Genomic DNA, 57,671 nt, shown 5'->3' with positions numbered 1-57,671 from the left:
AACCATCATTTAAGCCACTTTCAATATTGATGGCTTCTCTTAACTTGGCCGGCACATTCTTTTTGGTAATAAACCCTTTACATAAAGCTGCATCGGTTGGACTGATGATCACGGCAAGCAAAGCCGCATGTAGCCATGATAGCCCCAGTAACCAATGTGCCAGTAAAGTGCCAAATGCCATGGTCAGTGGCAGCGCCACTAACAGCATTAACACGGGAAGTTGGTAGGAATGAAAAAGTACCCTTAGCCGTGTTTTTGCCGCATCGCTGAACAGCACAATAGCCAAGGTGATTTCTATGATAGGCAGCACCAAAGCACTGTCTTGAATCTGGAAATGCCAAGCATCGGTAAACCACCAACCAAGAACACACCCTAAAGATACAAACCAAATCGGCCCCGTTAGCTCAGCTCGATTTAGCTGACGTACACTGATTGAATAAATAAAAATCGCCACGCCAATACAAGCCAGTGCATAATCTTCCATGTGATTCCCTTACACCTTGCCAAAGTGGATATAAAAAAACCGTCATCAAATGACGGTTTGGTCAATCACTTAAGCATGCGTCAATCTGACAAATAACTCAATATGCGTTTATACCTTGTTTGGTTTAGGCTTAAAGCGACGGCGCTTAGGCTTTGCATTGGTTGGGTTGTCAATTGCTGAGCGAACCCGTTGTGCCTTGGCATTTCCAGAGCCCGCTGGTTTACCCTTTTTCGCAGCTGGATTTTGTTGACGCTTGTTAGCATCCACCGCTTGGTGGTCTTGATGAGGCTTTGGTTTCTTAGGCTTTTTGGGCTTTTTAGCCTTAACCGGGCGTGTATCCAGTGCCTTTTCTGGTACTGGGTGCGTCGGTTCAAAACCAGGCTCTTGTGCACGTGGGATCAACGCACCAATAAAACGCTCGATTCCATATAGATCTGGTGCATCATCTAATGTCACAAACGACACCGCGAGGCCATCACTGCCCGCTCTCCCTGTACGGCCAATACGGTGTACATAATCTTCGTAAATATTTGGTAAGTCATAGTTCACAACATACGGAAGCTCAGCGATGTCTAATCCACGCGCCACTATATCTGTTGCCACAAGCACCGAGATCTCACCCGTTTTGAAGCCATTAAGTGCCTTGACACGCGCGGCCTGTGATTTATTACCATGAATTGCTGCACCGCTTATTTTGTCTCGCTCTAACTGAGTCACCAAACGATTTGCACCATGTTTAGTACGACAAAAAACCAGTACTTGCTGCCACTTTTTGCTGCGGATCAAATGGCTAAGTAGTTTAGTTTTTTGCGCTTTATCGATGCCATAAGCAAACTGCGTCACCGTCTTTGAGGCGGCATTTTTGGGTGTAACTGAAATCTCTACCGGATCGATGATCAACCCTTTTGCCAATGCTTGAATCGGCTCAGAAAAAGTCGCTGAAAACAGTAAGTTTTGGCGCTCCTTTGGTAGCAACTTAATAATTTTTTTGATGTCGTGGATAAACCCCATATCCAGCATACGGTCCGCTTCGTCCAGCACCAAAGTACGCAGTTGATTAAATTTAACAGCATTTTGGCTATATAAATCCAACAAACGCCCAGGCGTGGCGATTAAAATATCCACCCCTTTGCGTAATTGCATCATCTGCGGGTTTATTTTAACGCCACCATACACAACAGCACTGCGTAATCGTGTGCCCTGACTATATGCTTCAACGTTCTCAGCAATTTGTAGCGCAAGCTCACGAGTGGGCGCCAATACCAGCGACAAAGCCTGATTGGCATGAGGGCGCGGCTGATGTAATAGCTGTTCAATTATCGGGAGGGTAAAAGCGGCAGTTTTGCCCGTCCCCGTTTGCGCCGCAGCCATAACGTCTTTTCCAGATAATACAGCTGGGATACCTTGAGCCTGAATGGGCGTGGGTGTGCTATAGCCTTTTTCGGTAATACAGTGAACAATTTCGGGAGATAAACCCAAGTCAGAAAATGTCATTTAAACTCTCATGTGTTGGGGCTTATCTTCAACAATTAGGATAGGATCACAACAGTGGCATAAGCCCGAGTAACAAGACGTGTATGCGCATGTTTACTCAGCCAACTGTGTATGCATAAAGCTGATGACGACCATCACCTTATAGGCAAGACACTCAGTATAACAGATAGCAGCAAGTTACTCAGCATTGTACTGAGAATATCAAGGCATTATGCTCAAAACCTCACTCCTTATAACCAAATCACAATTGATTAACATGTACCTAAGCTTTATGCTGAGCTTTGCGTTGAGCAAAAATAATACAACTGTAAAGGAAACATCATGAACCTAAACAAAAGAAAAGTGCTGTCAGCATTGCTAGGGCTATCCGCCTTACCAATGCATGCATTCGCTTATGACTGTACAGGTCTATCAGCTTGGAATACGAGTGAAATCTATGTAAAGGGCGATCTGGTCACACAGCAAAATAGTGCTTTTGAAGCACAGTGGTGGACCACTGGTGAGTCGCCCGTCAACAATTCTGCCCCCTACTCGGTTTGGAAATCACTGGGTCAATGTGGCGGCAATCAAACACCAAACATTACCCTTACCAGCCCTGCTGATGGTACTGTTTTGCCAGTAAATGACAGCGCTGTTTTCAGCGCACAGGCAAGCGACAACGATGGACAAGTGGTACAAGTCGAGTTCTTTGTTAACGACCAGTCCATTGGCATAGACCGTGATGAACCATATCAAGTCAACTGGCAGAGCGTTTTGGGGGAGTATCAAATAAGTGCAACGGCAACGGACGATCAGGGTACCACCAAAAAGAGTAACATCGCCACACTGCTTGTGCGAGATGGTATGCCCAACCTGCCACCTACCATCGAGTTATTGAGCCCTGCCCACAACAGCCAATATAAAACCGGTGAAACCATCAAGATCAGTGCGGATGCACAGGATAAAGATGGACAAATCAAGGACGTTAGCTTTTGGTTAAATAACACCTTACTGGCAACTGATAGCAACGCACCTTACGAGTATAACTGGGTAGCAAGCGTTGGTGAGCAGCAAATTAAAGTCGTTGCCACTGATGATTTAGCTGCAACAGCAAGCGCCCAAGTAACTGTAGCGGTAACCGACCCAAGCTCGGGCGGCTGTGCAAACATCCCAGCTTATCAAGCAGGTGGACCCTATGCTGCGGGTGATGTTGTTTCTCATAACAACCACAAATACCACTGTGATGTCGGCCCGTGGTGCAGCTCAACAGCATTGTGGGCATACGAACCCGGCGTGGGGCAGCACTGGCAGGAAGCGTGGACTGATCAAGGTATCTGTGCCATCAAGCCTGACGTTAGTTTTGTAACGCCAGCACCAAACAGTACGCTCTTACAGGGCAATCAATATGAAATCAACGTGACTGCCAATGATGCAGATGGGCAAGTCGCACAGGTTGATGTTTATGCAAACAATACATTGCTAGCCAACCTGACCCAAGCCCCGTACAGCGTGAACTGGCAAGCTCAGCCATTGGGCGCGGTATCACTTAAAGCGATTGCGACCGATAATGAAGGCCACCAAGGCATAAGTGAACAAGTGGTCAATGTGACTGATAAGCCGTTGGTTGTCAGTATCACGGCCCCCACAGCTGGCACACAAATAACTTTGGGTAACTCAGTGCAACTCAAAGCCAGTGCCGCGGCTTTAGTTGGCGAGGTAACTCAAGTTAGTTTCTCGGTGGATGGTGTGGTTGTGGCAACAGATACCACTGCGCCCTACTCGGCCCCTTACACCCCTGCCAGCTTAGGCACTAAAACCATCGTCGCAGTTGCCAAAGACAATCAAGGCAATGAAGCAAGCAGTAATGGTGTCAGCGTAAAGGTCATAGACAAACCGCTTGGCAAAACACATAAGCTGATTGGCTACTGGCACAACTTTGTGAATCCAGCAGGTTGCCCAATACCGCTAAACCAAATGTCGGATGCATGGGATATCATAGATATTGCCTTTGCCGATAATGATCGAAATTCAAATGGTACTGTTCATTTCAACTTGTTTGAAAAAGACATTCATTCAAATTGCCCACCAATTGACCCTGTGCAATTCAAACAAGATATGCGTAATCTGCAAGCGCAAGGTAAAGTGTTTGTGTTAAGTTTGGGTGGCGCAGAGGGGACCATTACACTCAATACCGACAGTGATGAAGCAAACTTTGTTGCCAGTCTCACCGACATCATCAACGAATGGGGTTTTGATGGCTTAGACATCGACTTGGAAAGTGGTTCAAACCTAGTACATGGCTCGCAAATTCAGGCCCGTTTACCCAGAGCTTTAAAGCAAATTGAGCAAAATGTTGGTGGCGATATGGTACTGACCATGGCACCTGAGCATCCCTATGTGCATGGCGGCATGATTGCCTACACGGGTATTTGGGGCGCTTATATTCCCCTTATCAATGAACTGCGCGATACGCTAGATCTATTGCATGTACAGCTATACAACAATGGTGGTTTGCCCAACCCTTACGAGCCTGGCAGCGCGCCTGAGGGCTCAATCAATATGATGGTTGCACATGCCAAGATGCTCATTGAGGGCTTTGAATTGGCCGATGGCACTCAGTTTATGCCACTTCGCGATGATCAGGTTGCAATTGGTTTGCCCTCTGGCCCTCAATCAGCCAATTCCGGTCAAGCGCCGATAGGTAATATCACCGCGGCATTAGACTGTTTAATCAAGGGTGTGAGCTGTTCGAGTATTGTTCCGAGCAAGTTGTACCCTAATTTTGGAGGGGTGATGACGTGGTCCATCAACTGGGATAAATACGATGGCTATAATTTCTCGAAACCCATTGGCGACAAACTAGATCAGCTAAATCAAGAACACTAAGCTGCTCATAAAATCATACACGCGCATATTAAACTCATATTCCTGAGTTTAATATGCCTTTTTAATAAGCCGCATTTAAATTCACCTAGCTACACAACGAGCAATCAACCAACTAAATCTTCGCCTATTGACATACACCGTTGCCGTAACTTTCTATAAAAAACAATTCATTGAAGTTTTAATTGATACAGTATAACATCTTACAAATTGATATGATATAACATTTCAAGAGATATTAAATGCACAAACTTTTCCAAGTGAACCTACTGGGTGCGGCGGTGGTAACGGTAATATTGTCAGGCTGTGGCGATGTAAAAACCACAATAGTTAAAAAGGAGTCTGTTGAAGTACCCAGTGAGAGTAACAACGATAGTGATTATGCCATAGAGTCAATGGGCCGATTAGCTATCCTCTCAAGCCAAAGCGCAGATCTGAGTATCTTTGATTTAGACAATGGTAATTTACTGGAAAGTTTTGCACTGACGCATAGCTCAAATACACTCACAGCTTCCCCAAGCTATCGCTATGCGGTCATTAATAGCCGCAATCAAAATTACGTAGGTTTTATTGACGGGGGTCTGTGGCGTGAAGATCATGTAGCGCATCAACACGATTATGCACAAACGCCGCTGATGAGTGCTTATGAATTAACAGGCAGTGCGCCAACTCACCTTGTAAAACACGATGGACAAATGGCCATCTTTTATGACGGTAATGCCGAACAAGGCACGCCCGCATCAGTACAGGTTGCCACTGACATTGATATCACCAATGAGAGCGCTGAATTAGCAACGATAAATTACGATATTAACATGCATGGCGTGGCTGAACCACGAGGTGAACACTTACTTGCATCAGTGCGTCGCGACGATTCACAAGCACGTCAGCAAATAAAATTCTGCCCGATCAGGTCGGCGTATACCACCGTCACGAAGGTACGTACGAGTTGAAACAACTACTAGAAGTTACCTGCCCGAACTTACACGGCGCAGCGCAAAACCATGACTTTGTGGCTTTTGGTTGTAGTGATGGCGTGTTGATAGCCCACCAGCATGGTGATCAGTATGAGGCTGATAAAATAGCAAATATTGATGAACTGGGTGAGCTACGCATTGGCGCTTTATATGGACATGAAGCAAGTGAGGCCTTCATTGGTATTGCTTCGAGTCACGGTGGCGGTCCTGCCATTTTAGTCAGTGTTAACCCGCATAATAACGAAATGGAAACACTGGAATGGCAACCTACGGCCAATCCTGTTGCTTACAGCTTTTCACACCAAGGCGAACATTTTCTGGTACTTGATGAACAAGGCGTCTTAAATGTTCTTAGCCCCCATGAACATGACAGCCATATACACTGGGAATTACACTCTCAGTTAGATATTTCAGAGCAAGATGTTACAGCGATGCCTGACGGCATGAAGTTCAGCATGACGGTCGCGCAAAATGGCCTCTACGTGTATGTTTGCGACCCGATTGCACAACATGTAGTTCAGATTGACCTACAAAGCATGACCATCACCTCAGATATCGAACTGAGCTTTGCGCCTAGCGCAATTACATGGTTAGGCATTGCTGAAACTACACAAAAGCATCACTAGAGACACCAACCATAAAATAACCAATCAAGCTGATGCCAGCCTATTCCACCTGGTTGGTGGGGTAGGCGCATAAGTGTATGGTGCTATTTACTGCTCTCTAGTGCGTCTTAGTTGACGCTTCTTGAACTTACTTTTTAGTGTGGTATATAGCAAAACACTACCACTACACCACATAAAAAATAACAAAATCGCTGCGGGTAGAAACAGCCAAAGCTTTGCCCATTCGGCAAACCAACTACCGTCGTGGATAGCTTCAATGGTATCTGAGCGCCGATAAGCAATCTGTAAAACCGCTCCCGATTGCGCATCTATCTGAGCCTCCCAACTATTCGCCGCAACGAGCTTAATTACTCCCTTGTTTGGTCTTACATCAAGTCGGTCAATCTGTTGCCAACTAGACACTTCTAATTCAGGGATTGACTTTGCAACGTGTAAAATCTGCTCAAAATGAATGCTTGGGCTACCCGTTTGACCTTTTTGCGTTGCCGGTTGCACCCATTCAAACTGTTTTTTAACTTGTAATAGGAGGCCGCTACCAATGACGATAACGCAAGGGACTAAGATCATTAGGGCCAACCACAAATGTACATGGCGGCTAAACTGCCTCAATTTACTCAACACAACTCACTCCAACTTCAAAAATGGGCTAATACAATATTTGGGCACGCATCACACACCAGTTGACTTGAGCATAGACTCACCCACTAGAAAGTCATTCTCATCGTCAAATGTATGTCTCGACCTTTTGCAAACGGAGCAAGATCATCGCGAGAGGTGACATATAAGCGGTTCGTCAGGTTTGTCACATGCAGCGCAAGCGTGAGATTATCATGTACTTGATAGTCATATCCCGCATCCAAAATTGATACTGCATCGCGGGGTAACTCCCCCTCAGCCGATTCTTCACTCGACTGTCTATGTGTCAAAGCAATAAAGCCCTGACCGTACTTACCATAGGCAGAAATAGCAATGCGATGTTGAGCGGGTGATATATCAGCGATGCGCATACCTTGCTGGTTTTCGCCATCTAACCATTGTCCTGAGAAGCTCAGTGTCCAATGCAAGTCGATGTGATCAAACTCATACTGCCCTTGATAATTAACGCCATGGACGATTGCGCTACTCACATTACGATAAGCCAACAGATCTTCTGCAATTCTCAAACGTTCAATATAGTCGTCAATGTTTTGTTGAAACACGCCAATAGACATCTCTAGCGCATCTCCTTGAAAGCTTAGACTAGTCTCGGTATTGAACGACTTTTCGGTTGCCAAATCAGTCGCCCCCATTACTGTCCCTCTGGGGGTAGAGCCATGAAAGTATCGCTCTGTTAAACTCGGCACTCGATAAGCTTGACTCAGATACCCCGCCCACTGCCAATGGTCATTGAGCTGATGTATATAGCCTATAAATGCGCTCAAGTTTGTGTCTTGACTCGTGTGCTTGGAGCGTGTGTCACGCTGGCGTTGCTGCGCCATTCTCACGCCACCAGCCAAGCTACCATAACGCAACTCGTTACTAAACTCTGTGGCCAGGTATGCCTCAAATTGCTGAGCATCCAAAACCAACTGCTCAAACGTGAGATCACTGGCGTGTGCTGTTTCTCGTTCTGAGGCTTTAACCCCAGTTCTTGCATCTATCCCCGCACGCCAATTGAACAAATAGTCGTGATGACGAAACTCCTCATTGAGCTGTACCCCCATGTCAAGTGAGTCGTTTGCCACCATATTCACCCGCTTGGTTGGCCGCTTCACAACGGTTTGTAGTTTGCTGTCATGCAAGTACACACTCATATTCAACCAATCAAGCTGCAGCTTTGCCAGTATGTGATCATTGCTTGGATAAATAGTCGAACGCTTGGTCACTTCATCTGCACTGGCTTTTGCGATGTTATTTGCCGATGAATATAACAATAAGCTTTCACGCACATGGCCTGAATCTGCGCGATGGCGAATAAGCATATTGTGTTGTTCAAATCCATCCAAAATTGTGCCGCCATCTCCGTCACGACTATTGTTTGCATGGCGATGGTTCAGCATCCAACTCATATTATGATTGTCTGCCAGGCCTTCTACTTGAACTTCCCGATAATCTGCAAGGTAACCTTGGCGATATTCAATCGCTGGCTGGTTTGCAAAAGCCAGTGACAAATCAATGCCACCTCCTATCGCACCAGAACCCAACTGGGTAGACGCCGCCCCCTGAGTAATATGCGCCTGCTCGACAAAGCTAGGTGGCACAAACTCGACAGATGTACCTGCACGTCGCTCCGTATATATCGGAACTCCCTCAACTAACATCTGGATACGCCAACGGGCAAATCCACGAATATTGATGGTCTGAAACAAGCCCCCTTGCCCATTGAGGCTCACCAGCGGCGACTGCTGTAAAAGTGTAGCTAAACCGTCCGCACTGAAACGGGTTTCATCAAGCACCTTTTGCTGTGGTAAAACTTTTGACAATGAGCGCTGATATGGCGGGATCTGCTCTATCACTTCGATACGCTCTTCGACCATTTTCGCACTAGCAAAAAGGGGTAAACAGGGCAAGCTGATGAGTAAAAATCTAAGATCCATAACAACGATACATTGGGCTTTGAGGGCGTTCATCCGCTCCATAGCGCGTTTAACAATTGCGGCCAGCTTACACAAAAAAGTAATGAATGTAACAACTTCAAGACGAACGTGCGAAACCTGCATTTCATCCCTTTTCTTTTGCATTAACTTGATGTTGACACTAACGTCGATAGCGAACATGAAGAATAATAATCCTACTTGAGGCATAAAATGAAAAATCTACTCAAAGCAGCAATCGCCGCTTCTTTTGTGGTTTCCTCTGTACCAATACTCGCAAAAGACAAGGCCGGTGACGCCGATAATAAGGCACTATTTAGCAGTACAACCTTTGAAGCGATGGCACTGAGAAATATTGGTCCCGCCTATATGTCAGGTCGTATTGCTGACATTGAAGTGGATCAAAACAACCCCTCGACTTGGTTTGTCGCCGTGGGCTCAGGTGGTATTTGGAAAACTGTCAATGCCGGAACTACTTGGACACCGGTTTTCGATAAACAAGCGGTTTACTCAACCGGTGATGTCACCATAGACCCTAACAACTCCAACATTATTTGGGTAGGAACGGGTGAAAATAACGGTGGTCGTCATATTAGTTTTGGCGACGGTATTTATAAGTCGGTAGACGGTGGTAAAACTTGGCAGAACATGGGCCTAAAAGAGTCCGAACGCATCTCCGATATCATCGTTCACCCTAGCAACTCAAACATTGTATGGGCTGCCGTGCAGGGGCCACTGTGGACCAGTGGCGGCGAACGTGGATTGTACAAAACAACAGACGGTGGTGAAACTTGGAAGCAAGTACTCAAGCCTGCAGATGAGTGGACCGGGGTAACCTCACTACTGGTTGACCCACGCAACCCGGACAGGCTCTATGCCGCAACTTGGTCTCGCCAACGTACAGTGGCAGCTTATGTGGGCACGGGCCCAGGTTCAGGTATCCATACCTCAGAAGATGGTGGCCAAACATGGACTGAGCTTAAAACAGGCCTGCCTACAGGTAACATGGGTAAAATAGGTATGGCAATTTCGCCAATCAACCCAGATATTATTTACGCCACCATTGAAACAGATAACCGTAAAGGTGGGTTTTATCGCTCAGAAAACCGTGGCGCGAGCTGGAGTAGACTGTCAGACGAGGTAGGTGGCGGCACCGGCCCTCACTACTATCAAGAAATTTTCGCTGATCAGCATCAGCTGGACCGTGTCTACATTGCCAGTAACTACAGTAAAGTCTCTAATGATGGTGGTAAAACTTGGACACCTATCAACACAAAACGTAAGCATGTGGACGACCATGCCTTTGCCTTCCACCCGACCGATAAAGATTTTGTCCTGATAGGGTCTGACGGTGGTATTTACATGTCTCATGACCGCATGAAAAACTGGCGTTTTATGGCCAACTTGCCACTGACTCAATTTTATAAAGTGGCGCCGGATGATGGTAAACCTTTCTACCGAGTTTATGCTGGTGCACAAGATAACTCAACACAAGGCGGCCCTTCTCGCACCATCCGCTCCGAAGGTATCAAAAACAAAGATTGGTTTTTAACCCTTGGTGGCGATGGCCATCAGCCCGCCGTTGAGCCAGGTAACCCCAACATAATGTACTCACAATGGCAGCAAGGCAATCTAATGCGCCATGATTTAAAAACACGTGAGAACGTTTATATTAAACCTCAACCTCGCCCTGGTGAGCCTGCTGAACGCTACAACTGGGATGCCCCTATCAACGTTTCAAGTCATGATCCAAAACGTATTTATCATGCCTCTCAACGTGTGTGGCGCTCTGATGACCGTGGCGATAGCTGGACACCGATTTCAGGTGATTTGACTAAAAACGGTAACCGTATGCATATGCCGATGATGGGACGCACTTGGTCGGTAGAAGCGGGTTGGGACTTGTATGCAATGAGTGAGTATCACACCATCGCAAACTTCTCAGAAAGCCCAGTTGATGAGAACATCCTTTGGGTTGGCACCGATGATGGTCTCATTCAAGTCACCACTGATGGCGGTAAAAACTGGCGAAAAATCGACCTTAAAAAGGTTAAAGGTGTGCCTGAAACAGCATACGTTAATGATATTAGAGCCGATTTATTCGACCCAAATACGGTTTATGTCGCGCTCGATAACCATAAATACGGGGATTTCAAACCTTACCTCATAAAATCGACCAACTTAGGCAAAAAGTGGACCTCGCTGAGCCAAGACCTGCCAGACAAGCACCTCGTTTGGCGTATCGTACAAGACCACGTCAACAAAGACTTGCTGTTTATCGGTACTGAATTTGGTATTTTCTTCACCGTGGATGGCGGTAAAAAGTGGCTTGAACTAGACGGTGGCATGCCCACTATCTCAACCCGTGACGTGAAAATACAGCGTCGTGAAAACGACTTAGTGGCAGGCACATTTGGCCGTGGTATCTACATCCTAGATGACTATGCGCCACTTCGTGAGCTAAACGAAGAAGCTATGGAAAAGGACGCGCTGCTGATTGCCCCTAGCCGCCCAGTCAAATGGTTCCGTTTAGACGACAACCACAGCGAAACGGATGGTGACGATCGTTTTGCCGCACCAAACCCAGCTCACGGCGCGACTTTGACCTATTTCCTTAAAGAGAGTTTGCTCACGGCCAAAGAACAGCGCCAAGAGCAAGAGAAGAAGCTGGTAGAAGATAAAGAATATCCGAAATATCCAAGCTGGGACGCCATTGAAGCTGAAAATCAAGAGCCTGCGCCAGCCGTTTATATTGAGATAACGGATGCTTCTGGGGCGTTTGTTAACCGAGTTGCAGGAAAAACCAAGAAAGGTTTACACCGTATTACTTGGAATATGACTTATGCCGATACGAGCGCAATCACGGGCGAGGAGCGCTCACCTTGGCACCCTCTAGGTGATGGCTTGATGGCAGCCCCAGGTAAATACACCGCCACACTCTATCAGCGCGTAGGCGCTCAAGTGACGCAATTAGCAACACCTGTTGAGTTTGAGCTACAGCCTATTTTTAATGGCTCATTGCCGGGCGCTTCATTTGCAGATGTACTAGAGTTTGGCCAACAAATTGTTGCAGCTCAAAGACGCTCAACTGCTGCCAGTAGCATACTGAGCACCATGAAAGAAAACATGAAAGCAGTTCGTACGGCACTTGATCGCACACCGGGCAACATTACAGCGCTCGAAAAGCGCTATGCTGATATTCAAAATGAACTTCATGCGATCAATGTCGAGCTATACGGTCTAGCTTCACGCAATAGAATGGGCACTAAACCTGCCAACATCGACAGCCGCTTAAACTATGCGATGTCGGGAGCAAGCTCATCTTATGGCCCAACACAGCAACACCGTGAGCAGTTTAGCTACGCTCTGGAAGGACTTGATGGGGTGAGTAAGCGCATTAGCACATTGCAACAGGTAACAATTCCTGCGCTGCAAAAAGCAATGAATGAGGCTGGCAGCCCATGGACTGCTGGTTCACCACTTATGATGCCATAAAGACTAGCTATCTAGATTAACCCAAACGGCACCTACTTAGGTGCCGTTTTTCTACCAGACAAGTCGCAAATTATCTACCTGCATACCCAACGCAAAAGAAATCAAGACGATAAAAACGCATGGCAACACAACATAAGTAAACCATCAGAACTCTATCGTATCTCCCAAAATAGGAATATCCGCCTTAATATCATGCTGTTGTTCAAGCTTATCCGCCAAAGAAATCAAGACGATAAAAACGCATGGCAACACAACATAAGTAAACCATCAGAACTCTATCGTATCTCCCAAAATAGGAATATCCGCCTTAATATCATGCTGTTGTTCAAGCTTATCTGCCAATGCAGCTAACGCGTCGGGTTCACCATGAACTAACACCACTTTGGGCACGGTTTTAAAATGGCAAACCCATTCAATTAAAGCGGCCTGCCCAGCATGAGCAGAAAAGCCATTTAAGGTTTCAATATTGGCTTTGACAATAATATCTTCACCAAACAGCTTGATGTGTTGCGCACCATCAACCAAAGCCCTACCCAGTGTGCCATTGGCCTGATAACCCACAAAAATGATAGTATTGCGACTATCCCAAATACGGTGTTTGAAGTGGTGGGTGATCCGCCCGCCCGTACACATGCCGCTTCCAGCAATGATCAAAGCTCCATTACTGATCTTATTGATAGCCATAGACTCTTCTGCATCGACCATTAAGTGTAATGTCGAAAGAAAGTTCTTTAGCAGAGTTTGCTCACCCGAGCACAACTTTTTCACGCCTTCACAGTCGAGTGTTGGTAGCCACTGGTCATAAATCGCGGTCACTTCAATCGCCATAGGGCTATCTAGGAAAATCTGCCAATTGTCGAGCTCTTTTGCCTGCTGGAGTTTGCCAAGATAAAGCAATAACTCTTGCGTGCGCCCCACAGCAAAAGCTGGGATCATCACATTTCCTCCTCTGGCAAAGGCAGTATGAAGAATATCTTTTAGTTGAGCCTGCGTATCACCTAACGACTTATGCTCACGATCGCCATAAGTCCCCTCCATCAGCACAATATCAGCTTCTTCAAGGTACACAGGGTCATTCATCAACAATGTATCGGTATTGCCTAAATCTCCCGAGAAGACCAACTTCTTTTGTTCGCCATTCTCAGTCATGATTAGCTCTACAATCGCCGACCCCAGAATATGCCCTGCATCATGAAAACAAACAAATGCGCCTTCGCCTATTGGCACTCGTTGCTTATAAGCAATTGGCTTGAGGCAGTCCAAGACATTTAGTACGTCTTCCTTTGAATACTGCGCTTCAATATCTGACAGGCCCTTACGCGCCCGCTTACGCTTTTCTCGGCGCAAGTCATTTTCATACAAACTCAAAGAATCAAATAGCATCACGGGTAAAAGCTGCGCTGTAGCCTCAGTGCAATAAATCGGGCCATCAAATCCGTCATGTAAAAGGGATGGCAGGCGACCGGAGTGATCCAGGTGCGCATGAGATAAAATAACCATATCTATGCTACGAGGGTTAAAAGCAAACTGAGCACGAGAAATAAGATACTTAGCCCTCATTCCTTGGTGCATTCCACAATCGAGCATCACCTCACCAAGGGTTGCGGAACGAACAACGTGGCACGACCCCGTCACCTCCTGAACAGCACCATAAAAAGTAATTGTTGCCATAGACTTATCTCACATTTATGCATAGGTAAAAAACCTTCGGATGAGATCAAGTGTAGCTGTAAATTACACTATGGCTGGTATTCCATGCGAATAACCATGACGATGTGTATTGAATTAAAAATCTCTGAGCATCGAAAGCAAAGGCGGATGTTTATTGTAGTGCTAATAACTATGTGAAGTGTAATGTGATAACTAAGAAATTTAGAAAGCCGCTTGACTTACATAAGCAAATCAAGCGGCTACTAAAATTATTGAGTCAGCCTATAAGCCGGGTTCTGTACTCTTGCGAGCGATAATCATTCGTCTAGGCCCAGGATCGCTCCTAGGCTCAAGCAACCTACCCGGTTCCGATGTGGGCCACACCATAAGGAACCCTATTTGGTCTTGCTCCGGGTGGAGTTTACCTTGCAACCAACTGTTACCAGTGGCCCGGTGCGCTCTTACCGCACCCTTTCACCCTTACCAACCCGAAAGTTGGCGGTCTCCTCTCTGCTGCACTTGTCGTAGGCTTTCGCCCCCCAGCCGTTAGCTGGCACCCTGCCCTGTGGAGCCCGGACTTTCCTCCCCCTGATCATTTTCGTCACAGGCAGCGATTATCCAGCCGACTCGGCGCGGATTATACGCGGAATCTCGATACATGCCTATAGCTTCAGTGATAAATTATGTCAGCTAGGCTCGATTTTTGGGTTTGCGCTAAATGAAACTGTACTACCAAGTTCACCAACACCAACATGGTGATGCCTATCAACAACATAAGCCAGTTGCTCACTCTCGCTATCGCAAACGCTTCATTTAACCAATTTGCGAAAAACACAGACAACAACGTACCTATGAGTACACCAGCTAAACACACCAACGAAAACTCCAAGGTGACCATCGCCATCTGTCGGTTAGCGCTAAGCCCCAGTGCTCTGGCTATACCCATCGATTTTTTACGCGCAACGAAGTTAAATTTCACTACACCCCAAACGGCTGCGAACACCACCAGTAAAAATGCCATTATCACTGCTTTTAATATTGCCCCCAAAGCCATTTCCTTTTGTAACCCCAGTGAACGCTGTGCTAATAAAGGTTCATTGCGTGTGAGCAAGCGCTTTACTGGCTGAGCATAAATCACATCAGCTAGCTTCTGCGATAATGATTGTATGCTTTGTGGATTGTTTGTATGTACCAACATGGATGTCCATTTCCCGAGCTTTTGCTGAGGTAGCACAAGGGTAAACTTACCTCTTTGTGCCTTAAAGTTGGCTCCTACCAGAGGGTCTAAAACACCAATCACAGTGTAACTTTGAGCGGCGTTTTGTATCGTTTTGCCCAACGGTGAATCATCCCCGAAAAGCTTACTTGCTAGTGTTTGATTAATGATAACCAAGGTTGGTTGTAGCGCATCTTCAGCTGTTGCTGGCACCACTTCAGATGCGTTAAAGTTACGCCCCGCGACCAACTCAATATCTAGTGCAGGTAAAAAGTATTCATCAGCATAAAACACGCTGACAGTTATCTCGTCTTGACCATTACCGCGTTCTAGCGTCATCTCAGGCCCCCCGCCGCCATATGGGGTAGGCGTAGCAAAACTGACCACATCAACGTCTGGCAAAGACAATAACGCATCTCTATCGGCTTGCGCTTGTGCACTGTGATCCACACCGTCTTCCAGATACTTAACCCATAATGCAACAGTGTTTGCCCCCAAATACGGAGTTTGCTCGATATCCTGATGTGTTTTAAGTAACACTGCCAGCGCATTAACAAGCACCATTACCGCCAATGCTATAATAAATGCCATCATGGCAAATGGTAGCTTACGGTAGTGAATAAACTTCATCATTGTTTTTATGTTCATAGCTTACCTGCGAATATAAATGCTCTTGCTGTGGCAGCATTGGCTAATTGGCAACACACTCGCCAGAATCACACCAAACAAACAACACACTGCGGCAATAACAATCGGTGTAAGGTCTAAACTTGCAACCTGTTGATAACTGCTGCCATACAGCTTCTCCATATAACTCAAGCCCAGAGCGGTCAGTAACATACCCAGTACACAGCCGCCTAGTGCCAATAAAGTTAACTCTGCAAACAACATGCTCGATACGTATCGCTTGGATGCACCAAGTGCCCGATAAACACTTAAAGCGCGACGGCGCGTTGCATAACTTGCAAACAATAACGCACTCACACAAACCAGACAGATCACTAAAAACACTATCGCCAACATTAAAAGTAGCTTGCTATCACCGTTAACCACTTGATTTCTCTCTAGCCATTGCGCCGACGAGAGTAACTCAAACTGCTTATGCCCTCTGAGCATTCTACCCTTTAAAGATTGTTGCTCAGTGTAGCCTGCCAGCGCCGTATTAAATGCTTCCATATCTTGCTTTGAGTCAAACTGAACCCATAGTTGTAGCCAAATCATTGAAGTTGTCAGGACATCTCGAAAGCCACTCATTGGCTCATCTCTCCAGCCAAGTAAACGGCCATGCGGTAATACGTCATGCTCAATAGCGGTATGAAAAGGTATATATAAATCCTCCGTTGCGGCATAGGGATCAACGTGTAAATCGTATACCTTAGGCGTCATTTCAAACTCAGTTAGCACTCCCACTACGGTGTAAACTTTACCGTCTAAATACACGAGTTGCCCTACACTGTCACTTGAGTCAAACAATACTTTGTTGGCATGAGAAGATAACACCACCACCGCGGTTCGATTCACATCCTCTTCAAAACTCCATGGTGCACCATACTTAAATTGTGTATGGAAAATACTGAAGAAATCAGGCGTCGTTGCTCTGGTGGTGAGTTCATACACATAGGATGAGTTTGGGTGCTGAGCTACAAGTTTTGAATCATAAGTAAGCGCTCCTTTACTTGCTCCTAAAAACTGTAGCAATGCCGTACCATCTTGATAGCTCAACAGCGGTGGTGTCCACTGTAAATCTTTGTCTGGACTCCAGTCATCAATGGTGACATAACGTGTATCGTGTTGAACATCAGACATGGGGTTGCTCGACATAATGTGATAGACACTGTAAGTTGTGCCAAACGCACCCAGTCCCGTTGCGATTAACAACACCACCAGCACACTCACTAATGACTGTGATTTTAGATTACAAACTAGGGTGCTTAACCGCATGAGGCTAGCTCCTGTGGCTGTACTTCTACAATTTTACCATCGGACAAGCTAATTTTTCGTGATGCCAGGTTCGACAGGTTTTCATCATGCGTCACCATTAAAATGGTGGTGCCTTGGCGGTTAATTTCTTGTAATAACTGCATGATCTCAAAAGCCATTTGAGAATTTAAGTTACCCGTAGGTTCATCTGCTAAGATCATTTTTGGCTCGCAAACCAAAGCGCGTGCAATCGCCACACGCTGTTGTTGTCCACCTGAGAGCAAGTACGGCTTGTGATGCACTCTTCCTTGCAAGCCCATTCTTTGTAGTTGATATAATGCCCTGTCTTTTGCGTCCTGCGTTTTTACGCCTGCGATTTCAAGTGGCAACATCACGTTACTCAACACATCCAGCTCTGGTAGCAAGTTGAAATCTTGGAAAATAAATCCCAGATAGCGATTGCGCATGGCTGACAGCTTAGTGTCGCTCAGCTTACTGACGTCGTGACCTGCCAACGCCAAGCTACCACTTTGAAATCGCTCTAGTAATCCTATGGTATTGAGTAAGGTCGTTTTGCCCGCCCCAGACGGGCCGACAATGGACACAAACTCCCCCTCATTGACACAAAAAGACAGCGACTTAAACACTTGTGTACGAATGCTTCCCACGTCGTAATATTTGCTTAACGCGTTTACCTTAATAATTGACTGCATTATAAATTTCCTGAGTTTAACCACCCAAAGATTGATACTTTGGCCTGCCAATGATCCATAGCCCTTTACCTAGTAACGCAAACACAATCAGCCAAAAAAGCTGTAATTGCATTGCCTCAAGGCCTGCGACCCCACCCGTGTTGATAATTTGAGAAATGGGCGCATGAAACAGCGCCGCAAAAGGCGAATAGGACGCGATGTTTCCCATCCAACCAGGTAACAGGCTAAGTGGTAGCAACTGCCCTGACAGCAACATCATAACGCTAAAAAGAATATCTCTTAGCCCAAACACCTTCTCAAGCCACAGCGATAAAAGCCCGATCACCTTTTGAATTTCGATAAGTATTAGCAAAGACAAAACACAGGCGATAAAAAATTGCAGCCAACTACTCGCTCCATACTGGACCTGTGAATACCACACCGCCACCACTAATACCGGCGTGGCAAAAAGCGCATCGACACAGGGCCTTGCGAGATTTTTGCTGCTAATCACGGTTAAGTAATCAAATGGTCGACACAGGTATTTATCTAACCCTCCCTCGTTAATGTCGCTCCATACTTGATAGTTAACCGAATAAGCACTCGATAAAAAGGCATTAATAAAGTGCACCAAAAAGTAATACATCACCACATCTTGAAAACCAAGCCCAGCAATGGAGTCGGTAAATTGAAAAATACCGCGCCACAACAAATAGATGATCAGTAGCTGCAAAGGGTGTGATAACAACCAGGCATACACATTCATTCTAAAATGCGCAACTTCTTTAAGCTCTATTTTGATCAGGTTGATAATGCCCATTTTACCCTCCTAACGAGTCATATCGGCGCAATGCACAGCGCCATAACCAGCAAAATAGAGACAACCATCCAGCCAATAAAGCCAGTTGCGCAAGCAGTAATAAACCGCTGTTGTCATAACTTCCCATTAAAACCATCACAGGCACCGAAGACACCAGCCCTATGGGTAGAACATAAATCAAAAAATGCTGTAACAACTTGGGAAATAAGGTGATGGGATAGCGCTGAAAGTCTGAGAAGCTGTTTATCAAATAGAACAGTTTGTCTATATTACCAAACCAGAATGCACTGAGCGCAATACACCCTTCCATCAGTACCAGCGTCAAGCTGCCAGCTATAATTGAAAACAAAAACAATACAAAGTTGCTAGCTTCAAACTCAAAGCTATATACCTCATTGAGTAACACAAACAAAATACTACAGGTTAGCAGCGAGTGCCCAGCGGCCCATATTTTGGTGTCTTCTGCAAGTAATGCTAAAAGCGGTGAAATGGGACGACATAAGTATTTGTCCAAATCTCCGTTGATCACTTTTTCACTCATGCTGGTAAAGCCAAAAAATAGCATCCGAGCCGATGAAAACACCAACCCGACTAAAATCAGCAACGCCAAACTACCCTTATCCCAAACACCAAGGTTTGTGTTTAGTTGCCCAAGCAAGGCATCCCAAAAGATGATAAAGATCCCTTGATAGATCAATATATGTAATATGCTGATCACAAAGTCACTTCGAAACACCGATAAATCTTTGAAAGACATCTGTAAATATCTAAGAAACACTTTTAGATCCATAACCTACTCCCTGACAGATGTCATAAAGTGATGAATAGCGTGATCCAAACTTGGCGGTGAAATACTTACATCTGCTACTTGAGGTTGAAACGCCAATCTAGAAAGCGTTTCCTTAGCCTGATCATTTGAGGTTTTTATACGGTAGTAGTTATCTTCCACCAATTCATATTCAAACCCTGCCAGCAGTTGCTCATCCAGTGCGCTGAGTGTTTTGATCTCAAGAATTTTGAAATGTTCATAGGATAAAAGCTCGGAAGTTCTACCATCATAAATAACGCGCCCCGCATTCATGATGACACTGCGTTGGCAGTAGTGATGAACATCCGCCATGTTATGCGACGTCATTATAATCGTAGTGCCGTGCTCTCGATTTAGCTGTAGCAGGAAATTCATTAAGTTAAGACGAGAAACAGGGTCCAATGCGATAGTCGGTTCATCTAAAAAAATAAGCTCAGGACGATGTAATAAAGACGCTGCAACCTCAGCTTTCATCCTTTGTCCTAAAGACAGTTTCTTAGGCGGCGATGTTAATAACGACTCAAGGCCCAATAAATTGCTCAACTCTTCTATACGTTGGCTGGCCTCGCTACGGCTTAATTTGTAGATAGCTGCATATAATTGGAATGACTCAATGATGGCCACGTTCCACCATAACAAACTCTTTTGCCCAAACACTGCTCCTATTTTTTGCGTATACGCCTTACGCTCTTTCACTGGATGGTGGCCCAGCACGTTAAGTTGTCCAGAGTCCGCTTGCAGTATACCCGTGAGCAACTTTAACAGTGTGGTCTTGCCCGAACCATTGGTGCCTAAAAGGCCAACAAACTCTCCTTTTTTCACAGCTAAACTGACATCATCAATCACTTTAAATTGCTGCTTAGGGGGAGAAAACCAGCCCCTGATTTTGCCAACCACGCTATGCTCCTCGACAGGCGCGGGGCGATAAAACACCTTATTGACAGACTTAGCTTGTAAGATTTCCATATATCACCTCAGAACATTTCGATAGGTGGTTCTGGTAACTTTGCACACAAGTAATCTGGTGCGTACAGTCGACCATTTATGAGCTGAGCTCGGTAATAACAACGTTGGCGTACATTGCACGCGTTAAAGTGATCACAGTCATAACAAGGCGTCCCTTGATATTCCTCTTTGGGTGGATTGAGCAAATAAGTCAACGCCTCACCATTCCAGATTTCTTTAATCGTGGACTCTTTAACATTACCGATTCTGGCCTGCTCGTAAGGCATAGTGCGATCGCAAGTCGCACACTCACCATCTGAGCCAATTACCAAGGCCGTTTTTCCGCCTGAACATGCACCAAAACCTGGGATAGACAAAGAAACATCTCGCTCGCTTTGCAAGGGGATATTGCCAATTTCAACATCTGGGTAGCGCGCAGCAATGTCATTGACGGCTTGCACTAGAGTCACTCGCTGCTGGTGTGAGATCAGCAAGCTATCATCATGCTTATGCTCTGAACGCAGATAGCTAGACATGCCAATATCTTTAATGCCCTTGTCTTCCATCAGATGTAGTAGTAGATTGCTTATGCCATCGATATTTTTTGCAGTGACAACGATATTAGCGCGCACCTTCAAATTATATTTTTGGCATAACTCTATGGTTTGGTTGATTTTAGGGAGCCAATTCTTCACCCTAACTATCGCATCTGCAAGATGAGGAATATGGCTATCGATACTGACCTGAAGCGTATCTAGCCCAGCTTTAGCAAGCCGTTCAATCAGGCTTTCGCGTAATGGCATCTTAGTGGATACATCCACAAAAACATCATTGCTAAGTAAGTACTCAATAATATCAATCATGTCTTTGCGCAAAAACGGATCACCTCCGTGCAAATTAATGTATTTCACACCCAGTGACACACATTCTTCTAAAAACTTAAACGCTTGTTCAGTGGTTAGTTCATAGGGGGCAATTTCATTTGCTTTTAGTGTTGGGATCACACAGTAAACACAATCCGCCGGACAGCGATTGGTGGTCATCCACACGACCGTATTGGGTACTTCTAACTTGTTATCCCACGGTTTATCATCAGGCTCATAAATAAAGTTTGCAGGATCATAACGCTCTGTTGAATGTGCAAACGGTGTGCTTTGAGACTCGATAAAATCTGCAACTTGAACAAACAAGTCAGTGATCAGATGCTGCGCTTTGAGTAATTCCATGTCATATATTTCAACGAGAGCTTCACTTATCTCTGCGGTGCTATTGCGCCCATCACACAGCGACAACACCAAACCATGCACTGGAAATAGAGAAGCAAACTTTTCTCCCCTATCAACGATAAACAGAATGACGCGGTTGGGCTCCTTGACTAGCCTTGATTTTTCTTTAAGCCTTACATATTGATTAACAAACACTTTTCACCCCTAGCATATACTTACACGCCCCTTCTTGCGGGCCATACAACGTGCCAGTTGACATGTAGGCACCGTAATAACAACGACCACGGATATTGCAGGTGTCAAAACTATCGCACGTAAAACAAGGCGTTCCTTTATACTTCTCTCTTGGCGGGTCGAGCGATTCAAGCATGGCTTTACTCGTCCAAGCCTCATAGACACTTTGATTGAGCACGCTGCCCACTATCATGTCCCCTCCTGGCAACTTTTTATCACAACGTGAAATGTCGCCATTTGGATAAAACAGCAGCTGTGTACGACCGTTATGACAGACAAAACCATCTATGCTGTAGTCCATACTTTTCGCTTTTTGCTCGTTACGAAAAACCACCTGTAACTTCGGCTTGGTTAGCATAAACTCATCGACCACTTGGCGAACCTGACGCTGTTGCTCATCTGATGCATGTAGCGCATCATCATGCCTTTGTAGGTTGTCGGAGTAGGTATCTATAACTATCGAATAAGCGCCTAATTGCTCTAACTGCTCCAGCGTATGACGATAAGCATTTGCATTAAGCGAGGTAAGCAGTGATTTGGCATGTACTCGAATGCCAGCCTCAACAAAATGCTTCACAGTTTGTGATATTTTCTTGGCGAAACCACCGATACCTGTTAGTGCTGTGGCGGAATCTTTTTCCAAGCTATCTATGCTCAAATACGCATCTTTAAGCCCCGCGTGTGCGAGCCGTTGTGCATTTTCAACACTGACAAATTGCTTAGAGATAAAATCGGGCGTCAGGCCATGCTCAAGCGCATAAATCATGACCTCATAAATATCCTCTCTAAGCAGTGGCTCTCCGCCTGTTAGCATGATTTCTTTACCACCTAATTGGGCGGTTTCTCGGATCAACCTTTTCAGTACGTTAATATCAACAGTGGAATCCTCTGTTTTGCTGCTCAGTGGCGCCCCTTGATAACAATACACACACTTACGATTGCAGTTACCTGTCACCAACCATTGCAAAGACAATGGAAACGGTGAGCGATTACCTTGAAATACGCTAGAGCGCGTTGTCATTTTTTCAAAACGTGACAGCGTGATAAGTTGCGCCTGTAACTGAGCAATATCTACGGTAATCGTGTTCGTCTCTATGTCATCAGTAAAATGAGACTCAAACACCACATCAACATCGTCGGTAATTTCTTGCGCATCTGCAGGTGCGATATCAAATCTGGTTTGAATATCTGCCACAATCTCAGTCAATGTAAGTTGTTTATCTAAACTATCAAGAATGTAAACAACCAATGGATGAAGCGTTATTGAAGGCGCTTGTGATTGCCCTTCAAGCGGATAATAGTCCAGTACATAATGCTCATTTTCATAGCTTATCGAACCCAGTTTGCCAAACCTTTTCATCATCTGCTCCTATGCCGTGACTATCTTGACGTCAATATCACGGCTCGCGTGGAACTCACCGAGCGGGCAATAAACATCAGGCGCATGAATGGTGCCAAACTTGCCTTTGGCTGAAATAGTGCAGCGACCTCTTACATAGTTGCAGTCTCTGAATAAATCACATTTATAGCAGGATGTTCCCTTAAAGAATTTGCGACTTGGGACCACGATTTCTTTGGTCTTTTCACTTATCCAAATCTCTAGAAGCCCACTTTCATTGAGATCTCCAAAGGTGTTGTGTGGCCCTGCTGGAATGTGTTCACACTTGACGCATACCCCGTTAGGCTGCACCGTTATTCCCTTTAAGCCTTCCATGCAACCTTTCACTTCTGTGGCATCACGCATATCAAAGTTAAAACTCATCTTGGCTTTTGGATAAGTGGCTTGCAGTGTTCTAACTTCTTCTTTTAACTGCTCTTCTCGCTCATTAGTCAGCAAAAAGCGAGGTTCATGTCGACCACATGTTTTGCCATATACATCGATCACAAACTCCCGTACGCCCATGGTATAAGTATGTTCAATAAGCGTACCAAGGTTATCCACATTGATAGCAGTCATCACTGGGCGAAGTATGACTTTGATGCCCTTGTCACAGCACTCTTTGATGGTCACCAGCATGTCTTCAAGTGCATTTTCGACCCCAACCAGCTCTAGCACATCATTGGCGTCAATGGAGTCAAGACTCACGTGCAACTCCTCCAAACCAGCTTTGAGTAAGCGCGCCATCAACTGCCCTTCAACGCGCATTTTAGTGATCACAATAGGCACAATATCTTGCTCAATGGTGTGACCGATGATCTCTGGCAAATCATGCCGCATCAGAGGTTCACCGCCAGTGAAAATCAAGCGATTAACGCCTATCAAAGCAGCCTCATCAATTGTTTTAAGTACACGTTCATACGGAAATGCAATATCCGTGGCATGCCCGTTGGCAACATATTTGGCATCTTTGTAGCAGTATTTGCACTTCCTATTACAATCCTCAGTCACCACCCATATCATGGCGCTTGGCGCATCTTCACGGCCGCTCAAAATGAGCGCCTCATCACCTTCAAACAAAAGTGTTTCCAGCTCTATATCTAGTAGTGGTGTTTCGGAGCGTGTGACTTTCGTGAAGAATAAAGAATATCGATTGAGTAACTTGGCGACCACTTCTGTTGCAGCCAGCTTTTCAATATTCATGACCTCTGAAAGAATCTCGGCCACTTTTAGCTCATCGTTTTGACCATTGAATAACGCCATGATGAATGCTTGGATCGGATGGATCCGAATCGTGGCATCTGACCCATCAGGTAGTTGCCGCGCTATAGAAACCACTCCTTCGTCCTGATTGGGAATTAACTGAATATCCTGTTTTAGCAATGGAACCATTGCAGACCCCTTTTTATAGTTATGTAATACACGCCGCAAATTTGTATCCAATACTATTGAGTGACGGCTCAGTAGTATTCAAATAAGACAACAGCACCGATACACTTTTTCTCCACAGTGCTGCTTGGGGCTCAGACGGTTCAGCTAAGCGGCTTTTCCATCTTTGGAAAGTGATGCTGCAAACAGCAAAACTTAGTGTAATTAGCCCAAAAAGTGATACTCAATACAGGAAGGTGATCATTGCCCCTACCTGAACTGGGTATTACTTAACTTGCTGTGAGTTGCCACCACTGCTCATACTGCAGCAGCTAGAGCAACCTTCAGTACGCATGATGCTTAACGCATCAGTGCTTACACGAACCTGCTTAAGCTGAGACAACTTTTTCAGTTTTTGAGTGCTCATAGCTTACTCCTTCTATTATTGAACTTTTTGAGAGTTGCCACCGTCGCTAAAACTACAGCAGCTTGAGCAACCTTCTGTACGCATGATTTTTAAAGCTTGGTTTGATGCTTTAAGGTTTTGCTTTTGTGCAATTTCTTTTAGTTTATTTACTGACATTGCTTTTATTCCTTTACTATCCACCCTAGAAGTTTTCGATGTCGCTGGTGTCGGGTGGTTAAACACCTGCAACATTAAAAATGTAGTTTCACGGTTCAGGTAACTTCGTCGTCTGTACACTCTGCGGATTAGCAGTTTGACAGGTATCTACAGAGCAGTTATCGCATCCGTGACGAAAGTGTTTGACCGAAACATCAGCGTCTTTTAGCTGTACCTTAATGGGCAAAGAAGCGATTTTCTTTAATGCTGCAAACTTCTCCATCGCCACCCCTTAACAAAAGTAAAAATTACGTGCTTTTTATGTTGCTCTTTGAAATCTAAATCCCTTAGAATCAAAAGCTGAATGAATATTTCCAAATTTTTCTCAAACAAAAGCGTACCTTATTGATTTAAAGGATTTTATTTTCCAAACACTTACTAGAATAACAATGATGAAAAAAATAATTGTTTTAAGGGAAGAACATAAAATATGTATTGATGGACGATTCATTGATATTGAGCCCAAGGTGTTTGCAGTACTTGAGTATCTATATGTGAATAAAGACAGGTTCGTGAGCATTAATGAGCTACACGATCAGGTTTGGGACGGAGTCATGGTCAGCGATGCAGCAGTCAGGCGCTGTATCAGTAAACTTCGTAGTGCATTCGATGATGACCCCAAGCAACCTAAATATATTCAGCTCATCTCAAAAAGGGGCTATAAACTGATTTGCGATGTACATTTTTGTACCGCGAAAAAATGTCCAACCAAAGAGCAGCTCCCTACTGAATGTCATTACTGGAGCGAACCAAAAAAAAGTCGAAACTGGCATAAGCTTATTCAGGTTTGTACCGTATTTACATTGGTTATGATATTCATCGCTTTTATACCAATTAGCAACCAGCTAACTCTCTTTGAGCCACAACAAAACACCAGTAGAATTGGCACAGCGCACATAGCTTTTGCCTACGCCTTAGACAATCAATACGCTTACGCAACAAAACTATCTGGAGAACCGACATTTTCAATCATGTTACGAGATCAACATCGAGGCACTGATGAGGCGGTATTGAAGGGAGTAACCTGGCCAGACGCTATGGGGTTTTCTGGCTCGGGAAGCACCCTCTATGTTTCCGATGTAAAAAAAGGCAATTCAGGGATAGTCTCCATAAACATCCAAACAGGCGAAACAACCACCATAGTTGATAAATTTACCTTCATCGCAGATATCTTTTTACCTGAAGATGATAGCCTACTCTACTTTGTCGCCAGTGATGACGAAGCGCATTCATTTAACTTGTATCAATATAATGTGAGCACAGCTCAACATCGCAGTGTGATAAAAAATCCAGAGACTTTTATTCACTTCTTTGCAGGTGCCATAGCTCCAGATAATCAACACATAGCACTACTTAGCTACAATACTTTACAAAATACCACCGCCCTTGAAATCTATAGCACTAAGGAGTTTAGTAAAGTTTCACACACACTCATCGAAAGCACCGTATTCGATCTAGACTGGCTGGATAATGAGCAGGTGATTCTCGCCAGCGATAAAGGAATACAGAACCTTTCTATCCAGGGTGACTCACGCTCAATAATAGCTCCGCAGGTTGTTCACATGCTCAGTGTTGATAAACGCAATCAGCGTATCCACACCTCCAACACCGCGCAAAAAACATCATTTTTTTACCAAATTCCGTTGCCTTTAAATAGTAAAAATACCAAGAGCTACTATCACTTTTCAGAAGATATTAATTTACTCGTCAGCGAAATTGACGATAACAAATATATTGGCTTAGCCAGACATGATGACAGTTCTGAAATCGTCTCGTTTAACAATGCTCGCCCCAACAACACAAATTCCATTTATAAAACAGTTCAACCTATTACACACATTAGCCATGCTGCTGATGCACAAGCGCTAGCATTCATCGAACAAGGTAAAGTGAAAATAGTGAACTACGCTTCTTTGCATGTTTTTTCTGTACCGCTTGGCAATGTGCAGCCACAAAGTATCTCGTTACTCGCAGACGGGGAGTCTATCTACTTTACCGCTCGCTCTAACTCCGCTTGGCATGTTTACTATTGGGACGGTGTCAAAGTACAACACCAACTTGAAGGATTCCGATATGTTTTCGAATCAAAAGGTCAGTTACTGCTTGTCGCTGACGATGGCTCACTATATTTACGATCGGCAACAGGCGCGCTACGAACATTAAATAAACAAGCACAATTAGAAGCCAACTCGCAAATAACATTTGTAGACAATATGGTGATATGGACAGAGCATGACTTAGCATCAGTCACCTTTCATCAACTTGATTTAAACAATGATACCTTTCATAGGTCACTTTCAATTCCATACGATAAGTACGCGACCAAGTTTTATATAAACAATGAAAACAATAAGTTAATAGTGAAAGGTGGTAGTGCAATACAGCATGAAGAATGGCAAAGTCAGATAAAAATTACGAAAAAATTTGTGTTGAGTTATGTTGTTGAGGCACTTCTTTAAGTATTGATAGTGAAACAATGTTCAAAAAGGATATTATCATGACTATCAAAACGATTCTGTTCAGTATATTTGCTCAGGCCACTTTAGTGCTTGCAACCACAACGTCTCTACCACTGTACGCGCAAGACAATAATACCTACGGCTGGTGCTTAGTCAGCCCTCATATGTGTGATAAAGAGTAACCACCACTGATGTATTGGCCGTAGACTCACCGGCCAATACATTGAAAAGTCATCTAACTTGATTGCTGGATCCAGTCCTTATATAGGGCATTCTTTTTCAACCCAAAGTAATCGGCTACCACACCACATGCCTTCTTTAGCGGCATTTCTGGCTCTAACAATGTCAGCATGCGCTTGGCATCCGCAGGAATTTCTTCTTGTTGCTTTGGCTTACCTGGTAGCATAAGCACTAGCTCTCCACGCTGCTTTTCGCTCTCCTCAGTTAAAAACGCGATAAGCTCAGCAACGCTGCCACTGAAGAAAGTCTCGTATGTTTTGGTCAACTCTTTTGCAAATACTACACGCTGCTGAGCCCCTAGAGCCGTTTGTAAATCATCAAGACTGGCCATAATGCGGTGAGTGCTTTCATACATAATACTGGTGATACCACTTTCATAGGCGTCTAGAAAAAACTGCTGACGCGCCTGACTTTTTGCTGGGGTAAAACCAACAAATTGAAAGCGATCGGTAGGCAAACCAGAGCAGCTTAATGCCGTGATGGCAGCACACGCTCCCGGAACGGGCGTTACATGCGCACCTTGTTCACGGCACAGGTTAACTACCGCATAACCAGGATCACTTATCAAAGGAGTACCCGCGTCAGACACCAGCGCAATATCTAGCCCTTCATTGAGCCAATCAACTACCTGTTGAGCTTTTTGTTTTTCGTTATGGTCATGCAATGCAAACGTTTTTGCCTTGATATTAAAATGACTCAGTAGCTTTGCGGTGTGCCTTGTATCTTCAGCCGCGATTAAGTCCACGCTAGATAAAGTGGTGATCGCGCGCTCGCTAATATCAGCAAGGTTGCCTATTGGCGTCGCCACTACATAAAGGGTGCCTATTTTATCTGAGTTCGTTGCTTTAATCATTGAGCTCTCCAGGTTCAGTCAGTAAGATAGCCATCAGAGAATAAATCAATTAGGGCGTTGTTGTGCGACTGAAAATAATTAGTCTTGTAATCGCTATATTGTCGGGGTTATCCGCCTGTAGTACAACCGAAAAAATACCGAAAGCAGACGCAAAGCCAAAAAGTCAGCGAACAGAGGTTGTTGTCGATACATCCGATGCACAGATTCTGTACCAAAAAGCCATGAGCAAACAGGGCGCAGACAGAATTCAATTGCTCTACTTAGCACGTGATCTTGCGATTGAAAACAAAAGCTGGCAAGTCTTAGAAGAGATTTGCTTTGCGCTGGAAAGTAAAGCCAGTGTTGATCACGTACAAAACAAGCTATATATCGCATTTGCTCGTAAGGAGCGTGGCTTATCCAGTGCTGCATTAGCAATCTTAAATACACTGGAAGAGCAGCTTAGTTTACCCGAACATCAAGCGTGGCATCAGTATTTAAAAGGGGATATCTACGCAGGCGAAGGATTACCGAGTCAAGCTCTCACCTACTTCTTTAGCGCCGCAGATATTGCCGCGCAACATGATTTAAACGTAGCGAACTTAAATAACGCTATCTGGCAGGCGTTACAACAATTGTCATCTTACGCGTTGGATCGCATTGATACAGGCACTTCTTTACAACAAGGTTGGGTCAAGCTCGCAAAATACCAACAGATATATCTTGGCTCAGGTGTACAATTGCACCAAGCTCTCAACAACTGGCAGCGCAGATTTGCAAATCACCCTGCAAGTTTCCTGTTACCTGAAGAAGTGGCTAACTCAGTCAGTTTAGTGCCCTATCAAGCGCAAAAACTGGCGATATTACTACCGCAATCTGGCAGCAGTGAACGTTTTGGTAGCGCATTGAAAAACGGCTTTTTAGCCGCGCTAGATGATTTCGATGTAAAAGAAGTATTTTTCATTGATGAAATGCTAAGTAATGAAGAGATTGAACAGAAGTTGATGCTTAATCAGGCAGATTTTGTAATTGGCCCATTGCTGAAAAATAATATTGATAGGCTCGCAAGTTCTCAGGTATTGGCCAGTCTTCCGACTATTTTTCTCAATACGCCTAGCCAAGAAAATATGAATCCAGAGCACTACTTTTTTGCGTTGAATCCAGAGCATGAAGTGGAGCAAGCCTTAGTACACTTTCTAGCTAAAGAGTACCAAAAGCCGATGCTATTGGCCCCAGATAATAACTCGGGACACCGATTGATAAGCCACTTTGAACAACAGTGGCAAAAATATAGTGAAGCCCAACCAGAAGTTGGTTTTTACACCGACAGTAAAAATATGGCGACTGTGGTAGCTGATTTACTCGAAGTTGATAAATCAAAACAAAGAATAAAAACCATTAAATCCCTATTCAGACAGGATGTAGAGAGTGAAACGCGATCTCGTGGCGATATTGATGTGGTTTATATTCTTGGTGATGCAATTGAAACACGCTTGTTAAAACCGTATTTAGACGTCAATGTCAGTACCTTCGCTGAGCGTATTCCACTATACGCGACTTCTCGCAGTTATAGCCGCCGTATCGACAGTACAGATAAGGGTGACTTAGAGGGGCTCTACTTTACTGAACAGCCTTGGATGCTACCAGAGGTCGTACAGCCGAAGAATTTACGAGATCAGTATGTAGAAATGTGGCCTGAACAAGCAGACATTGAGCAACGCCTTTTTGCAATGGCCTATGATGCGCTGAGACTTATCCCTGAGATCAAACAACTGGCGCGTATTCCGGGTAAAGAATTTCGAGGCCTAACAGGCCAACTTAGCATTAAACGCGATAATACGTTACACAGAAAATTGCGCTGGGCACAGTATAAAAGAAGCCAGATCCAAGTGGTAAATTTAAATGAAACACCACCCACTCCTTTGTTTATGAAACAAACATCTTCCACAAGGGAGCAGGTTCTAAACTAAGGCAGGAGGCCAGATGTTTAAAGGACTATTCAAAAATACGCGAGACAAGGGCAATCACTACGAGCATTTAGCAAAAAGCTTCCTGAAAAAACAAGGGCTTTGTTATGTTGAGTGCAATTATTATTGTCCATTTGGTGAAATAGATTTAGTGATGAAAGACGCAGATTGTTGGGTATTTATCGAAGTTAAATATCGTCAATCAAAGCAGTTCGGAGGGGTATTATCCGCTTTGAGCACAACCAAGCAAAAACGGTTAAAGCGTAGCATTTATCACTACTTAGCTGAACAAAAGTTGCATAATGTACCATTACGCGTAGACTTTATCGCAATTGAGGGCAAAGATCCTCCTAATATACAATGGATTAAGAGCGTTTTTTAATATGCAAGAATCTATCAAGAGTATTTTTACAGAAAGTATTCAAGCGCAAATTGCAGCAGGTGAAGTATTACCTGATGCATTGGAGTCGGCTGCTCTGACCATAGTACAAGGCTTAATCAACGGTAATAAACTGCTGTGCTGTGGCGTTGATAGTTGTCATATGCTGGCGGAGCATATGGCAGGCTTACTAGTTAACTTTTACGAAACTGAACGTCCCTGTTTACCCGCCGTTGCTCTAACGCAGTCCAGCGTGCAACTGGGTGTACAGGCAAGCTCTGATGACAGCGATCGTTTTGCTCGTCAGGTACGAGCATTTGCACAACAAGGGGATTTATTGCTCGTCATTGCCGTTAACGGTAACGAAAAAGACGTTGTTTGTGCGACTGAAGCGGCCCTCACAAAAGATATGAAAGTCATCGCCTTGGTTGGTGATGATGGCGGTGAGTTAACGGGCTTACTAGGGCCTAGTGATGTAGAGATCCGCGTGCCAAGCAAGCGTCCAAGTCGCATCGTTGAGTCTCACCTATTTATTACTCACTGTCTGAGTCAATTAATTGATAACACCTTATTTCCTCAAGGAGAGCAATAATGCAGCTTAAGCCCATCGCTATTCTGTTAGTCATTTCATTGCTACAAGGTTGTGCGGCCGCCGTTGTGGCTGGGACCGCAGGTGCAATCTCAGCAGCGAATGACAGACGAACAATAGGTTCGCAGATTGATGACAATAATATTGAAATCAAAGGTATGCTGGCCATTCGTAATATTGAGCGCTTGAAGGAGCACGCAAACATTAGCTTGATAAGCGTCAATGGTATCGTCCTTATGGTTGGCCAAGTGGCCAATACGGAAATGAAGCAGCAAGCACAGAGTGCACTTAAAGACATTCCAGCAATACGTCAGGTACACAATCAGCTACGTATTAGCAGCAATATTGGGGTTACGACCCAAACACATGATGTTTGGTTAACTTCCAAAGTTAAAACAAGGCTACTGGCTGCCGAAGATGTCAGTGGCAACAATATCAAAGTTGTTACTGAGAATAGCGAGGTGTTTCTTATGGGCTTAGTAAAGAGAGAAGAAGCCGATCGCGCTGTTGAAATCGCTCGAAATATCAATGGTGTTACGCGCGTTGTAAAAGCATTTGAATATTTATAGTGAGTAAGTATAAAAAACCTGCGCAAGCGCAGGTTTTTTATGACTGTTGTTAAAGTTACTTAATAACTCTTAGATGTGATCCTTTCTTTTTAGAAGTATCACCTTTTTTAGCACTCTCGGTCTCGCTTTCAACCGGCTCGGGGGTCAGTACTTCATCTTCTGCAGGAAACTCTTCCTGAGTAAATACGGTACCTTCACCATTCTCACGAGCATAAATCGCTAATACTGCAGCAATTGGCACATAGACCTGCATAGGTTGGCCGCCAAATCGGGCATTAAAGCTCAATTGGTGGTTATCCATAGCAAACTGCGTTACTGCAGTTGGGCTGATGTTTAAGACAATCTGCCCATCTTGTACAAACTGTGTAGGCACTTGAACAGCTGGATACTCAGCATTGACAACCAAATGAGGTGTACATTCGTTATCAACGATCCAATCAAAAAAGGCTCTCAGTAAATATGGGCGATTTGGTGTCATTATGCTCGTATCTCACGCTCTGCTTCAGTTAATGAAGCTTGGAATGAATCACGCTCAAATAAACGTAACATATAGTCTTTCAACTCTTTTGCACCAGCACCAGATAACTCGATACCTAACTGAGGCAAACGCCACAGTAATGGCGCTAAGTAGCAGTCTACTAAGCTGAATTCTTCACTCATGAAATACGGCGCTTCATTGAAAATAGGCGCTACCGCTAGTAATGCTTCGGTTAGTTCTTTACGTGCTTGTGCTTCATCAGCACCACCGGCCATGATTTTAGCAGCAAGGCTATACCAATCAGTATCAATGCGATGCATCATAAGTCGGCTACGACCACGCATAACTGGGTAGACAGGCATTAAAGGTGGATGTGGAAAACGCTCATCAAGATACTCCATGATGATATCCGCTTGGTACAAACCTAATTCACGGTCAATTAAAGTTGGTACCGTACCATAGGGGTTAATCTCATGAAGAGCCTCTGGCAGGTTATCCTTTTCTGCTAGGTGAATATCAACACTTACCCCTTTCTCAGCCAGTACAATACGTACCTGATGGCTATACATGCAATTTGCACCAGAGAAAAGAGTCATTACAGGGCGCTTATTGGCAGCAACGGCCATGCCTACCTCCATTAATAATTACAAAAAGTAATAAGTCACTTTAAACAGCAATAGGGGCTAAAGCCCCTATCACAAAATTACCTTAGATTTGTTCGACTTAGTGAACATCTCTCCAGTATTCTTTCTTCAGGAAGAATGCAAGAATAAATAGAATTACTAAAAATCCTAGCACCTTAATACCAAGTGATTCTGACTCAAGACGTGAAGGTTCACCCACATACGCCAAGAAATTTGTCAAATCACGTGCTGCCTGATCATACTCATCGGTACTTAGCTCACCAGAGCCATCCGTTTCAACACCTACCACTTTTGTTACAGTCTGACCATGCTCTTCCACTTCTTCAGTGATAGGCGTAGGCAAACCTTGTAACTCTTGCAGTACGTGAGGCATACCAACCGATGGGAAAATGATGTTGTTTACACCAAACGGACGAGATTCATCTTTATAGAAAGACTTCAAGTACGTATAGATCCAATCAGCACCGCGTACACGAGCAACTAAAGTTAGATCAGGTGGCGCAGCACCAAACCATTTGGCAGCATCATCTTGTTCGATAGCATTCAAAATGTGGCTACCCACTTTTGAACCATCAAAAATCAGTTGCTCTTCGCCGATTTCCGTTGGAATGCCGATGTCTCTAAAAGTACGCTCATAACGCTGATACTGCATTTGGTGACAACCAAGACAGTAGTTCATGAACAACTTTGCACCACGTTGTAATGACGCTTTATCTGTTAAATCAATGTTCGCGTCAAGTGTTGGTACTGATGGCCCCGCTGCCATTGTAAAAGTTGGCAGTAATGCGAATAAACCGATAACTAGCTTCTTCATCATTTCGTCAACCTCGTTGGCAATGGTTTAGTCTTTTCATTCTTTGAGTATACAAATAGTAACACGAAGAACATGAAGTAAGTCACAGTCGTAATTTGCGATAGTAACGTTTTAAAGTCTGTCTGAGGTGTCGCACCAATCCAACCAAGGATGATGAAAGTAACCACGAACTGAGCAATGTTTAGCTTGTGTAGGCCACAACGGTAGCGAATCGACTTCACTTTACCACGGTCAATCCAAGGCAGTAGTGCAAGTACAACAATTGATGCCCCCATTGCAACAACACCTAATAGCTTGTTAGGAATCGCACGCAAGATTGCATAGAAAGGCGTGAAATACCAAACAGGGAAAATATGTTCAGGTGTCTTCAGTGGGTTTGCCGCTTCAAAGTTAGGCGCTTCTAAGAAAAAACCACCCATTTCTGGTGCAAAAAATACAACCCAACAGAATAAAATCAAGAAACCAGCCACACCTAAAATATCTTTTACTGTGTAATAAGGGTGGAATGGAATTGCGTCCACAATATCTTTTTTACTTGTGTAATATTCGTGGAACTTGAATTTAGGCTTATCTTCTTCTGCTACAGTGCCTTTCTTACGCTTAATCTCAACACCATCAGGGTTGTTTGAACCCACTTCGTGAAGTGCTACGATGTGAAGGAACACTAGAATAACAAGAACAAGCGGTAATGCGATTACGTGTAATGCAAAGAAGCGGTTAAGCGTTGCACCTGAAATTACGTAGTCACCACGGATCCAAAGTGTTAGGTCATCACCAATTACTGGAATCGCACCAAATAGTGAAATAATTACCTGAGCACCCCAGAATGACATTTGGCCCCAAGGAAGTAAGTATCCCATAAAGGCTTCAGCCATCAGCGCTAAGAAAATGAACATACCAAACAACCACAGTAACTCACGTGGCTTTTGGTAAGAACCATAGATCATACCGCGGAACATGTGTAGATACACAACGATAAAGAACGCTGAAGCACCAGTGGAGTGCAGATAGCGAAGCAGCCAACCATACTCAACATCACGCATGATGTATTCTACTGAGGCAAAAGCACCTTCAGCCGAAGGTACAAAGTTCATGGTCAGCCAAATACCCGTTAGTATTTGGTTTACTAAAACCAAAATGGCGAGTGAGCCGAATAGATACCAAAAGTTAAAGTTCTTTGGCGCAGGATATTGAGCAATGTGCATATTCCAAACACGAGTCATTGGAATACGTTCATCGATCCAGTTGATAAGATTACCAAACATTACGCAACCCCTTCTTCTTCACCAACTAAAATAGTGGTGTCATCAATAAAGGTATACGGTGGAATTTCAAGGTTTAATGGTGCAGGAACCGATTGAAATACACGGCCAGCCATATCAAATTTAGAACCATGACATGGACAGAAGAAGCCATCTTCTGTGCCTTCAACCTTTTCACCAAATCCACCTTGCAAGAAACTAGGTGAACAACCAAGGTGAGTACAGATACCAACCGCCACGAATATTTCTGGACGCTTAGAACGATATGGGTTTTTCGCTGAATCCAGCTGTTGAGGCTCATCAGATGCAGGATCACGAAGCATATCTTCATGAGCTTTCATTTGCTCTAGCATCTTTGGTGTACGAGAAATAACCCAAACAGGTTTGCCTCGCCACTCAACACGAATTAATTGTCCCGGCTCAAGCTTGCTGATATCTACTTCTACAGGCGCACCCGCAGATTTAGCTCGCTCACTTGGATTCCAAGACGCAATAAAAGGAACAGCAGCCCCAGCCGCACCAACACCACCAACAACAGAGGTAGCTATGGTTAAAAAGCGACGTCGGCCATTGTCTACAGGCGCATTGCTCATCCACTTATCTCCACTATGATTCTCAACACTTGCTATATTGAGAACATCAGTTACAGCAGGTTAATTTTAAGAAACTACAAAATAGAAGCGATCATAAATAAATCCCTTGATTAAAACAAGGTTATTACAGTCCCATGCCCCAATAAACCTGAACAAATGTTAGCAAGGTTACTTCGAGCATGAGGCCGATGGCATATGATAACGCTAATCTAAAAACAATATACTGACCAAGATCAACCTCATTGGAGGCTTGAGAACCACGTTATGTGGGGTTGAAACTCGCTCACTTTACTTGCACAGCAATTGTAGCAAAAAAATACGCTGAGTTATCGACGATTTACTATTAAATCTTCTAAATATTGCAGTTTTTTTATTTTTAAAACCGTAAGCTAGCAAAAAAGGTGATTTATTAAGCAAAATAATTTTGATGATGTGAAGCCGTGATACGAATAAGGAGACACTAGGATTGAATGTTGAATTTGTAAAAACAAAAAACCCAGCATAACGCTGGGTTTTTGAATTCTTGAAACGTAAAAAATTAACGCTTTGAGAACTGTGTCTTCTTACGTGCTTTCTTAAGACCAACTTTCTTACGCTCAACTTTACGAGCGTCACGAGTAACAAAGCCAGCTTTACGTAGAGTAGGACGAAGTGATTCGTCGAATTCCATTAGTGCACGCGTGATACCGTGGCGGATTGCGCCAGCTTGACCAGTCATACCACCACCTTCAACAGTGATGTAAAGGTCAAACTTCTCTGTCATTTCAACTAGCTCTAGAGGCTGACGAACAACCATGCGAGAAGTTTCACGACCGAAGTATTCTTCGATAGAACGCTGATTAATTACGATGCTGCCAGTGCCTGGGCGTAAGAATACGCGAGCACTTGAACTTTTACGACGACCTGTACCGTAGTATTGATTTGCCATGAGTGTGCTCCTTAAATGTCTAGAACCTGCGGCTGTTGTGCCGCGTGGTTGTGCTCGCTACCAGCGTAAACTTTAAGTTTACGGTACATTTCACGACCTAGAGGGCCACGAGGTAACATGCCTTTAACCGCTTTTTCGATGATCATTTCAGGCTTTTTAGCTTGAAGTTTCTCGAAGTTCACAGACTTAAGACCGCCCGGGAAGCCAGTGTGAGCGTAGTACATTTTGTCCTGAGTTTTGTTACCAGTTACAGTAACTTTTTCAGCGTTGATAACGATGATGTAATCACCTGTATCAACATGAGGAGTGTACTCAGCTTTATGCTTACCGCGAAGGCGACGAGCGATTTCAGTAGCGATGCGACCTAAAGTTTTACCTTCAGCGTCAACTACGTACCAGTCACGTTTTACAGTTTCTGGTTTAGCAACAAACGTTTTCATTTAAAAATCCAATGTTTTTCTATTTAAAACCACAGGTAATCAAAGTTGATTACCGCTTACTATATGAGTGCTTTAACCCCTTCGAGTTTAAGACTTTTTTGCCGCTCAAGTCGGTGGCTAAGCCGACGAGGGCAATAGAACGCAACGTGGCAGGCCGCGGATTATAGCAACTCTATCAAGGCTTGACTAGCGTGAGATTGTTTTTTCTACAAAAAACTTTCTCACCTAAATTTACGCGTCAAAAGCTCAATAACCCCTTTAGGCTAAATGTTCTCGAGCGAGGTATTCTAGTGATTGCATTTCCTGCAAGCGGCTAATACATCGCTTAAACTCAAAATTTAATGTGCCTTGGGTATAAAGCTCAGTGATAGGCGCTTGAGCCGAAATGATCAGCGTTACATTACGCTCATAAAACTCATCCACCAAGGCAATAAAGCGTCTGGCTGCATCATCGTTGTGTTGCCCTAACTGTTTAACATTCGACAAGATCACTGTGTTGTATAAACGACTGATCTCCATATAATCCACTTGCGATCGCGCTGTTTCACATAGCTGACTAAAGTCAAACATCACGATACAATCGGATACTTTTCGCGTCGCTATCAGACGCCCTTCTATCTCAATCTTTTCATTCAACTTGCCAGGCTCAGGTGACAACTTATCGAAATATTCAAACAGATTTTTATCTGCTTGTTCATCCAGCGGGCTATGATAAATCTCCGCCTGCTCAAGCGTTCTTAAGCGGTAGTCAATACCAGAGTCTACATTGACCACTTCGGTATTGGCTTTCACCAACTCAATCGCTGGGATAAAACGTGCGCGCTGTAAGCCATTACGATATAGCTCGTCCGGTACGATATTAGACGTTGCAACCAGCACAATATCTCTGGCAAATAATGCTTGCATTAAACCACCAAGTAGCATCGCATCAGTAATGTCTTGCACGAAGAATTCATCAAAACAAATGATATCAGTCTCTTGTTTGAACTTATCAGCGACAGTCTCTAACGGGTTTTTCACGTCTTTGAGCAACTTTAACTCATCGTGTACACGGTGCATAAAACGGTGAAAGTGTACACGCATCTTTCGCTGCGTAGGCAAGGCTTCGTAGAACGTATCAACCAAATACGTTTTACCGCGCCCAACACCGCCCCAAAAATATAACCCAGTTATGCTCTGTTGCTTTGGTTTAGCAAACAGCTTAGAAAAAAGGCCCTTTGGCTTTGGTGGCACAGCTGTGAGGTCATCATACAAACGTTGTAAATGCTTAACCGCATTTTCTTGTGCGCTATCATATTGAAAGTCTTCGCGCTTTAAATCTTGCTGATATTTTTCCCAAGGTGTCATAGTTGTTTACATAGTTCTGCGTTTTTATTTGCGTATTATATTAACACGCATCGATTCTAAGCGTATATTTAGCTTATCATTAGATTTTATCATTAGTCGCAAACTCGCCCTGCTATTCACAGCGTATGCGCCCCGCGATTTATTAGGAGAGATGTATGACCTCATTTGCTTGGATGGGACTTATCGTAGTCGTTGCCATCGCCGCCTTTTTTATTGGTTCTGTGTGGACTAAAAAGCAATTTAAACATGGTGAACTTGAGCAACAAGCTCAGCAAGCCAAACATGAGCTAGAGCAATACCGTCAGGAAGTTGCCGACCACTTAGCAAGCACCAAAAAACTGATGACTAAGATGCAAGACAGTTATAGCCAACTTCTCAATCATGTTGAAGAAACCAATCAGGTGTTATTGACCGAAAAACCAACACATCCCAGTGAGCCGTTTTTCTCAAAAGAAACCACCGAACAATTACATGCTTCACTGAAAAGCCGCCCCGAGCGTCGCCGTAACGACAAAACCAATGAAGGTGCAGCCCAACCGACTGACTATGTTGACGGAGAGAGCGGACTATTCTCGGGGGAGCGTTCAGAAAGTAAGCAGTCAAAAGTCTCTTGATGAACTTTTTTTTGACCCCATAGTCAGTAAATATAGTTTTTTACAATAGCGAAATGGCAACTGGTGCTTTGTTCAAAGCACAAGCCTTTTCAATGCATTAACGCTTTTTGCGGAGTATTTACTGACTATGAAATTGAAACACTCGTTATTAACAGCAGCTATTTTATCAACGTCACTACTTCTTAGTCCAAACGCTGCCTTAGCCAAATTACCTATGGCAGTTGATGGACAAACCATGCCAACACTTGCACCTATGTTAGAGCGCGTCACTCCAGGCGTAGTCAGCATTCAGGTGACTGGTGCAAAGGAGGTACGTCGGCGTGTTGACCCATTTGATTACTTTTTCGGTAACCCACAACCACGCAGTCAAAAGCGCCCATTCAGTGGCCTAGGTTCAGGCGTCATTATCAATGCTGATGAAGGCTATGTCGTGACAAATAACCATGTAATTGCCGATGCAGAAAAGATCATTGTGACACTTGAAGATGGCCGCGAGTTTGAAGCCAAACTGGTTGGCACCGATAAAGAGTCTGACATCGCTTTGTTAGAAATCGATGGCGAAAACCTCACCGAGATTAAACTCGCTGATTCTGACAAACTGCGTGTTGGCGATTTCTCAGTGGCCATCGGAAACCCTTTTGGTCTTAGTCACACAGTGACATCAGGTATTATCAGTGCGCTAGGACGTAGTGGTTTAAATATCGAAGGTTACGAAGATTTCATTCAAACAGACGCGGCTATCAACCAAGGAAACTCGGGCGGGGCCCTCGTGAACCTACGCGGTGAACTGATCGGTATCAACACCGCAATATTAGGTGCATCTGGCGGTAATGTGGGGATCGGGTTTGCTATTCCTTCAAACATGATGAAGAACCTCGTTGACCAGATCGTTGAATTTGGTCAGGTTCGTCGCGGTTCGCTTGGTATTGAAGGCCGAACCTTAGATGCAGGTATCGCTAAAGCACAAGGCTTTGATGTGAAACAAGGCGCATATGTTGCCCGCGTTATTAAAGATTCAGCCGCTGCCGAAGCTGGCATACTCGCAAACGATGTTATCATTAGCGTAAATGGTGGCAACATCCAAAGCTTTGCAGAGTTAGCCAGTAAAATTGCAACTATAGGTGAGGGCCGAACGGTCGAGTTAGGTGTCTACCGTGATGGTAAAAGACGCACCATAGAAGTGACCTTAAAAGGCCAAGGGGAAGCACAAGCTCCAGCGGATAGAATTCACCCAATGCTGCGAGGTGCGGTCTTAGAAAGTGGCGAGCGAAATGGCAATAAGGGGGTTGTTGTAACATCCGTTGAGCCTCGCTCACCAGCTGCTAGAGTTGGTCTAGAAGAAGGTGACGTGATAATGCAAGTGAACCGCAAGCGAGTCGATAGTATCCGCGATATGAGTAACCTTATCGAAGATATTCAGGGTAACATCGTACTAGGCATAAAACGCGGTAGAGATTCAGTGTTCTTACTTATCCAGTAACAATAAATTAGTAGGAAAAACACAGCGACACTTGCCGCTGTGTTTTTCTTTGTGCATCATAAAACGATTAAAAATCATAAAGACTGCGCATGTTAAAATTTATTCGCTTTATTCTGCCTCCGATGCTGGCAGGGCTTTGTATCGCATTTGTTATTATTTGGTTCTCTCCTAATTTAAAAAATGCGCTCCTTCCCAAACTGGACGTTTCCGGTCACTATTCTAGCAGCCATATGAGCTTTGCTGATGCTGTCGAAAAAGCCTCTCCTGCTGTAGTTACCATATTCTCAGAGAGCATCTCCTCAGTACCGCGCTACATGCGAGCTAACACAACTCAAGAGCTAGGTTCTGGTGTACTCATGTCTCACGACGGCTACATATTGACTAACTATCACGTCGTGAACGATGCAGATCAAATCATGGTGATCCTAACAGATGGTCGCCGTTTCGATGATGTACAGGTAATAGGCTTTGATACCATCACTGACTTAGCCTTATTGAAAATAGATGCGCAACATCTGCCGGTTATCCCCATTAATGATAATTTTAGCCCCCGTGTAGGCGATGTGGTGCTAGCAATTGGTAACCCGCTCAACCTAGGGCAAACCATCACGCAAGGTGTTATAAGCGCTACTGGTAAGCAGACGCTCACCGATAGCCCCTATAATAATTTATTGCAAATGGATGCGGCAGTGAACGTAGGTAACTCTGGTGGCGCGCTGGTTAACTCTAACGGTGTACTGGTTGGTATTACCTCAGCGCAGTTTCGTACCCGCTATAATATCGACATTCAGGGGATCTCGTTCGCTGTTCCTTATAAACTTGCTAAAGAAGTGATGCAAAAGCTGATTCAGGATGGCCGCGTAGTCAGAGGGTACTTAGGTTTTAGGGGCGCTGCAGTGGATAGCACTGGCAAAGAGGTAACTGACCTCTATACGCGAATTGTAGGTCTCAGAGTGAGTGATTTAGATCCTCTCGGCCCGGCGTGGCAAGCGGGTATGCAAGAGAATGATATTATTGTTAAAGTGGCAGGAGAACCCGTTACTAACCCGCAAAAAACACTTAAATTTATAGGTAATACTCGCCCCGGAACGCGCCTTGAATTTCAAGTGTATCGCGGTGATGAATTACGTACCTTCACCCTAGTTGTAGCGGAACTTGAAACTCGTGCAAACTAAACCCTAAATTAGATAACAAAAAAGCGAGTATAATCACTCGCTTTTTTGTTGCTCGGGCTTTGTAAACAACTAATTGTGTCTACGTTTAATCTTAGCCCCTAATTTGCTTAGCTTATTTTCAATACGTTGATAACCTCTATCAACATGATAGATGCGATCCACAACGGTTTCACCACTGGCAACAACCCCCGTTAAAATCAAGCTTGCAGACGCTCTTAAGTCCGTTGCCATTACCTGAGCACCACTTAATTTGTCAGTCTCTGCACATATCGCTGTATTGCCTTCAAGGCGGATGTTTGCCCCCATACGCTGTAATTCAGGCACGTGCATAAAGCGATTTTCGAAGATGGTTTCGGTGATCGTTGCGCTACCTTCAGCAACCACATTCAATGCAGTAAACTGTGCTTGCATATCTGTAGGAAAACCAGGATGTGGCATCGTCTTGATATTGACCGCTTTGAGTGTGCGCCCTCTCATATCCAGATAGATGCTATTATCTGTCACTTCAACAAGCGCATTGGCTGCCCGCAGCTTGTCTAGTACCGGCTCCAAGCTAGTGTGATCGGTGTTGGTGCACAAGACCTCGCCTTGAGCCATCGCAGCGGCGACTAGGAAAGTACCTGTTTCAATTCTATCTGGTAGAATTTTATGCTCGCCTCCAGCGAGCTTATCGACGCCTTGTATTTCGATACGACTGGTGCCTGCACCTGTTATCTTAGCGCCCATCGCTCTCAAGCAGTCAGCTAAGTTCGTTATCTCTGGCTCGCGTGCTGCGTTTTCCAGTATGGTCGTTCCATCAGCCAACGTTGCAGCCATCAATAGGTTTTCTGTTGCCCCCACGCTGACCGTTTCCATATAAATCTCAGCGCCCTTCAAACGCCCATCCACTTTTGCATTGATGTAGCCATTGTCGACACTAATTTTTGCCCCCATGCGCTCCAAACCGCTGATATGAATATCAACAGGACGCGCGCCGATTGCACAGCCCCCAGGCAATGAAACTTGCGCTTCGCCAAAACGCGCAAGCAAAGGTCCAAGGGCCAATACCGAAGCACGCATTTGCTTTACTAATTCATATGGCGCGAGCACTTTGTCAACGGAACGACCATCAACAAACAGGATATCGCCTTGCCACTTAACCCCCGCACCAAGTGTTTTTAATAATGCTTCTGTTGTACCTATATCCCTCAGTTGTGGAACATTGGAAAAGCGGCTTTCACCGTCTGCAAGTAGTGCAGCAAATAGAATGGGAAGCGCCGCATTTTTGGCGCCAGATATAGTGACCTCACCCGCTAAAGTGGTGCCCCCTTGGATAACAAACTGATCCATCGTGACTCCGTTATTGCGGTAGAATAAATTTGCGTTCTCTTTGCCACTCCGTTGGCGTAAATGCTTTGATGCTTAGCGCATGAATGGTGCCGTCAGAGATTGTTCCCATCAACGGACCATATACTAGCTGTTGCTTTTTAACGCGGCTTAACCCGTCAAAACACTCTCCAACTGCTATCACCTCATAGTGATTACCATTGGCTTTAACGATCACTTCTTGCAGTGACAATGCGTCTCTTAATAAAGTTTCGACTTGGTTTGTTTCCATTAGACTCACTCAAATAAGTTCGATACCTGACCCAACGCCATTAAATTATGGAGTTGCTCAGGCACATTTTTAAGCTCAAGGCGTTTGCCTTGGCTCTGTAATTTACCTAGGGAGTGAATTAACCAAGCTAAGCCCGCCGTGTCAACCCTAGAGACCTCAGAAAGGTCAAAATAACGTACCGACTGAACGTTTTCTATCTGCTGGTTAAGAAGGCGTTCATTCACTAAGCTGTTCCTAGTTAATTCACCACAAATACGGACAAGTTCGTCGTCAAGCTTCACAAACTCTACTTTATTTGTTGCCATCATCCCCCCTAAACTGGACAGGTAAACGGCTTTTCTTATCGAGTAGGTCAATTACATGTGCAATGCCTTGTTGGCGTAAAATACCATGTAGTTCTGTTTGTTTGGCATCCAATAAACTAATACCTTCTGCCATCATATCATACGCACGCCATTCATTATTTGAGTCTCTACGCACTTTAAAGTCGATTTTAATATCAGGTTTACCTTCCTCAACGATTGTGGTCTTCACGATAGCAACCTGGTCGTCTGTAAACTCTTTCGCGGCGCCAAACTCAACATTTTGATTGGTGTACTGAGTGAATACACCTGCGTAAGTGGCTACCAAATAGTTCTTAAAGACTTCAATAAATTGCTTAACATGTTCAACGGCCTGAGCTTTTTCTTCCTTATCAGTGATATTTCTGACCTTTTGGATATAGCTACCCAATACTCTGTAGGAGGCATATTTATAATCGATATATGGCAATAGCTCTTCTTCGACGATGATGCGAAGATGTTCTTTGTTCTGCTGTATAATCGCTTGGTCCTTTGTAATACGCTTGAATGTATTGTCAGCCACTTGCTGAACCATTTTATACGGGTCCTGCATATTCACCGTATCATTTGCGTATGTCGTGCTGCTGCAAATCAATAGTGCAGCAACGAAAAGAAATCCTACTATCGCACGCATTATTCGCTACCTTGATTAAATAAAAACTGTCCAATCAACTCTTCTAATACTAGTGCTGATTTAGTGTCAGTGATCAAATCACCATTTTTAAGTGCCTTACTCTCAACACCAAAAAGCGCTTCAAGTTCCGTATCACTGTCTCCTGTCACTTCATTACCTAAGCAGGTTTGCTTTGCAGAGTCTGAAGCAATAACAGGAGAAATGCCAAGATACTGCTCACCCAATATTCCTGAAGTAAGGATAGATACTGAAGTTGTATCAGAGAACTGACACTCATAACTTGCATCGATACTCATAGATACCACTGGAACAAACTCTTGTGGGTGAATACTTATCCCTTCCACGCGGCCAATCACGACCCCACCTACTTTGATTGGCGCTCGAGTTTTTAATGACCCTATATTTTCAAACTTAGCGTTCAATGTGTAAGTTTCACCATTACCACTAATACCTGTGTTTGCAACTTTTAGTGCCAGTACTGCAAATGCTGCAACACCCAATGCGACAAACAAGCCAACCAATATTTCTATATTCCGTGTATTCATTTGTTTTTAAAACCTTTTAACCTGAAAACATCACAGCAGTCAGTAAGAAATCAAACCCTAATACTGCCAATGAAGAATGGACTACCGTTTCAGTCGTTGCCTTACTGATCCCTTCCGACGTCGGGATACAATCGTAACCTTTATACAGCGCTATCCAAGTCACGATCAGTGCAAATACAAAGCTTTTGATCATGCCATTTAATATGTCTTTTTCGAACGAGACTTGAGATTGCATAATTGACCAAAAACTGCCTGCATCAACACCCAACCAATCAACGCCCACTAAATGCGCACCGAGAATTGCCACTGCAGAAAAAATCAATGCAAGTATCGGCATACTTATGAAACCAGCCCAAAATCGCGGTGAGATCACACGACGCAGCGGATCGATAGCCATCATTTCTAAACTGGAGAGTTGCTCTGTCGCTTTCATAAGACCGATTTCGGCCGTGAGCGCACTTCCAGCCCGCCCTGCAAATAATAGCGCCGTTACTACGGGACCTAGTTCACGTAATAAGCTTAACGCCACAAGAGGCCCTAAACTATCTTCCGCGCCATAACCGACCAATACGGTATATCCTTGCAGCGCTAATACCATGCCAATAAATAGCCCGGAAACCATGATAATCAAAAGCGATTGATGACCTACCATATACAGTTGGCGCACCAACAATGCAGGCCCTTTACGAAAATTAGGCAATCTGAGCAAAGCGCCGAATAACATTTGTGTTGCCCGGCCCAGCGAAGCAAATCGACTTAATGTCTTATGTCCAATTGCTTGAAACAAATCGATCACTGCAGACCCCCAGTTAGAAGCTCTTCTTCATAGCGTTGTGCCTTGTAATGAAATGGTACTGGGCCATCTGAAAGACCTTGTAAAAACTGCTGTACCAGCGGGGATTCATGCTCTTGCATTTGTGCAGGCGTACCACTGCCAATTACACCTTGCTCTGCGATAATCACCACATGATCAGCAATGCTCAATACTTCATTGACATCATGTGTCACAATCAATGAAGACAGTCCCAATACTTCATTGAGTGATTTGATTAGTTTGACTAATACACCCATAGAGATTGGATCTTGGCCAGCAAAAGGTTCATCATACATGATAAGCTCAGGGTCAAGTGCGATTGCGCGAGCCAAAGCAGCGCGCCTTGCCATGCCGCCTGATAATTCTGATGGCATTAAGTCTTTTGCTCCTCGTAAGCCAACCGCCTGTAGCTTCATTAGTACGACTAGCCTAATAAGGTCTTCACTCAACTGCGTATGCTCGCGCAGCGGAAAAGCAACATTATCGAACACCGACATGTCCGTAAACAGTGCACCGCTTTGAAACAACATACTCATTTTCGTTCGAGTATCGTACAAAGCTTTACGCGACATGCTAGGAATGCTGTGTCCTTCGAATAAAATATCTCCGTTATCTGGCTTTAGTTGACCACCAATCAGGCGTAACATAGTTGTTTTCCCGATCCCACTTGGGCCCATAATCGCGGTTATTTTTCCTTTTGGTACGGAGAAACTCATGTTTTTATAGATGATCCTATCACCCCGTGTGAAAGTCACATCCTTGATTTCTACAATTGCTTGCGACAAGCCGCTCTCCACATCTACTTTTGCTAATGGTGCCATAATACGATTTTTTGCTCTGTGAAGGAAAAAAGTTTTCGTAATTTTTTGTAATATAAAATGTCTGACCTGAACCTGAATACGCAGCAAACAGGCAATCAAATCGCCTCTTTTACTTATACTTTTGCGAGGGCATTTGTTACTATTTGCGCCATTGTAACTTAATCAATCGGCTTCACTTTTTATGGTTTTATCATTTGGTATTCTGATTCTCGGGTTTGTCGCATTAGTATGGAGCGCCGATCGCTTCGTTTTCGGTGCTGCGGCGCTTGCGCGTAATTTCGGTGTTCCTACACTGATTGTTGGTCTCACCATCGTAGCGATGGGTTCATCGGCCCCTGAGATGATGGTTGCAGCTCAGGCAGCATTTGCTGATAAAACCGATACAGCCGTTGGTAACGCGGTCGGGTCAAATATCGCGAATATTTTATTAGTACTGGGTATCACCGCATTACTTCGTCCCTTATCGGTCAGCTCCGGAATATTGAAACGAGAAATGCCTTTGTTGGTTTTAGTATCGCTGGCAGCATGGTTTATTGTTAGCGATGATCACTTTAGCTTTTTTGAAGGCGCCGCATTATTAGTAGGATTTATCGTATTTCTACTCGCCTTGATCATTATCACAAAAAAAAGTGGCAACAGTAATGACCCACTGATCAATGAAGCCTGTGAAGAGGTGCCTAATGACGTACCGACAAGCAAAGCCTTACTATGGCTAATCGTCGGCATGGTATTGCTCCCTGTCAGCTCTGGATATTTAGTTGATGCTGCGGTTGATATTGCAAAATATTTTGGCATGAGTGACCTACTGATCGGTCTCACAATTATCGCCATAGGCACAAGTTTACCTGAGCTCGCAGCCTGCGTAGCTGGGGTTTTAAAGCAAGAAGACGACCTTGCACTTGGTAATATTATTGGCTCTAATATATTCAATATATTGGCCGTGCTGTCTATTGCTGGCATTATTAATCCCGCGAACATTGATAGCAATATCGCCAACCGCGATATTTACATCATGTTAGGTGCAACTTTAGCATTGGTTTTCATGAGTCTGAGTTTTACTGGAACGCGTCGCATTAACCGCTTTGAAGGTGGCTTTTTACTCGCAGCGTTTATTGGCTATATGTTCTACATAATTACCTAGGATCCACTTTCATGTTATCGAAGCAGTTTATTGATACCGCTCAGCGAGTTATTGAGATAGAACAGCAAGCCATCACCGAAATTGGCCAGTATATTGACACGCACTTTGCAAGCGCCTGTCAGGCAATTTTTGATTGTCAGGGCCGCACTATTGTTATCGGTATGGGAAAGTCGGGACACATTGGTAACAAAATCGCTGCAACATTTGCAAGTACAGGCACGCCGGCATTTTTTGTTCACCCAGGAGAAGCAAGCCATGGCGACTTGGGTATGATCACCAAACAGGATGTTGTATTGTTGATCTCAAACTCAGGTGAAACAAGTGAAGTTTTGAATATTATTCCCGTGATAAAACGTATTGGTGCAAAAATAATTACGATGACGGGCAACCCTCTTTCTTCAATGGCAAAACTATCTGACATTCACCTCAATATTGCCATTTCAAAAGAAGCTTGCCCACTTGGTCTAGCACCAACAGCCAGCACCACTGCAACGCTTGTTATGGGTGATGCACTGGCCGTTGCGTTACTCGAAGCCAAGGGCTTTACCGCCGATGATTTTGCACTGTCACATCCAGGTGGCTCTTTGGGCAAACGTTTATTGCTGACGTTAAATGAAATCATGCACAAAGATGAACAAGTCCCGATTGTTTCATATACAAGTACGATTAAAGATGCGCTTTTTGAAATGTCAGCAAAAGGGCTCGGTATGACCACCGTTGTAAATGAGCACAATGAACTAATTGGTATTTTCACTGATGGAGATTTGCGACGTATTATCGAGCAACGGGTTGATTTACACCACACACCGATTCACAAAGCAATGACGGTGAACTGCACAACAGCAAAAGCTGATATGCTAGCCGCCGAGGCTTTAAATATCATGGAAACTAAACGAATCAATGGCTTGGTTGTCATAGATGACAATAACCGCCCTATTGGCGCACTCAACACTCAAGATTTGCTTCGCGCAGGGGTGCTTTAACATGGAGATATCTGTGACAACAGAGTGTCATTCATTATTTATTCATCAAACGCATTTTAGTTTGAGGTACAGCGTAACGCTGCGACCACGTTTTGGAAACTTGTAATGAGTAGCAGTCGAGCCATTTTGCTTATTATTTTTGTCATATCAATGACTTGGCTTTGGTATCCCTATCTAACACAGGAAACCCCAAAAACGAGTAAACAGAGTGACATTATTGCGAAACCAGATTATATCGCAACTGAGTTACAACAAACCTCATATAATGAGGCTGGCGTCAGAACTTACACGGTCACGGCTGTTAAAATGGAGCTATATCAAGAGCTTGGATTTAGCCACTTTACTGCGCCGGTATTTAACTTGTATAACGGCTCACAAAGCTGGCTGATTTCTTCCCAAGAGGCCACTTTGTATGAAAATAATACGCTGATGTTAGAAGGAAATGTAGAAGCTCAAAATCTTACGACGGGTGCGATGATCACATTGATTAAAGCAGACAATATACGCGTTGAAATAAATGAGCGACTAATGCAGTCGGAACGACCAGTTGAAATTACTGGGCCTAGTTTAAAGATTACAGGCAAAGGTCTCTATGCCGATTTAAACACCGATATAATTGAATTAATAAACCATACTCGAACTATTTATTATGACCAATAAATTATTATTTACTGTAACCTTGCTTGGGTTGCTCCTATGCCACAGCGTTAACGCGCAGCAAAATAAGACGACCAGTGAGGTTTCCATCAAAGCGGGTAAGCAACAAGCCATGCTAAAAACCAATATTGGCATATTTGAACAGAATGTCGAAATCATTCATGGCAACCGTAAAATCAATGCCGACAGATTAGAAGTTCATCGCCGAGAAGAATTAGGCGATAATAAACAACTCCTCGTCGCAACGGGCAACCCTGCTCGCTTTATTGAAAAGCAGCTAGATGGAACTGAACTTACCGCCAGCGCGCTGGAAATCCGTTATGATGTTGCTAATCGTACTTTGGTCATCAAAGGCAATGCCTCTATCAACCAGTCTGGACAGATTATTCAAGCTCAGTCAATCACCTACGACATGGACAAACAACTGATCAGTGCTGAGCGAGGTGAACAGGATAACGCTCGAGTACACACCATTCTTGTACCTGAGAAGAAATCAAAAAAACCAGACCAAGGTAAGTAATTATGAGCGTATTGACCGCAACGGCTCTGGCAAAGAGCTACAAGGGCAGACAAGTTGTCAAAAACGTTAGCCTAAGCGTAGAAGCGGGTAGCATAGTCGGTTTACTCGGTCCAAATGGTGCTGGAAAAACAACGAGCTTTTACATGATTGTTGGCCTTGTTCCAAGTGACCATGGCACGGTTTGTATTAACGATCATGATATTACGCTATTGCCTATGCATAACCGAGCCCGCCTTGGTATAGGTTATTTACCGCAGGAATCATCTATTTTTAGAAAGCTAACAGTGTACCAAAACTTGATGGCAATTCTAGAAACGAGGAACTCATTAAACAAAGAAGCCCGAGAGCAGGTTTTAAACGAGTTATTGGATGAGTTCAACATCCAGCATATTCGTGACAGTTTAGGTATGGCTTTATCTGGAGGTGAGCGCCGTCGTGTTGAAATTGCTCGCGCTTTAGCCGCAAATCCAAAATTTATCCTCCTAGATGAGCCTTTTGCTGGTGTTGATCCCATTTCAGTGTTAGATATAAAGAAAATAATCGAGCATTTAAAAAATAGAGGTATCGGTGTACTTATTACCGATCACAATGTTCGAGAAACCCTTGATGTATGTGAAAAAGCCTACATAGTATCACATGGTGAACTGATCGCATCTGGGACGCCTGAACATGTTTTGGCGGATCAAACAGTAAGAGATGTCTACCTTGGTGAACAATTCAGGCTATAGTTAATATACGCTTGGTCACAACAATAAAATAGAGAATAAGAAGGATTGTTAAAGGTACATGAGGCAATCGTTACAGCTGCGCATGGGGCAGCAACTTACCATGACACCGCAATTACAGCAGGCCATTCGTTTGCTGCAATTGAGTACGCTGGATCTACAACAAGAAATTCAAGAAGCGCTGGATAGCAATCCCCTTCTTGAAATAGAAGAGTCTGATTCCGATTCTGAGCTTGATAGTGATGCTCAAGAAAAAAATGGTAAAGATAATAGCCAGGACGATGTAAGCCAAGATCAGGAGACCTATGAAGCAGAGGCCGTTAGCGACTATGAAATGGACTCTGATGCGGCGCTGAGCAAAGATACCGTCAGCGATGAATTGGCCATGGATGTTACTTGGGATGAGTACATGAGTGCCGCCCCTGCAGCCAGCAGCGGCCCTATGCCTGAAGACGAAACCGTTTATCAAGGCGAAACCACTGAAACCCTTCATGAATACTTAATGTGGCAACTTGAGCTCACTCCTTTTAGTCCAACGGATCATGGCATCGCTGTCGCAATCGTAGAGGCAATTGATGATAACGGTACTCTGACACTGAGCACCGAAGATATTCTAGAGAGCCTTAATGACGGCAATACTGAAGAGCTTATTGAACTTGATGAAGTAGAAGCAGTACTAAAGCGTATTCAATTGTTCGACCCAGTCGGTATTGGTGCACGCAGTTTGCAAGAGTGTCTCTGCATTCAGTTAAACCAATTTGACCCAAAAACAACACCTTGGCTCCAAGAAACCAAAATGATACTCAACGAGCACATTGATCTTTTAGCGAGCCGAGATTATCGCACCTTGATGAAAAAGACCAAGCTCAAGGAAACTGAGCTCAAAGAAATTATGACGTTGATTCATTCGCTCAATCCAAAACCCGCAGCGAGTATTATTCGGGAAGAGTCAGAATATGTAATCCCAGATGTATCAGTTAAAAAAGTCAAAGGTCGCTGGGTTGTTGAGTTAAATCCCGATTGTATGCCAAAAATCAGAGTGAATGATCACTACGCGGCAATGTCACGCTCAGTGAAATCCAGCACAGACAGTCAGTTTATACGCTCACATCTTCAAGAAGCTAAATGGTTCATTAAAAGCTTAGAAAGCAGAAATGAAACTTTAATGAAAGTTACTAATTGCATTGTGCAACAACAACAGGCATTCTTTGAACATGGCCCTGAAGCAATGCGGCCTATGGTGTTAAATGATGTAGCTGAAATGGTAGAGATGCACGAGTCAACCATCTCTCGAGTTACGACTCAAAAGTATATGCATACACCTAGGGGCATTTTTGAGTTGAAATACTTCTTCTCAAGCCATGTGAGTACAGAAAACGGAGGAGAGTGTTCGTCCACTGCGATTCGAGCACTTATCAAAAAGCTAGTAGCTGCAGAAAATACCGCGAAACCATTAAGCGATAGTAAAATAGCAGATATCCTAGCAGAGCAAGGAATAAAGGTGGCCCGACGCACCATAGCCAAATATCGGGAGTCGTTAGCCATTCCACCGTCCAATCAGCGTAAGAGCTTGATTTAGACGTAATACCAAAGAAGGAAAATGCTTATGCAACTAAATTTAACTGGTCGTCATGTAGAAATCACTGATTCATTAAGAGACTATGTAACCAACAAGTTTGCGAAGCTGGAAAGGCATTTTGATCACATCAACAATGTACATGTGATCTTAGATGTTGAAAAGCTGGTCCAAAAGGCCGAAGCCACTTTACACGTCAATGGTGGAGAGTTATTTGCATCAACGGAACATCAAGATATGTATGCTGCGATCGATGGCCTTATCGATAAGTTAGATCGCCAAGTAATTAAACACAAAGAGAAGCTTACTCGACACTAATCATGAAATTAAGCTCACTTATCAATAAGGACTGCAGTAAAGCTGCGGTCCTTTTTAATAGCAAAAAACGGGTTCTCGAATACATCAGTGAGTTAGCGCATGAACAACTCCCAGAGCTAAGCCAACATGACATACTAAATGCATTGATGAGCAGAGAAAAATTGGGGAGTACTGGTATTGGTAAGGGCATCGCAATCCCTCATGGCCGAATTGAGGGTATCGACGAAGTTACCGCTATGTTACTCGTAAATCAGCAAGGGATCCCTTTCGATGCCATTGATAACCGTCCCGTCGATATATTTCTCGCACTGATAGTCCCAGAAGGTGATAATCAACAGCACTTGAAAACCCTTGCAGCCATTGCCGAAAAGCTAAATAATAAAGAATTCTGTAAACAACTGCGCAATGCTGGCAATGATGAGGAACTTTATGCCATTATTGCTTCAGCAGACTAGGTTACCAAAGGGAGCATAATGGAACTAATCATCATTAGCGGTCGTTCCGGTTCTGGAAAATCCGTTGCCTTACGTGTACTCGAAGATTTGGGGTATTACTGTGTTGATAACATTCCTGTTAATCTACTGCCCTCACTAGTGCGCAGCGTATCTGACAATTACGATAAAATAGCCGTCAGTATTGATGTACGCAACCTGCCAAAAGAACAACAAGACTTTAATGATATACTTGAGTACTTACCGGGTTTTGCAAACCCAATGTTGTTTTACCTTGATAGTGACGACAATACACTCATCAGACGCTTTTCCGAAACTCGCCGCCTGCATCCGCTATCGATACATGATCTGCCCTTAGATTTAGCAATAAAAGCAGAAAGAAAACTACTTGATGTACTCACCACTCGTGCAGATGTCCTGATAGACACCACAGATTTGAGTGTTCACCAACTCGCAGAAACCATTCGAGAGCGAATTTTAGGTAAGAAAGACAAACAACTTATCGTTACATTTCAATCATTTGGGTTTAAGCATGGCATACCTAAAGAGGCTGACTTTGTTTTTGACGCACGCTTTTTGCCAAACCCTCATTGGGAACCCGAGCTCAAGCCATTGACCGGTTTAGATCAACCCGTAAAAGACTACTTGGCAAGTCACAGCATTGTGCAAAAATTTACATGGCAAATTCAAACTTTCGTGCAAACTTGGCTACCCCACCTTGAGCGCAACAACCGTAGTTATTTAACCATCGCTATCGGTTGTACAGGTGGACAACATCGCTCTGTCTATCTAGCACAAACCATTGGTGAGAGCTTTGCACGTACGCACCCAAACATTAAAATCCGCCATAGAGAACAAGATACCTGATATTATGCGTTGTGAAGATACTTTCTTAATTCAGAATAAATGTGGATTACATGCCAGAGCCGCGTCAGTACTCGCACAGTTAGCAGTGAAGTTCGATGCACAAATTACTCTATACCAAGATGATAAATCTGCCGATGGCCACAGTGTGCTTGCATTGCTACTACTAGAAAGTAGCCAAGGCAAAGAGGTTAAAGTCGTTTGTGACGGACCGGATGCGCAGGGAGCACTTCAAGCGATTGGTGAGCTAATTGCCCAAAAGTTTCATGAGCAAGAATAAGTTAGCAGGCTTAAACTCTATATAAAAACCACTTAGATACTTGGTAAGCAGGCAGAATTTACGTTAAACTCTTAGGCAATGAGTTGTGCCTGACTTTCTCTGTCATACCTTAGCTGGCTCTTCAGCTTCTCCTTAAGGCACTGCGTTAAAATAACAACAGTATTTGAAGGAAGCCTATGCCTGAAGCCCTTGAACAAGACTATACACTGCAACAACTGCAACAAGTAACGCAGGCTTTAAATAGTGGACAGTTTGTTCAAGTCAGACGCATTTTGGCTGAAACTGCACCGTGTGATACTGCACTACTGTTAGAGTCCTCTCCACACAAGGTTCGTCGCCAGCTTTGGCAACTGGTCGACCCAGATATTCAAGGTGATGTACTAGAAGAGCTATCGGAAGATGTTCGTCTTAGTATCATCGTCCAGATGGAACCTGAGCTCATCGCCGCCGCCACCGAAGATATGGATGACGATGACCTTGGGGAAGTACTGAGAAGCTTGCCTGAAACCGTCTACCAAGATGTGGTCGGTGCGATGGATGCCCAAGATAGAGAGCGTGCAACTCAAGCTCTATCTTATCAGGAGCGTTCAGCCGGTGCCTTGATGAACACCGATACGGTTACCATTCGTCCAGACGTCTCGTTAGATGTGGTGCTAAGATACCTAAGGCTCAGAGGTGAACTGCCAGATGGTACCGACGATCTCTATGTGGTTGATAAAGACAACTGTTTTATAGGTGCTTTATCACTTAACAGTTTGCTGACAAACTCACCAGATCAGCTGGTCCGTGATTTGATGGACACTGATAAAGAATCCATTCCTATCACCATGGAAGAAAAAGAAGTGGCACAACTATTTGAACGCCACAATTGGATTTCTGCTGCTGTAGTTGACGATAATGCGCATTTGTTAGGTCGTATCACCATTGACGATATCGTTGATGTTATTCGTGAAGATGCCGAGCACAGCCTAATGAGCATGGCTGGTCTTGATGATGAAGAAGATACCTTCGCACCGGTGTTCAAAAGTTCGAAACGTCGTTCTATCTGGTTGGGGATCAACTTACTTACGGCACTTTTGGCGGCTTTTGTTGCCAGCTTCTTTGAAAGTACCCTCGATATTCTGCCATTTTTGGCAGTACTCAATGGAATAGTTCCTAGTATGGGTGGCGTCGCAGGGAGTCAAACATTAACTTTGGTTATTCGCGGTATTGCCTTAGGCCATATTAACCAAACTAACCAACGATTTATTCTCGGTAAAGAGCTGGCCATCGGCGCACTCAATGGTGTGTTATGGTCTATTCTCATTGCTGGCGTCGTTGCCTTGTGGCAGTGGGATTTTGTGTTGGGTGCTGTAATTGCTTTCGCTATGTTTATGAATTTACTCGCGGCTGGTATTGCAGGTGCGAGTATTCCCATTATTTTAAAACGCATGAACATTGATCCGGCATTAGCAGGGAGTGTGGTATTGACTACCGTCACAGATATTGTGGGTATTTTCGCCTTCTTAGGTACAGCAACTTGGTTCTTAATTTAGTCAGATATGGGGGCATCTACCCCCGTATCTACCTTTTAGGCTCCTGCTACTTGCATCGAGTCAATTAAAATCGACCCCGTTTGAACGCTGCCTCGATATTCAATGTCTCCACCGATTGCTTGAATGCCTTTGAACATGTCTGCCAAATTACCCGCTATGGTGATCTCACTGACAGGGTATTGGATTTGGCCATTCTCAACCCAGAACCCAGAAGCACCTCGGGAGTAATCGCCTGTGACGGTGCTTACTCCTTGCCCCATCAGCTCAGTGACCAACAACCCAGTTCCCATGGTTTTTAACAAGGCGTTGAGATCATCATGAGTTTGTTGTACCAACCAGTTGTGTATGCCTCCAGCATGCCCTGTCGCCGTCATTCCCAATCGGCGAGCAGCATAACTGGATAATAAATACGTTCGAAGTTCACCACCTTGAATAATTTCTCTATCCAATGTCTTCACCCCCTCGCTATCAAATGGACTAGAAGCTAAGCCTTTAGGTAGATGTGGTCTCTCAAATATGCTGACGCAAGGGTTAAATATCTGCTGACCTAACTTATCTAGCAAAAAGCTAGACTTACGATACAATGCGCCGCCACCAATCGCAGATACAAGATGACCAAACAAGCTGTTTGCTATATCTGCTCTAAAAATCACTGGCGTTCTCATCGTGTTTAGTTTTTGGCTGTTTAATTTGGCTAAGGTTGATTGCGCTGCTTCTAAACCTATTTCAGTGGCCGACTTCAGCCCTTGACGCTCACGAGAAACCGAAAATGCCGAGTCACGCTGCATTTGGCCACCATCTTTACCAATCACCATAGTGCTCAGGGTATAACGACTGCGCGGAAACCCCGCCAAAAAGCCGTGACTGTTACCATACACACGTAATCCTTGGTGACTGGCGAAACTTGCTCCATCCGAATTGACGATACGCTCATCTGCATTCAGCGCTGCTTTTTCTGCTTCTATACATAGTTCAATACCATGCTCGGGCGTCACCTCCCACGGATGAAACAAATCCAAATCTGGTGGAGACATTTCTAGCAGTGCTTTGTCAGCGACACCATTACAAGGGTCGTCCGAGGTAAACTTGGCAATGTCTATGGCTTTTTCAACCACTGTTCTTATTGCCTTTGGACTTAAATCGGCGGTGGATGCGTTACCTTTGTGATTGCCCACATACACACATACACCTAAGCCACCATCTTGATTGAACTCAATGGTTTCAACTTCGCCCATACGAGTACAGATAGACAGACCTGAAGTGCTAGACATTGATGCTTCAGCACTCGTTGCCCCAAGCTTTTTCGCGTGGTTTAACGCCTCTGACACAGCTTGTTTTACTTCATCTATTTGTGTATAAATCGGGTGTTGCTGAGAATGTGCCATGCTCATTATCTCTTCAAAATAATCTTTATAATCTAATGCTAACACACATCTAAACTATCACCCCATTGAGAAAAAGCTTTTGTGTCACAAAATTGGTATACTTAGTACAAATCCGTTAAACCTGTGAATATCATGGCGAAGCAAAACAAACCGACCCCTGACGAAGAAATCATTTACGTATCGAAAAGCGAGCTCAAGCGCGATGCACAGCAATACCAACAGTTAGCGCAAGATCTCGCCAGTATGCCTAAAAAGCAGCGAGACAAACTCCCATTGAGTGATG

At 44.2% G+C, this 57,671-nt stretch carries 59 protein-coding genes and 1 other RNA gene (2 of these 60 running past the window's edge); 25 read left to right on the top strand and 35 right to left on the bottom strand.

The features are described from left to right. Positions 1–484, bottom strand: the 5' end (the start) of a protein-coding gene (locus tag BET10_RS02280; protein WP_070983202.1) for a cation:proton antiporter. The gene continues 713 nt to the left of window position 1, outside the view; the window shows 484 of its 1,197 coding nt (coding positions 1–484); the start codon lies at positions 482–484; its stop codon lies beyond the left edge, outside the window. A 108-nt stretch (positions 485–592) separates the two neighbouring features. After that, positions 593–1,978, bottom strand: coding sequence for a DEAD/DEAH box helicase (locus BET10_RS02275; RefSeq protein ID WP_070983201.1), 1,386 nt, complete (start codon positions 1,976–1,978; stop codon positions 593–595). Between the two features lie 321 nt (positions 1,979–2,299). Here BET10_RS02275 and BET10_RS02270 point away from each other — a divergent pair, with 321 nt between their 5' ends. From BET10_RS02270 to BET10_RS22020, 3 genes are all read left to right on the top strand, one after another. Beyond that, positions 2,300–4,843 (top strand): Ig-like domain-containing protein, encoded by a 2,544-nt coding sequence (locus BET10_RS02270; protein ID WP_083330401.1) that lies wholly within the window; start codon positions 2,300–2,302, stop codon positions 4,841–4,843. 239 nt (positions 4,844–5,082) lie between these two features. Next, complete coding sequence (locus BET10_RS22025; RefSeq protein WP_338053284.1) at positions 5,083–5,793, top strand: hypothetical protein; 711 nt, start codon at positions 5,083–5,085, stop codon at positions 5,791–5,793. Continuing rightward, positions 5,790–6,443, top strand: a complete 654-nt coding sequence (locus tag BET10_RS22020; RefSeq protein WP_338053283.1) for a hypothetical protein — start codon at positions 5,790–5,792, stop codon at positions 6,441–6,443. The genes BET10_RS22025 and BET10_RS22020 overlap by 4 nt, the downstream gene beginning before the upstream one ends. An 87-nt stretch (positions 6,444–6,530) precedes the next feature. Here the strand turns inward: BET10_RS22020 and BET10_RS02260 are convergent, their stop codons facing one another. Continuing rightward, positions 6,531–7,064 carry a PepSY domain-containing protein gene (locus BET10_RS02260; RefSeq protein ID WP_096348917.1) on the bottom strand — a complete coding sequence of 178 codons (534 nt, stop codon included), beginning with the start codon at positions 7,062–7,064 and terminating at the stop codon, positions 6,531–6,533. Positions 7,065–7,147: 83 nt separating this feature from the next. Beyond that, entirely contained in the window at positions 7,148–9,142 is a 1,995-nt protein-coding gene (locus BET10_RS02255; protein ID WP_170829093.1) for a TonB-dependent receptor plug domain-containing protein, read from the bottom strand. Between the two features lie 87 nt (positions 9,143–9,229). Here BET10_RS02255 and BET10_RS02250 point away from each other — a divergent pair, with 87 nt between their 5' ends. Next, positions 9,230–12,511, top strand: a complete 3,282-nt coding sequence (locus BET10_RS02250; RefSeq protein WP_070983199.1) for a VPS10 domain-containing protein — start codon at positions 9,230–9,232, stop codon at positions 12,509–12,511. A gap of 267 nt (positions 12,512–12,778) precedes the next feature. Here BET10_RS02250 and BET10_RS02245 read toward each other — a convergent pair whose 3' ends face one another. The 14 genes from BET10_RS02245 to BET10_RS21380 all read right to left on the bottom strand — a co-directional run bounded on the left by BET10_RS02245 (position 12,779) and on the right by BET10_RS21380 (position 25,613). Next, positions 12,779–14,182: an MBL fold metallo-hydrolase RNA specificity domain-containing protein gene (locus BET10_RS02245; RefSeq protein WP_070983198.1), complete on the bottom strand. Its 1,404-nt coding sequence runs from the start codon at positions 14,180–14,182 to the stop codon at positions 12,779–12,781. Between the two features lie 248 nt (positions 14,183–14,430). Then, positions 14,431–14,791, bottom strand: an RNA gene (gene rnpB / locus BET10_RS02240) — RNase P RNA component class A. A gap of 40 nt (positions 14,792–14,831) precedes the next feature. Beyond that, complete coding sequence (locus BET10_RS02235) at positions 14,832–16,025, bottom strand: ABC transporter permease (RefSeq protein WP_070983197.1); 1,194 nt, start codon at positions 16,023–16,025, stop codon at positions 14,832–14,834. Between the two features lie 3 nt (positions 16,026–16,028). Continuing rightward, positions 16,029–17,318 carry an ABC transporter permease gene (locus BET10_RS02230; RefSeq protein WP_070983196.1) on the bottom strand — a complete coding sequence of 430 codons (1,290 nt, stop codon included), beginning with the start codon at positions 17,316–17,318 and terminating at the stop codon, positions 16,029–16,031. Continuing rightward, positions 17,309–18,010, bottom strand: coding sequence for an ABC transporter ATP-binding protein (locus tag BET10_RS02225; protein WP_237124717.1), 702 nt, complete (start codon positions 18,008–18,010; stop codon positions 17,309–17,311). Before BET10_RS02225 ends, BET10_RS02230 begins: the two co-directional genes overlap by 10 nt. 16 nt (positions 18,011–18,026) lie before the next feature. Beyond that, entirely contained in the window at positions 18,027–18,809 is a 783-nt protein-coding gene (locus BET10_RS02220) for an ABC transporter permease (RefSeq protein WP_070983195.1), read from the bottom strand. Position 18,810: 1 nt separating this feature from the next. Then, a complete protein-coding gene (locus BET10_RS02215) occupies positions 18,811–19,599 on the bottom strand; it encodes an ABC-2 family transporter protein (RefSeq protein WP_070983194.1) in 789 nt (262 codons plus the stop codon). 3 nt (positions 19,600–19,602) lie between these two features. After that, the gene (locus BET10_RS02210; protein ID WP_070983193.1) at positions 19,603–20,583 is read right to left on the bottom strand and encodes an ABC transporter ATP-binding protein; all 981 of its coding nucleotides are present in this window, start codon (positions 20,581–20,583) and stop codon (positions 19,603–19,605) included. Between the two features lie 8 nt (positions 20,584–20,591). Beyond that, complete coding sequence (locus BET10_RS02205) at positions 20,592–21,983, bottom strand: radical SAM/SPASM domain-containing protein (protein WP_070983192.1); 1,392 nt, start codon at positions 21,981–21,983, stop codon at positions 20,592–20,594. Further along, a complete protein-coding gene (locus tag BET10_RS02200) occupies positions 21,973–23,385 on the bottom strand; it encodes a radical SAM/SPASM domain-containing protein (RefSeq protein ID WP_083330399.1) in 1,413 nt (470 codons plus the stop codon). Before BET10_RS02200 ends, BET10_RS02205 begins: the two co-directional genes overlap by 11 nt. A gap of 6 nt (positions 23,386–23,391) precedes the next feature. Then, positions 23,392–24,792 carry a radical SAM/SPASM domain-containing protein gene (locus BET10_RS02195; RefSeq protein WP_070983190.1) on the bottom strand — a complete coding sequence of 467 codons (1,401 nt, stop codon included), beginning with the start codon at positions 24,790–24,792 and terminating at the stop codon, positions 23,392–23,394. Positions 24,793–25,054: 262 nt separating this feature from the next. Beyond that, complete coding sequence (locus tag BET10_RS21390) at positions 25,055–25,195, bottom strand: hypothetical protein (RefSeq protein ID WP_170829092.1); 141 nt, start codon at positions 25,193–25,195, stop codon at positions 25,055–25,057. Positions 25,196–25,210: 15 nt separating this feature from the next. Then, positions 25,211–25,351: a hypothetical protein gene (locus BET10_RS21385; RefSeq protein ID WP_170829091.1), complete on the bottom strand. Its 141-nt coding sequence runs from the start codon at positions 25,349–25,351 to the stop codon at positions 25,211–25,213. Between the two features lie 88 nt (positions 25,352–25,439). After that, entirely contained in the window at positions 25,440–25,613 is a 174-nt protein-coding gene (locus BET10_RS21380) for a hypothetical protein (RefSeq protein WP_170829090.1), read from the bottom strand. Positions 25,614–25,779: 166 nt separating this feature from the next. On the opposite strand from BET10_RS21380, the gene BET10_RS02190 reads away from it, so the two are divergent. Together BET10_RS02190 and BET10_RS21375 are read left to right on the top strand one after the other, a co-directional pair. Beyond that, positions 25,780–27,849: a winged helix-turn-helix domain-containing protein gene (locus BET10_RS02190; protein ID WP_083330398.1), complete on the top strand. Its 2,070-nt coding sequence runs from the start codon at positions 25,780–25,782 to the stop codon at positions 27,847–27,849. A 38-nt stretch (positions 27,850–27,887) separates the two neighbouring features. After that, positions 27,888–28,031: a hypothetical protein gene (locus tag BET10_RS21375; RefSeq protein WP_170829089.1), complete on the top strand. Its 144-nt coding sequence runs from the start codon at positions 27,888–27,890 to the stop codon at positions 28,029–28,031. A gap of 53 nt (positions 28,032–28,084) precedes the next feature. Here the strand turns inward: BET10_RS21375 and rsmI are convergent, their stop codons facing one another. Further along, the gene (gene rsmI, locus BET10_RS02185; RefSeq protein ID WP_070983188.1) at positions 28,085–28,942 is read right to left on the bottom strand and encodes a 16S rRNA (cytidine(1402)-2'-O)-methyltransferase; all 858 of its coding nucleotides are present in this window, start codon (positions 28,940–28,942) and stop codon (positions 28,085–28,087) included. Positions 28,943–29,004: 62 nt separating this feature from the next. On the opposite strand from rsmI, the gene BET10_RS02180 reads away from it, so the two are divergent. From BET10_RS02180 to BET10_RS02165, 4 genes are read left to right on the top strand one after another with little or no spacing between them, the layout of a single operon-like run. Next, the gene (locus BET10_RS02180; RefSeq protein ID WP_070983187.1) at positions 29,005–30,891 is read left to right on the top strand and encodes a penicillin-binding protein activator; all 1,887 of its coding nucleotides are present in this window, start codon (positions 29,005–29,007) and stop codon (positions 30,889–30,891) included. A gap of 13 nt (positions 30,892–30,904) precedes the next feature. Continuing rightward, complete coding sequence (locus BET10_RS02175; RefSeq protein WP_070983186.1) at positions 30,905–31,270, top strand: YraN family protein; 366 nt, start codon at positions 30,905–30,907, stop codon at positions 31,268–31,270. A 1-nt stretch (position 31,271) separates the two neighbouring features. After that, positions 31,272–31,859: an SIS domain-containing protein gene (locus BET10_RS02170; protein WP_070983185.1), complete on the top strand. Its 588-nt coding sequence runs from the start codon at positions 31,272–31,274 to the stop codon at positions 31,857–31,859. Continuing rightward, complete coding sequence (locus BET10_RS02165; RefSeq protein ID WP_070983184.1) at positions 31,859–32,425, top strand: BON domain-containing protein; 567 nt, start codon at positions 31,859–31,861, stop codon at positions 32,423–32,425. Before BET10_RS02170 ends, BET10_RS02165 begins: the two co-directional genes overlap by 1 nt. A gap of 55 nt (positions 32,426–32,480) precedes the next feature. Here BET10_RS02165 and BET10_RS02160 read toward each other — a convergent pair whose 3' ends face one another. From BET10_RS02160 to zapE, 8 genes are all read right to left on the bottom strand, one after another. After that, complete coding sequence (locus tag BET10_RS02160; RefSeq protein WP_070983183.1) at positions 32,481–32,903, bottom strand: ClpXP protease specificity-enhancing factor; 423 nt, start codon at positions 32,901–32,903, stop codon at positions 32,481–32,483. Further along, on the bottom strand, positions 32,903–33,529 hold the full coding sequence (gene sspA, locus BET10_RS02155) for a stringent starvation protein SspA (protein ID WP_070983182.1): 627 nt from the start codon (positions 33,527–33,529) through the stop codon (positions 32,903–32,905). The genes BET10_RS02160 and sspA overlap by 1 nt, the downstream gene beginning before the upstream one ends. A 97-nt stretch (positions 33,530–33,626) precedes the next feature. After that, entirely contained in the window at positions 33,627–34,364 is a 738-nt protein-coding gene (locus BET10_RS02150) for a cytochrome c1 (RefSeq protein ID WP_070983181.1), read from the bottom strand. Beyond that, positions 34,361–35,626, bottom strand: a complete 1,266-nt coding sequence (locus BET10_RS02145) for a cytochrome b (protein WP_070983180.1) — start codon at positions 35,624–35,626, stop codon at positions 34,361–34,363. Before BET10_RS02145 ends, BET10_RS02150 begins: the two co-directional genes overlap by 4 nt. After that, positions 35,626–36,216: a ubiquinol-cytochrome c reductase iron-sulfur subunit gene (gene petA, locus BET10_RS02140; protein ID WP_070983179.1), complete on the bottom strand. Its 591-nt coding sequence runs from the start codon at positions 36,214–36,216 to the stop codon at positions 35,626–35,628. Before petA ends, BET10_RS02145 begins: the two co-directional genes overlap by 1 nt. Positions 36,217–36,754: 538 nt before the next feature. After that, positions 36,755–37,144, bottom strand: coding sequence for a 30S ribosomal protein S9 (rpsI, locus tag BET10_RS02135; RefSeq protein ID WP_070983178.1), 390 nt, complete (start codon positions 37,142–37,144; stop codon positions 36,755–36,757). A gap of 11 nt (positions 37,145–37,155) precedes the next feature. Then, positions 37,156–37,584, bottom strand: a complete 429-nt coding sequence (rplM, locus tag BET10_RS02130) for a 50S ribosomal protein L13 (protein WP_070983177.1) — start codon at positions 37,582–37,584, stop codon at positions 37,156–37,158. Positions 37,585–37,842: 258 nt separating this feature from the next. Then, positions 37,843–38,931, bottom strand: a complete 1,089-nt coding sequence (zapE, locus tag BET10_RS02125) for a cell division protein ZapE (RefSeq protein ID WP_070983176.1) — start codon at positions 38,929–38,931, stop codon at positions 37,843–37,845. A 155-nt stretch (positions 38,932–39,086) separates the two neighbouring features. On the opposite strand from zapE, the gene BET10_RS02120 reads away from it, so the two are divergent. From BET10_RS02120 to BET10_RS02110, 3 genes are all read left to right on the top strand, one after another. Then, complete coding sequence (locus BET10_RS02120) at positions 39,087–39,545, top strand: Z-ring associated ZapG family protein (RefSeq protein ID WP_070983175.1); 459 nt, start codon at positions 39,087–39,089, stop codon at positions 39,543–39,545. A gap of 127 nt (positions 39,546–39,672) precedes the next feature. Next, positions 39,673–41,025, top strand: coding sequence for a DegQ family serine endoprotease (locus BET10_RS02115; protein ID WP_070983174.1), 1,353 nt, complete (start codon positions 39,673–39,675; stop codon positions 41,023–41,025). A gap of 89 nt (positions 41,026–41,114) precedes the next feature. Further along, positions 41,115–42,200, top strand: a complete 1,086-nt coding sequence (locus BET10_RS02110) for a trypsin-like peptidase domain-containing protein (protein ID WP_070983173.1) — start codon at positions 41,115–41,117, stop codon at positions 42,198–42,200. A 69-nt stretch (positions 42,201–42,269) separates the two neighbouring features. Here BET10_RS02110 and murA read toward each other — a convergent pair whose 3' ends face one another. From murA to BET10_RS02075, 7 genes are read right to left on the bottom strand one after another with little or no spacing between them, the layout of a single operon-like run. After that, positions 42,270–43,529, bottom strand: a complete 1,260-nt coding sequence (gene murA / locus BET10_RS02105; protein ID WP_070983172.1) for a UDP-N-acetylglucosamine 1-carboxyvinyltransferase — start codon at positions 43,527–43,529, stop codon at positions 42,270–42,272. A gap of 10 nt (positions 43,530–43,539) precedes the next feature. Beyond that, a complete protein-coding gene (ibaG, locus tag BET10_RS02100; protein ID WP_070983171.1) occupies positions 43,540–43,797 on the bottom strand; it encodes a BolA family iron metabolism protein IbaG in 258 nt (85 codons plus the stop codon). 5 nt (positions 43,798–43,802) lie between these two features. After that, a complete protein-coding gene (locus BET10_RS02095; RefSeq protein ID WP_070983170.1) occupies positions 43,803–44,102 on the bottom strand; it encodes an STAS domain-containing protein in 300 nt (99 codons plus the stop codon). Further along, on the bottom strand, positions 44,089–44,772 hold the full coding sequence (locus tag BET10_RS02090; protein ID WP_083330397.1) for an MlaC/ttg2D family ABC transporter substrate-binding protein: 684 nt from the start codon (positions 44,770–44,772) through the stop codon (positions 44,089–44,091). The genes BET10_RS02095 and BET10_RS02090 overlap by 14 nt, the downstream gene beginning before the upstream one ends. Then, positions 44,772–45,317: an outer membrane lipid asymmetry maintenance protein MlaD gene (gene mlaD / locus BET10_RS02085; RefSeq protein WP_070983168.1), complete on the bottom strand. Its 546-nt coding sequence runs from the start codon at positions 45,315–45,317 to the stop codon at positions 44,772–44,774. Before mlaD ends, BET10_RS02090 begins: the two co-directional genes overlap by 1 nt. Positions 45,318–45,333: 16 nt before the next feature. Beyond that, positions 45,334–46,113, bottom strand: a complete 780-nt coding sequence (gene mlaE, locus BET10_RS02080; protein WP_070983167.1) for a lipid asymmetry maintenance ABC transporter permease subunit MlaE — start codon at positions 46,111–46,113, stop codon at positions 45,334–45,336. Further along, a complete protein-coding gene (locus BET10_RS02075; RefSeq protein ID WP_070983420.1) occupies positions 46,110–46,952 on the bottom strand; it encodes an ATP-binding cassette domain-containing protein in 843 nt (280 codons plus the stop codon). The genes mlaE and BET10_RS02075 overlap by 4 nt, the downstream gene beginning before the upstream one ends. Positions 46,953–47,133: 181 nt before the next feature. Between BET10_RS02075 and BET10_RS02070 the strand changes: the two genes are divergently transcribed. From BET10_RS02070 to mgtE, 11 genes are all read left to right on the top strand, one after another. Further along, complete coding sequence (locus BET10_RS02070; RefSeq protein ID WP_070983166.1) at positions 47,134–48,093, top strand: calcium/sodium antiporter; 960 nt, start codon at positions 47,134–47,136, stop codon at positions 48,091–48,093. A gap of 11 nt (positions 48,094–48,104) precedes the next feature. Beyond that, entirely contained in the window at positions 48,105–49,076 is a 972-nt protein-coding gene (locus BET10_RS02065) for a KpsF/GutQ family sugar-phosphate isomerase (protein ID WP_070983165.1), read from the top strand. Between the two features lie 105 nt (positions 49,077–49,181). Beyond that, positions 49,182–49,736, top strand: coding sequence for an LPS export ABC transporter periplasmic protein LptC (lptC, locus tag BET10_RS02060; RefSeq protein WP_070983164.1), 555 nt, complete (start codon positions 49,182–49,184; stop codon positions 49,734–49,736). Then, positions 49,726–50,253, top strand: a complete 528-nt coding sequence (gene lptA / locus BET10_RS02055) for a lipopolysaccharide transport periplasmic protein LptA (protein ID WP_070983163.1) — start codon at positions 49,726–49,728, stop codon at positions 50,251–50,253. The genes lptC and lptA overlap by 11 nt, the downstream gene beginning before the upstream one ends. 2 nt (positions 50,254–50,255) lie before the next feature. Continuing rightward, entirely contained in the window at positions 50,256–50,981 is a 726-nt protein-coding gene (gene lptB, locus BET10_RS02050; protein ID WP_070983162.1) for an LPS export ABC transporter ATP-binding protein, read from the top strand. A 58-nt stretch (positions 50,982–51,039) separates the two neighbouring features. Further along, complete coding sequence (locus tag BET10_RS02045) at positions 51,040–52,557, top strand: RNA polymerase factor sigma-54 (RefSeq protein WP_070983161.1); 1,518 nt, start codon at positions 51,040–51,042, stop codon at positions 52,555–52,557. A 27-nt stretch (positions 52,558–52,584) separates the two neighbouring features. Continuing rightward, a complete protein-coding gene (hpf, locus tag BET10_RS02040) occupies positions 52,585–52,872 on the top strand; it encodes a ribosome hibernation promoting factor (protein WP_010376661.1) in 288 nt (95 codons plus the stop codon). Positions 52,873–52,874: 2 nt separating this feature from the next. After that, positions 52,875–53,327, top strand: a complete 453-nt coding sequence (gene ptsN, locus BET10_RS02035) for a PTS IIA-like nitrogen regulatory protein PtsN (protein ID WP_070983160.1) — start codon at positions 52,875–52,877, stop codon at positions 53,325–53,327. Positions 53,328–53,345: 18 nt separating this feature from the next. Then, complete coding sequence (rapZ, locus tag BET10_RS02030; protein WP_070983159.1) at positions 53,346–54,191, top strand: RNase adapter RapZ; 846 nt, start codon at positions 53,346–53,348, stop codon at positions 54,189–54,191. 4 nt (positions 54,192–54,195) lie between these two features. After that, positions 54,196–54,468 carry an HPr family phosphocarrier protein gene (locus tag BET10_RS02025; protein ID WP_070983158.1) on the top strand — a complete coding sequence of 91 codons (273 nt, stop codon included), beginning with the start codon at positions 54,196–54,198 and terminating at the stop codon, positions 54,466–54,468. Positions 54,469–54,644: 176 nt separating this feature from the next. Continuing rightward, positions 54,645–56,003 (top strand): magnesium transporter, encoded by a 1,359-nt coding sequence (mgtE, locus tag BET10_RS02020; protein WP_070983157.1) that lies wholly within the window; start codon positions 54,645–54,647, stop codon positions 56,001–56,003. Between the two features lie 35 nt (positions 56,004–56,038). On the opposite strand, the gene pmbA is transcribed toward mgtE, so the two are convergent. After that, a complete protein-coding gene (pmbA, locus tag BET10_RS02015) occupies positions 56,039–57,388 on the bottom strand; it encodes a metalloprotease PmbA (RefSeq protein WP_070983419.1) in 1,350 nt (449 codons plus the stop codon). 132 nt (positions 57,389–57,520) lie between these two features. On the opposite strand from pmbA, the gene yjgA reads away from it, so the two are divergent. Continuing rightward, positions 57,521–57,671, top strand: partial view of a ribosome biogenesis factor YjgA gene (gene yjgA / locus BET10_RS02010; RefSeq protein WP_070983156.1) — the 5' end (the start) only. The gene runs 371 nt beyond the window's last position; the window shows 151 of its 522 coding nt (coding positions 1–151); it begins with the start codon at positions 57,521–57,523; the stop codon falls past the right edge of the window.

The sequence above is a fragment of the Pseudoalteromonas amylolytica genome (assembly GCF_001854605.1).
Classification (GTDB): domain Bacteria; phylum Pseudomonadota; class Gammaproteobacteria; order Enterobacterales; family Alteromonadaceae; genus Pseudoalteromonas; species Pseudoalteromonas amylolytica.
Note: the sequence above shows the minus strand (reverse complement) of the source record. Positions and strands in the feature narration are given on the sequence as shown.

Coding starts and splice junctions, on each gene's coding strand:
- BET10_RS02230 (WP_070983196.1), bottom strand. CDS start 17,318: ATGCGGTTAAGCACCCTAGTTTGTAATCTAAAATCACAGTCATTAGTG.
- hpf (WP_010376661.1), top strand. CDS start 52,585: ATGCAACTAAATTTAACTGGTCGTCATGTAGAAATCACTGATTCATTA.
- BET10_RS02045 (WP_070983161.1), top strand. CDS start 51,040: ATGAGGCAATCGTTACAGCTGCGCATGGGGCAGCAACTTACCATGACA.
- BET10_RS02255 (WP_170829093.1), bottom strand. CDS start 9,142: ATGCAGGTTTCGCACGTTCGTCTTGAAGTTGTTACATTCATTACTTTT.
- BET10_RS21385 (WP_170829091.1), bottom strand. CDS start 25,351: ATGTCAGTAAATAAACTAAAAGAAATTGCACAAAAGCAAAACCTTAAA.
- BET10_RS02275 (WP_070983201.1), bottom strand. CDS start 1,978: ATGACATTTTCTGACTTGGGTTTATCTCCCGAAATTGTTCACTGTATT.
- petA (WP_070983179.1), bottom strand. CDS start 36,216: ATGAGCAATGCGCCTGTAGACAATGGCCGACGTCGCTTTTTAACCATA.
- BET10_RS02170 (WP_070983185.1), top strand. CDS start 31,272: ATGCAAGAATCTATCAAGAGTATTTTTACAGAAAGTATTCAAGCGCAA.
- BET10_RS02065 (WP_070983165.1), top strand. CDS start 48,105: ATGTTATCGAAGCAGTTTATTGATACCGCTCAGCGAGTTATTGAGATA.
- BET10_RS02090 (WP_083330397.1), bottom strand. CDS start 44,772: ATGCGTGCGATAGTAGGATTTCTTTTCGTTGCTGCACTATTGATTTGC.
- BET10_RS02095 (WP_070983170.1), bottom strand. CDS start 44,102: ATGGCAACAAATAAAGTAGAGTTTGTGAAGCTTGACGACGAACTTGTC.
- rsmI (WP_070983188.1), bottom strand. CDS start 28,942: ATGATTAAAGCAACGAACTCAGATAAAATAGGCACCCTTTATGTAGTG.
- BET10_RS02250 (WP_070983199.1), top strand. CDS start 9,230: ATGAAAAATCTACTCAAAGCAGCAATCGCCGCTTCTTTTGTGGTTTCC.
- BET10_RS02190 (WP_083330398.1), top strand. CDS start 25,780: ATGATGAAAAAAATAATTGTTTTAAGGGAAGAACATAAAATATGTATT.
- BET10_RS02115 (WP_070983174.1), top strand. CDS start 39,673: ATGAAATTGAAACACTCGTTATTAACAGCAGCTATTTTATCAACGTCA.
- BET10_RS02070 (WP_070983166.1), top strand. CDS start 47,134: ATGGTTTTATCATTTGGTATTCTGATTCTCGGGTTTGTCGCATTAGTA.
- mgtE (WP_070983157.1), top strand. CDS start 54,645: ATGCCTGAAGCCCTTGAACAAGACTATACACTGCAACAACTGCAACAA.
- lptB (WP_070983162.1), top strand. CDS start 50,256: ATGAGCGTATTGACCGCAACGGCTCTGGCAAAGAGCTACAAGGGCAGA.
- BET10_RS02270 (WP_083330401.1), top strand. CDS start 2,300: ATGAACCTAAACAAAAGAAAAGTGCTGTCAGCATTGCTAGGGCTATCC.
- BET10_RS02160 (WP_070983183.1), bottom strand. CDS start 32,903: ATGACACCAAATCGCCCATATTTACTGAGAGCCTTTTTTGATTGGATC.
- BET10_RS02150 (WP_070983181.1), bottom strand. CDS start 34,364: ATGATGAAGAAGCTAGTTATCGGTTTATTCGCATTACTGCCAACTTTT.
- BET10_RS02075 (WP_070983420.1), bottom strand. CDS start 46,952: ATGGCACCATTAGCAAAAGTAGATGTGGAGAGCGGCTTGTCGCAAGCA.
- ibaG (WP_070983171.1), bottom strand. CDS start 43,797: ATGGAAACAAACCAAGTCGAAACTTTATTAAGAGACGCATTGTCACTG.
- sspA (WP_070983182.1), bottom strand. CDS start 33,529: ATGGCCGTTGCTGCCAATAAGCGCCCTGTAATGACTCTTTTCTCTGGT.
- BET10_RS02195 (WP_070983190.1), bottom strand. CDS start 24,792: ATGGTTCCATTGCTAAAACAGGATATTCAGTTAATTCCCAATCAGGAC.
- mlaD (WP_070983168.1), bottom strand. CDS start 45,317: ATGAATACACGGAATATAGAAATATTGGTTGGCTTGTTTGTCGCATTG.
- BET10_RS21380 (WP_170829090.1), bottom strand. CDS start 25,613: ATGGAGAAGTTTGCAGCATTAAAGAAAATCGCTTCTTTGCCCATTAAG.
- BET10_RS02200 (WP_083330399.1), bottom strand. CDS start 23,385: ATGATGAAAAGGTTTGGCAAACTGGGTTCGATAAGCTATGAAAATGAG.
- lptA (WP_070983163.1), top strand. CDS start 49,726: ATGACCAATAAATTATTATTTACTGTAACCTTGCTTGGGTTGCTCCTA.
- rpsI (WP_070983178.1), bottom strand. CDS start 37,144: ATGGCAAATCAATACTACGGTACAGGTCGTCGTAAAAGTTCAAGTGCT.
- BET10_RS02110 (WP_070983173.1), top strand. CDS start 41,115: ATGTTAAAATTTATTCGCTTTATTCTGCCTCCGATGCTGGCAGGGCTT.
- BET10_RS02235 (WP_070983197.1), bottom strand. CDS start 16,025: ATGAACATAAAAACAATGATGAAGTTTATTCACTACCGTAAGCTACCA.
- BET10_RS02145 (WP_070983180.1), bottom strand. CDS start 35,626: ATGTTTGGTAATCTTATCAACTGGATCGATGAACGTATTCCAATGACT.
- BET10_RS02120 (WP_070983175.1), top strand. CDS start 39,087: ATGACCTCATTTGCTTGGATGGGACTTATCGTAGTCGTTGCCATCGCC.
- BET10_RS21390 (WP_170829092.1), bottom strand. CDS start 25,195: ATGAGCACTCAAAAACTGAAAAAGTTGTCTCAGCTTAAGCAGGTTCGT.
- BET10_RS02165 (WP_070983184.1), top strand. CDS start 31,859: ATGCAGCTTAAGCCCATCGCTATTCTGTTAGTCATTTCATTGCTACAA.
- murA (WP_070983172.1), bottom strand. CDS start 43,529: ATGGATCAGTTTGTTATCCAAGGGGGCACCACTTTAGCGGGTGAGGTC.
- rapZ (WP_070983159.1), top strand. CDS start 53,346: ATGGAACTAATCATCATTAGCGGTCGTTCCGGTTCTGGAAAATCCGTT.
- lptC (WP_070983164.1), top strand. CDS start 49,182: ATGAGTAGCAGTCGAGCCATTTTGCTTATTATTTTTGTCATATCAATG.
- zapE (WP_070983176.1), bottom strand. CDS start 38,931: ATGACACCTTGGGAAAAATATCAGCAAGATTTAAAGCGCGAAGACTTT.
- BET10_RS02220 (WP_070983195.1), bottom strand. CDS start 18,809: ATGGGCATTATCAACCTGATCAAAATAGAGCTTAAAGAAGTTGCGCAT.
- BET10_RS02245 (WP_070983198.1), bottom strand. CDS start 14,182: ATGGCAACAATTACTTTTTATGGTGCTGTTCAGGAGGTGACGGGGTCG.
- BET10_RS02210 (WP_070983193.1), bottom strand. CDS start 20,583: ATGGAAATCTTACAAGCTAAGTCTGTCAATAAGGTGTTTTATCGCCCC.
- BET10_RS21375 (WP_170829089.1), top strand. CDS start 27,888: ATGACTATCAAAACGATTCTGTTCAGTATATTTGCTCAGGCCACTTTA.
- ptsN (WP_070983160.1), top strand. CDS start 52,875: ATGAAATTAAGCTCACTTATCAATAAGGACTGCAGTAAAGCTGCGGTC.
- BET10_RS02225 (WP_237124717.1), bottom strand. CDS start 18,010: ATGCAGTCAATTATTAAGGTAAACGCGTTAAGCAAATATTACGACGTG.
- BET10_RS02215 (WP_070983194.1), bottom strand. CDS start 19,599: ATGGATCTAAAAGTGTTTCTTAGATATTTACAGATGTCTTTCAAAGAT.
- BET10_RS22025 (WP_338053284.1), top strand. CDS start 5,083: ATGCACAAACTTTTCCAAGTGAACCTACTGGGTGCGGCGGTGGTAACG.
- BET10_RS02175 (WP_070983186.1), top strand. CDS start 30,905: ATGTTTAAAGGACTATTCAAAAATACGCGAGACAAGGGCAATCACTAC.
- BET10_RS02025 (WP_070983158.1), top strand. CDS start 54,196: ATGCGTTGTGAAGATACTTTCTTAATTCAGAATAAATGTGGATTACAT.
- pmbA (WP_070983419.1), bottom strand. CDS start 57,388: ATGGCACATTCTCAGCAACACCCGATTTATACACAAATAGATGAAGTA.
- rplM (WP_070983177.1), bottom strand. CDS start 37,584: ATGAAAACGTTTGTTGCTAAACCAGAAACTGTAAAACGTGACTGGTAC.